At 70.5% G+C, this 55671-nt stretch carries 56 protein-coding genes and 1 pseudogene (1 of these 57 running past the window's edge); 28 read left to right on the forward strand and 29 right to left on the reverse strand.

The window, feature by feature from the left end; all coding sequences use genetic code 11:
- Positions 1 to 109: 109 nt before the first annotated feature.
- Positions 110 to 466: a helix-turn-helix domain-containing protein gene (locus tag ACFUO4_RS01340; protein ID WP_079311767.1), complete on the forward strand. Its 357-nt coding sequence runs from the start codon at positions 110 to 112 to the stop codon at positions 464 to 466.
- Between the two features lie 84 nt (positions 467 to 550).
- On the opposite strand, the gene ACFUO4_RS01345 is transcribed toward ACFUO4_RS01340, so the two are convergent.
- Complete coding sequence (locus ACFUO4_RS01345; protein ID WP_383478526.1) at positions 551 to 1495, reverse strand: hypothetical protein; 945 nt, start codon at positions 1493 to 1495, stop codon at positions 551 to 553.
- Between the two features lie 126 nt (positions 1496 to 1621).
- Positions 1622 to 2206 carry a TerD family protein gene (locus ACFUO4_RS01350; protein WP_079311768.1) on the reverse strand — a complete coding sequence of 195 codons (585 nt, stop codon included), beginning with the start codon at positions 2204 to 2206 and terminating at the stop codon, positions 1622 to 1624.
- A 388-nt stretch (positions 2207 to 2594) separates the two neighbouring features.
- Between ACFUO4_RS01350 and ACFUO4_RS01355 the strand changes: the two genes are divergently transcribed.
- The 6 genes and pseudogenes from ACFUO4_RS01355 to ACFUO4_RS01380 form a co-directional block, all read left to right on the forward strand.
- Positions 2595 to 4136 carry a glycosyltransferase family 39 protein gene (locus tag ACFUO4_RS01355; RefSeq protein ID WP_383478530.1) on the forward strand — a complete coding sequence of 514 codons (1542 nt, stop codon included), beginning with the start codon at positions 2595 to 2597 and terminating at the stop codon, positions 4134 to 4136.
- Between the two features lie 125 nt (positions 4137 to 4261).
- A complete protein-coding gene (locus tag ACFUO4_RS01360; RefSeq protein ID WP_383478533.1) occupies positions 4262 to 5086 on the forward strand; it encodes a hypothetical protein in 825 nt (274 codons plus the stop codon).
- A gap of 54 nt (positions 5087 to 5140) precedes the next feature.
- Positions 5141 to 5974, forward strand: coding sequence for a hypothetical protein (locus ACFUO4_RS01365; protein WP_383478536.1), 834 nt, complete (start codon positions 5141 to 5143; stop codon positions 5972 to 5974).
- Positions 5971 to 7833 carry a M48 family metalloprotease gene (locus tag ACFUO4_RS01370; RefSeq protein WP_383478539.1) on the forward strand — a complete coding sequence of 621 codons (1863 nt, stop codon included), beginning with the start codon at positions 5971 to 5973 and terminating at the stop codon, positions 7831 to 7833. The genes ACFUO4_RS01365 and ACFUO4_RS01370 overlap by 4 nt, the downstream gene beginning before the upstream one ends.
- A gap of 156 nt (positions 7834 to 7989) precedes the next feature.
- Positions 7990 to 9192 carry a low temperature requirement protein A gene (locus ACFUO4_RS01375; protein ID WP_383478541.1) on the forward strand — a complete coding sequence of 401 codons (1203 nt, stop codon included), beginning with the start codon at positions 7990 to 7992 and terminating at the stop codon, positions 9190 to 9192.
- A gap of 139 nt (positions 9193 to 9331) precedes the next feature.
- A pseudogene (locus ACFUO4_RS01380) lies at positions 9332 to 9457 on the forward strand (SDR family oxidoreductase); the annotation flags it as partial.
- A gap of 199 nt (positions 9458 to 9656) precedes the next feature.
- Here the strand turns inward: ACFUO4_RS01380 and ACFUO4_RS01385 are convergent.
- Positions 9657 to 10040, reverse strand: a complete 384-nt coding sequence (locus ACFUO4_RS01385) for an STAS domain-containing protein (RefSeq protein WP_383478544.1) — start codon at positions 10038 to 10040, stop codon at positions 9657 to 9659.
- Positions 10041 to 10252: 212 nt separating this feature from the next.
- On the opposite strand from ACFUO4_RS01385, the gene ACFUO4_RS01390 reads away from it, so the two are divergent.
- Complete coding sequence (locus ACFUO4_RS01390; protein ID WP_179143598.1) at positions 10253 to 10588, forward strand: STAS domain-containing protein; 336 nt, start codon at positions 10253 to 10255, stop codon at positions 10586 to 10588.
- A 436-nt stretch (positions 10589 to 11024) separates the two neighbouring features.
- Positions 11025 to 11465: an ATP-binding protein gene (locus tag ACFUO4_RS01395; RefSeq protein WP_383478548.1), complete on the forward strand. Its 441-nt coding sequence runs from the start codon at positions 11025 to 11027 to the stop codon at positions 11463 to 11465.
- Here ACFUO4_RS01395 and ACFUO4_RS01400 read toward each other — a convergent pair.
- The 4 genes from ACFUO4_RS01400 to ACFUO4_RS01415 form a co-directional block, all read right to left on the reverse strand.
- Complete coding sequence (locus ACFUO4_RS01400) at positions 11444 to 11815, reverse strand: ATP-binding protein (RefSeq protein ID WP_383482209.1); 372 nt, start codon at positions 11813 to 11815, stop codon at positions 11444 to 11446. The genes ACFUO4_RS01395 and ACFUO4_RS01400 overlap by 22 nt on opposite strands.
- Before the next feature lie 175 nt (positions 11816 to 11990).
- Positions 11991 to 14507: a SpoIIE family protein phosphatase gene (locus ACFUO4_RS01405; RefSeq protein WP_383478551.1), complete on the reverse strand. Its 2517-nt coding sequence runs from the start codon at positions 14505 to 14507 to the stop codon at positions 11991 to 11993.
- Positions 14508 to 14583: 76 nt separating this feature from the next.
- A complete protein-coding gene (locus ACFUO4_RS01410) occupies positions 14584 to 18837 on the reverse strand; it encodes a HAMP domain-containing protein (RefSeq protein WP_383478554.1) in 4254 nt (1417 codons plus the stop codon).
- Between the two features lie 261 nt (positions 18838 to 19098).
- Positions 19099 to 19422, reverse strand: a complete 324-nt coding sequence (locus ACFUO4_RS01415) for an STAS domain-containing protein (RefSeq protein ID WP_383478557.1) — start codon at positions 19420 to 19422, stop codon at positions 19099 to 19101.
- Between the two features lie 187 nt (positions 19423 to 19609).
- On the opposite strand from ACFUO4_RS01415, the gene ACFUO4_RS01420 reads away from it, so the two are divergent.
- On the forward strand, positions 19610 to 20104 hold the full coding sequence (locus tag ACFUO4_RS01420) for an ATP-binding protein (RefSeq protein ID WP_383478560.1): 495 nt from the start codon (positions 19610 to 19612) through the stop codon (positions 20102 to 20104).
- Positions 20105 to 20335: 231 nt separating this feature from the next.
- Positions 20336 to 20842 (forward strand): MarR family winged helix-turn-helix transcriptional regulator, encoded by a 507-nt coding sequence (locus tag ACFUO4_RS01425; protein ID WP_383478563.1) that lies wholly within the window; start codon positions 20336 to 20338, stop codon positions 20840 to 20842.
- 36 nt (positions 20843 to 20878) lie between these two features.
- On the opposite strand, the gene ACFUO4_RS01430 is transcribed toward ACFUO4_RS01425, so the two are convergent.
- From ACFUO4_RS01430 to ACFUO4_RS01460, 7 genes are all read right to left on the reverse strand, one after another.
- Positions 20879 to 22057 carry a PP2C family protein-serine/threonine phosphatase gene (locus tag ACFUO4_RS01430; RefSeq protein WP_079309213.1) on the reverse strand — a complete coding sequence of 393 codons (1179 nt, stop codon included), beginning with the start codon at positions 22055 to 22057 and terminating at the stop codon, positions 20879 to 20881.
- A 97-nt stretch (positions 22058 to 22154) separates the two neighbouring features.
- Entirely contained in the window at positions 22155 to 23894 is a 1740-nt protein-coding gene (locus ACFUO4_RS01435; protein ID WP_383478567.1) for a PP2C family protein-serine/threonine phosphatase, read from the reverse strand.
- A complete protein-coding gene (locus tag ACFUO4_RS01440; RefSeq protein WP_383482212.1) occupies positions 23891 to 24961 on the reverse strand; it encodes a SpoIIE family protein phosphatase in 1071 nt (356 codons plus the stop codon). Before ACFUO4_RS01440 ends, ACFUO4_RS01435 begins: the two co-directional genes overlap by 4 nt.
- Positions 24958 to 25401 carry an ATP-binding protein gene (locus ACFUO4_RS01445; RefSeq protein ID WP_383478570.1) on the reverse strand — a complete coding sequence of 148 codons (444 nt, stop codon included), beginning with the start codon at positions 25399 to 25401 and terminating at the stop codon, positions 24958 to 24960. The genes ACFUO4_RS01440 and ACFUO4_RS01445 overlap by 4 nt, the downstream gene beginning before the upstream one ends.
- Positions 25401 to 25820 (reverse strand): STAS domain-containing protein, encoded by a 420-nt coding sequence (locus ACFUO4_RS01450; RefSeq protein WP_383478573.1) that lies wholly within the window; start codon positions 25818 to 25820, stop codon positions 25401 to 25403. Before ACFUO4_RS01450 ends, ACFUO4_RS01445 begins: the two co-directional genes overlap by 1 nt.
- Positions 25817 to 26713, reverse strand: a complete 897-nt coding sequence (locus tag ACFUO4_RS01455) for an STAS domain-containing protein (protein ID WP_079309210.1) — start codon at positions 26711 to 26713, stop codon at positions 25817 to 25819. Before ACFUO4_RS01455 ends, ACFUO4_RS01450 begins: the two co-directional genes overlap by 4 nt.
- A gap of 110 nt (positions 26714 to 26823) precedes the next feature.
- On the reverse strand, positions 26824 to 28017 hold the full coding sequence (locus ACFUO4_RS01460; RefSeq protein WP_383478576.1) for a PP2C family protein-serine/threonine phosphatase: 1194 nt from the start codon (positions 28015 to 28017) through the stop codon (positions 26824 to 26826).
- Positions 28018 to 28215: 198 nt separating this feature from the next.
- On the opposite strand from ACFUO4_RS01460, the gene ACFUO4_RS01465 reads away from it, so the two are divergent.
- From ACFUO4_RS01465 to ACFUO4_RS01475, 3 genes are all read left to right on the forward strand, one after another.
- Positions 28216 to 28650: a MarR family winged helix-turn-helix transcriptional regulator gene (locus ACFUO4_RS01465; RefSeq protein ID WP_079309209.1), complete on the forward strand. Its 435-nt coding sequence runs from the start codon at positions 28216 to 28218 to the stop codon at positions 28648 to 28650.
- A 475-nt stretch (positions 28651 to 29125) separates the two neighbouring features.
- Positions 29126 to 29950, forward strand: coding sequence for an RNA polymerase sigma factor SigF (locus ACFUO4_RS01470; protein WP_383478579.1), 825 nt, complete (start codon positions 29126 to 29128; stop codon positions 29948 to 29950).
- A 128-nt stretch (positions 29951 to 30078) separates the two neighbouring features.
- Positions 30079 to 31671, forward strand: coding sequence for a sigma-70 family RNA polymerase sigma factor (locus ACFUO4_RS01475; protein WP_383478582.1), 1593 nt, complete (start codon positions 30079 to 30081; stop codon positions 31669 to 31671).
- A 42-nt stretch (positions 31672 to 31713) separates the two neighbouring features.
- On the opposite strand, the gene ACFUO4_RS01480 is transcribed toward ACFUO4_RS01475, so the two are convergent.
- On the reverse strand, positions 31714 to 32097 hold the full coding sequence (locus tag ACFUO4_RS01480; protein ID WP_383478585.1) for a VOC family protein: 384 nt from the start codon (positions 32095 to 32097) through the stop codon (positions 31714 to 31716).
- Positions 32098 to 32206: 109 nt separating this feature from the next.
- Positions 32207 to 32806, reverse strand: a complete 600-nt coding sequence (locus ACFUO4_RS01485) for a TetR/AcrR family transcriptional regulator (protein WP_383478588.1) — start codon at positions 32804 to 32806, stop codon at positions 32207 to 32209.
- A 106-nt stretch (positions 32807 to 32912) separates the two neighbouring features.
- Between ACFUO4_RS01485 and ACFUO4_RS01490 the strand changes: the two genes are divergently transcribed.
- Positions 32913 to 34076: an epoxide hydrolase family protein gene (locus ACFUO4_RS01490; RefSeq protein WP_383478591.1), complete on the forward strand. Its 1164-nt coding sequence runs from the start codon at positions 32913 to 32915 to the stop codon at positions 34074 to 34076.
- 91 nt (positions 34077 to 34167) lie between these two features.
- Here the strand turns inward: ACFUO4_RS01490 and ACFUO4_RS01495 are convergent, their stop codons facing one another.
- Both ACFUO4_RS01495 and ACFUO4_RS01500 read right to left on the reverse strand, forming a co-directional pair.
- Positions 34168 to 34347, reverse strand: coding sequence for a hypothetical protein (locus ACFUO4_RS01495; protein ID WP_383478594.1), 180 nt, complete (start codon positions 34345 to 34347; stop codon positions 34168 to 34170).
- Between the two features lie 45 nt (positions 34348 to 34392).
- A complete protein-coding gene (locus tag ACFUO4_RS01500) occupies positions 34393 to 34815 on the reverse strand; it encodes an Hsp20/alpha crystallin family protein (RefSeq protein ID WP_383478597.1) in 423 nt (140 codons plus the stop codon).
- Positions 34816 to 35167: 352 nt separating this feature from the next.
- On the opposite strand from ACFUO4_RS01500, the gene ACFUO4_RS01505 reads away from it, so the two are divergent.
- Positions 35168 to 35590: an Hsp20/alpha crystallin family protein gene (locus ACFUO4_RS01505; protein WP_383478599.1), complete on the forward strand. Its 423-nt coding sequence runs from the start codon at positions 35168 to 35170 to the stop codon at positions 35588 to 35590.
- A 132-nt stretch (positions 35591 to 35722) separates the two neighbouring features.
- On the opposite strand, the gene ACFUO4_RS01510 is transcribed toward ACFUO4_RS01505, so the two are convergent.
- Positions 35723 to 35875: a hypothetical protein gene (locus ACFUO4_RS01510; protein ID WP_383478602.1), complete on the reverse strand. Its 153-nt coding sequence runs from the start codon at positions 35873 to 35875 to the stop codon at positions 35723 to 35725.
- Positions 35876 to 36062: 187 nt separating this feature from the next.
- On the opposite strand from ACFUO4_RS01510, the gene ACFUO4_RS01515 reads away from it, so the two are divergent.
- The 4 genes from ACFUO4_RS01515 (at position 36063) to ACFUO4_RS01530 (ending at position 39354) form a co-directional block, all read left to right on the forward strand.
- A complete protein-coding gene (locus tag ACFUO4_RS01515) occupies positions 36063 to 36425 on the forward strand; it encodes a J domain-containing protein (RefSeq protein ID WP_383478606.1) in 363 nt (120 codons plus the stop codon).
- Between the two features lie 38 nt (positions 36426 to 36463).
- The gene (dnaK, locus tag ACFUO4_RS01520; RefSeq protein WP_383478609.1) at positions 36464 to 38323 is read left to right on the forward strand and encodes a molecular chaperone DnaK; all 1860 of its coding nucleotides are present in this window, start codon (positions 36464 to 36466) and stop codon (positions 38321 to 38323) included.
- Between the two features lie 2 nt (positions 38324 to 38325).
- Positions 38326 to 38805 (forward strand): nucleotide exchange factor GrpE, encoded by a 480-nt coding sequence (gene grpE / locus ACFUO4_RS01525; protein ID WP_383478613.1) that lies wholly within the window; start codon positions 38326 to 38328, stop codon positions 38803 to 38805.
- 153 nt (positions 38806 to 38958) lie between these two features.
- Positions 38959 to 39354 (forward strand): DUF2267 domain-containing protein, encoded by a 396-nt coding sequence (locus ACFUO4_RS01530; RefSeq protein WP_128112148.1) that lies wholly within the window; start codon positions 38959 to 38961, stop codon positions 39352 to 39354.
- A gap of 156 nt (positions 39355 to 39510) precedes the next feature.
- On the opposite strand, the gene ACFUO4_RS01535 is transcribed toward ACFUO4_RS01530, so the two are convergent.
- Complete coding sequence (locus ACFUO4_RS01535; RefSeq protein ID WP_383478617.1) at positions 39511 to 39861, reverse strand: helix-turn-helix domain-containing protein; 351 nt, start codon at positions 39859 to 39861, stop codon at positions 39511 to 39513.
- Positions 39862 to 40388: 527 nt separating this feature from the next.
- On the opposite strand from ACFUO4_RS01535, the gene ACFUO4_RS01540 reads away from it, so the two are divergent.
- The gene (locus ACFUO4_RS01540; RefSeq protein WP_079309199.1) at positions 40389 to 40763 is read left to right on the forward strand and encodes a hypothetical protein; all 375 of its coding nucleotides are present in this window, start codon (positions 40389 to 40391) and stop codon (positions 40761 to 40763) included.
- A gap of 187 nt (positions 40764 to 40950) precedes the next feature.
- Here the strand turns inward: ACFUO4_RS01540 and ACFUO4_RS01545 are convergent, their stop codons facing one another.
- Complete coding sequence (locus ACFUO4_RS01545) at positions 40951 to 41331, reverse strand: NUDIX hydrolase (protein ID WP_383478620.1); 381 nt, start codon at positions 41329 to 41331, stop codon at positions 40951 to 40953.
- A 450-nt stretch (positions 41332 to 41781) separates the two neighbouring features.
- Complete coding sequence (locus ACFUO4_RS01550; protein ID WP_079309197.1) at positions 41782 to 42018, reverse strand: hypothetical protein; 237 nt, start codon at positions 42016 to 42018, stop codon at positions 41782 to 41784.
- 163 nt (positions 42019 to 42181) lie between these two features.
- Between ACFUO4_RS01550 and ACFUO4_RS01555 the strand changes: the two genes are divergently transcribed.
- The gene (locus ACFUO4_RS01555) at positions 42182 to 42307 is read left to right on the forward strand and encodes a hypothetical protein (RefSeq protein ID WP_383478623.1); all 126 of its coding nucleotides are present in this window, start codon (positions 42182 to 42184) and stop codon (positions 42305 to 42307) included.
- A 15-nt stretch (positions 42308 to 42322) separates the two neighbouring features.
- Positions 42323 to 43096, forward strand: a complete 774-nt coding sequence (locus ACFUO4_RS01560; RefSeq protein ID WP_383478626.1) for a hypothetical protein — start codon at positions 42323 to 42325, stop codon at positions 43094 to 43096.
- 97 nt (positions 43097 to 43193) lie between these two features.
- Here the strand turns inward: ACFUO4_RS01560 and ACFUO4_RS01565 are convergent, their stop codons facing one another.
- From ACFUO4_RS01565 to ACFUO4_RS01590, 6 genes are all read right to left on the reverse strand, one after another.
- Positions 43194 to 44654 (reverse strand): aldehyde dehydrogenase family protein, encoded by a 1461-nt coding sequence (locus ACFUO4_RS01565; RefSeq protein ID WP_383478629.1) that lies wholly within the window; start codon positions 44652 to 44654, stop codon positions 43194 to 43196.
- Between the two features lie 49 nt (positions 44655 to 44703).
- The gene (locus tag ACFUO4_RS01570; RefSeq protein WP_383478632.1) at positions 44704 to 45645 is read right to left on the reverse strand and encodes a malate dehydrogenase; all 942 of its coding nucleotides are present in this window, start codon (positions 45643 to 45645) and stop codon (positions 44704 to 44706) included.
- A 25-nt stretch (positions 45646 to 45670) separates the two neighbouring features.
- Entirely contained in the window at positions 45671 to 47299 is a 1629-nt protein-coding gene (locus ACFUO4_RS01575; protein WP_383478635.1) for a thiamine pyrophosphate-dependent enzyme, read from the reverse strand.
- A gap of 93 nt (positions 47300 to 47392) precedes the next feature.
- Positions 47393 to 48130: an IclR family transcriptional regulator gene (locus ACFUO4_RS01580; protein ID WP_383478638.1), complete on the reverse strand. Its 738-nt coding sequence runs from the start codon at positions 48128 to 48130 to the stop codon at positions 47393 to 47395.
- Positions 48127 to 49137 (reverse strand): carbon-nitrogen hydrolase family protein, encoded by a 1011-nt coding sequence (locus tag ACFUO4_RS01585; protein WP_383478641.1) that lies wholly within the window; start codon positions 49135 to 49137, stop codon positions 48127 to 48129. The genes ACFUO4_RS01580 and ACFUO4_RS01585 overlap by 4 nt, the downstream gene beginning before the upstream one ends.
- Before the next feature lie 20 nt (positions 49138 to 49157).
- Complete coding sequence (locus tag ACFUO4_RS01590; protein WP_383478643.1) at positions 49158 to 50525, reverse strand: amidase family protein; 1368 nt, start codon at positions 50523 to 50525, stop codon at positions 49158 to 49160.
- A 250-nt stretch (positions 50526 to 50775) separates the two neighbouring features.
- Between ACFUO4_RS01590 and ACFUO4_RS01595 the strand changes: the two genes are divergently transcribed.
- Genes ACFUO4_RS01595 through ACFUO4_RS01615 form a run of 5 tightly spaced genes read left to right on the forward strand, consistent with a single transcriptional unit; the run spans position 50776 to position 55439 of the window.
- Positions 50776 to 52095 carry an ABC transporter substrate-binding protein gene (locus ACFUO4_RS01595; RefSeq protein ID WP_383478646.1) on the forward strand — a complete coding sequence of 440 codons (1320 nt, stop codon included), beginning with the start codon at positions 50776 to 50778 and terminating at the stop codon, positions 52093 to 52095.
- Positions 52092 to 52820: an ABC transporter ATP-binding protein gene (locus ACFUO4_RS01600; RefSeq protein ID WP_079309192.1), complete on the forward strand. Its 729-nt coding sequence runs from the start codon at positions 52092 to 52094 to the stop codon at positions 52818 to 52820. Before ACFUO4_RS01595 ends, ACFUO4_RS01600 begins: the two co-directional genes overlap by 4 nt.
- Entirely contained in the window at positions 52817 to 53545 is a 729-nt protein-coding gene (locus ACFUO4_RS01605; RefSeq protein ID WP_383478649.1) for an ABC transporter ATP-binding protein, read from the forward strand. Before ACFUO4_RS01600 ends, ACFUO4_RS01605 begins: the two co-directional genes overlap by 4 nt.
- Positions 53542 to 54414, forward strand: a complete 873-nt coding sequence (locus tag ACFUO4_RS01610; protein ID WP_383478652.1) for a branched-chain amino acid ABC transporter permease — start codon at positions 53542 to 53544, stop codon at positions 54412 to 54414. The genes ACFUO4_RS01605 and ACFUO4_RS01610 overlap by 4 nt, the downstream gene beginning before the upstream one ends.
- The gene (locus ACFUO4_RS01615; RefSeq protein WP_383478655.1) at positions 54411 to 55439 is read left to right on the forward strand and encodes a branched-chain amino acid ABC transporter permease; all 1029 of its coding nucleotides are present in this window, start codon (positions 54411 to 54413) and stop codon (positions 55437 to 55439) included. Before ACFUO4_RS01610 ends, ACFUO4_RS01615 begins: the two co-directional genes overlap by 4 nt.
- Before the next feature lie 38 nt (positions 55440 to 55477).
- Here the strand turns inward: ACFUO4_RS01615 and ACFUO4_RS01620 are convergent, their stop codons facing one another.
- Positions 55478 to 55671, reverse strand: partial view of a right-handed parallel beta-helix repeat-containing protein gene (locus tag ACFUO4_RS01620; RefSeq protein WP_383478658.1) — the end only. 1804 nt of this gene lie beyond the right edge of the window; 194 of the gene's 1998 nt are visible here — the last part of the coding sequence; its start codon lies beyond the right edge, outside the window; the stop codon is at positions 55478 to 55480.

Genomic DNA, 55671 nt, shown 5'->3' on the forward strand with positions numbered 1-55671 from the left:
CGGTGAGCGCGGTGAGCGCGGTGAGCGCGGTGAGCGCGGTGAGCGCGGTGAGCGCGGTGAGCGCGGTGAGCGCGGTGAGCGCGGTGAGCGCGGTGAGCGCGGTGACCTGATGGATCCGCGCTGCCCGACGCGCCAGTTGCTGGACCGCATAGGCACCAAGTGGACGTCGATGGCGGTCAAGGTGCTGGCCGAAGAGGCTCCGGGCGAGCTGCGTTTCGCGGAACTGCGGCGCCGGGTCCCGGGCATCTCGCAGAAGATGCTCTCCGTCACCTTGCAGAGCCTGGTTCGCGACGGTCTGGTTGGCCGCCGCGTGGAGCCCACCGTGCCGCCCGCCGTCCACTACCGGCTCACGGCGCTCGGCCTGTCCCTCGAAGACCCGCTCTCCGCGCTGCGGGCCTGGGCCGAAGCGCACATGCCGGAGATCGACCGCAACCATCAGCTCGCCGACGAGTCGCCCCTCGACTGAACCTTGGTCGGCGACGACCACCCAGACCTGGCGCTCAGGGTGCTTCCTGCCACCCCACTGATCCGCCTCAGCGCTGATGGTCGGCTAATCGCCTCCGCCGTCACCCCCGCCATCGCCGCCGCCGTCGCCACCGTCACCGCCGTCCGAACCCCAACCGTCACCGCCGCCGGAGTCGTTGTCGTCGCTCCCCGTGCCGAGGTTGCTGAACCAGGCGCGGTCCCAGCCGCCGTCGGCGGCGATCGGCTCACCAGCCGTCCCCGGGCGCCACTCCGCCCGGAACCGGGCGAGACCCGTCCCGTCACCGAGGCCGAAGGACACAGCGAAGACCTGCGCCATGACGGCATCCAGCGGGTCAGCACTCTCGTAGCGCACCGGAGACAGCGGCAGCAGTACCGAGTCCGGCTCGGGCACGGGCCGCCGCGGGGGCCGCATCAGCAGGGCGACCCGCCGCTCATCACGCAGCAGCCACGAACTGACCGCGTTCTCCCGCCGCAACACCCAGTGCTGCCCGGACAACCACACCTCCACCAGGCACTTGGACTTGCGCATCTTCTTCGTCAGCCCGAGCCGGGCCGTGGTGTCGCCGACCGTCAGGCGCAGTCCCTTGGACGGATCGGAGGTGTCGCGGGCGAAACCCTGGGGCGCCCGGAGCCGTACGACGGGAGCGTGCGGCCCCCACACATCCACGCGCACCAGGCGCCGGTCCACCGCGACGGTGATCGGCCCGGCGGGGCCGGTCGCGTAGCGCCGCGCGATCCACAACGGCACTCCCTCGGCCCGGGCCCGGGCCCCGAGGGCAGCCACCTGATCGGGCCCACCGCACTGCCGAACCGCCAACTCCCCCAGGGTGCCGGCGAACTCGGCCGCCTGACGTGCCCTGACCGGCGTAGTGGTGCCCGTGACACGGGTCACCGGAACCACCCCTGTCTCCTGCGGCAGTCGCTCCAGCGGGCGTTCCGCCCCTCCGCCGCCGAGCCAGCACCCGCGTTGGAACGCCTCCGCCATGGCGGCGAGGTTCAGCTCGCTCAACGGTGTGGTTTTGCCCCCTCTCCGCAGCTGGTCCGGGGTCAACTCCACTGTCCGGGCCAGCGGATTCCACGACCGCTCCCCATAGAGCACCGCACTCACAACCATCCCCCGTGTCTCGGTGACGTCCTACTTGCTGACCGCGAAGCGCATGAGGGCGTGCTCGTCCCCCTGCTTGATCTTGCCCGTCGTGTTGATCACTTCGAGCTTCCAACTCCCACCGACACGCACCGCCTTGGCCACGGCGCAGCCGTTGTCCTGGCTGAGCAGGCTCGGCCAGATGTCGGCGACCTGCTGAGAGGTGCCGCCGGTCGCGTCGTAGACCTTGAAGCTGATGTTGCGCGCCTTCTGGAAGGAGCTGCCCTTCTTGTACGCGGCGGCGACGAACACGATCGACGTGATGTTGGGCGGGATCCGGGCGAACTCCACGGTCACCGTCTCGTCGTCACCGTCCCCGCGCCCGGTCTGGTTGTCGCCGCTGTGCACCAGCGAGCCGTTGCCCATGGGGTCGAGGGAGTCGAGTCCCGCGAGGCGCACCGGGTCCCCGCCCTGGAGCGCGATGGCGATCAGGTCGAGGTCGGTGCCGCTGTTGCGGCGCAGCTTGCCCAGCACTCCGCCGCTGCTGCCGGCGGTGGGGTCCCAGGAGACGCCGATGGACAGGTGGGTCACTCCGTCCAGGTCCGCCGGGCCGTCTTCCTTGGTGAGCGTGATCATGTGTGGCGCTTCCTCGTCTCGAAATGGGACTACAACACGCAGAGTGTGCCCGGACCCTTCTCGGTTCCATGTGGCGGGTCCGTTGAGCACCGGTGAATCCCACGCATCCGGTCCGCGCATCAGCGACGAGGGGGCCCGGAGCGGCGGCAGAGCCCCGGCTCAGCGACAGGCTCAGTGATCTGCGGCGTCTCGACGTCGACGGGATGAGCCGTACGGAGACGCCGGTACTTCAGACGTACGCCTCCGTGGTGACGCGGGGACATCCCAGTACTCGTGAGGGACATCGAGGTTCGTCCCGGCAGGGGACGATCAAGATCATTCGCGACTCTAGCGTGGTTTGCGGCCGCGATCGGAGCGGCGCCTTGGTGCCCGTTCCCTGGAGTCCCCCATGCCTTCGAGTCCCGTCGTGTCACAAACGCGCCTGCACATGCTGTCCGTGTCAGGCCTGACGCTGGTCCTCGGTCTTTGGGGAATCGCCCGCGAGAACAGCATGTGGCGTGACGAGGCGGCGACGTGGACGGCAGTACACCGGACCGTGCCGCAACTCGGGCACCTGCTGGGGCAGATCGACGTCGTTCACGGTCTCTACTACCTGTTCATGCACGGCGTGTTCCAGCTCTTCGGCGACAGCCTGTACACGCTGCGCCTGCCGTCCGTCGTCGCCACCGCGTGCACCGCTGCGGTGATCGTCCGCCTGGGGTCTCGCCTGGCCGGCCGGTACGCGGGGCTGGTGGCCGGTCTGTCCTTCGCGCTCCTCCCCGCCGTTCAGCAGTACGCCCAGGAGGGTCGCCCGTATGCGCTGGTCATGCTGTGTGCGGCCCTGGCCACCTGGCTGCTCGTCGCGTCGATCGACGATCCGGCCCCAGGCCGCTGGGCGGCGTACGGCGCCGTCGCGCTGACCGCGGCGCTGCTCAACTGGTTCTCGCTCCTGATGCTGACCGCACACGCGCTCACCATCGTGGTGACGAGACCGGCAGGCACCGTTGTCCGACGCTGGGCGGTCACCGCGTGCACCGTGATGTTGTGCACGTCGCCCCTCATCGTCGCGAGCCAGGCGCAGTCACAGCAGATCGCCTGGATACCTCCGGTCGGGCCGAGCACCTTCCTCAGCCTCCTCCTGACCCTGGTCATCGGGGCAGCCTGCGCATGGGGCGCACGGTCCGAGACAGCTGACCGCGCTGCGCACGGCACGCAACCCACGCTCACCGCCGTCGCCCTGCCGCTCCTCGGCCTACCGCCACTCCTGCTGGTGGCGGTGTCATTCGCCCAGCCCGTCTACCAGACTCGCTACGTCCTCTTCAGTCACCTGGGCCTTGCGTTGCTCATCGGGGGAGCCTCCCAGGGGCTGGCGAGGCACTTTCGAGCGTCATCCCAGCGCATCGGCGCGGCAGTTCTGGCCATCGCCTTCGTCGGCCTGCTTCCCGTCCAGATATCGATCCGCGGCTCGGGCAGCCGCGTTGATGACGTCCTGTTCACGGCCCACGACGTCGCGGCCGCCCGTGAGCCGGGAGACGCGGTGCTGTACATACCCGCGGCGCGTCGTGACACCGCCCTCGTCTCGCCGAACGCGTTCACCGACACCAACGACGTCGCCCTGGCCCAAGATCCATACGTTTCAGGCACCTTGTACGGACGGGAGAGGTCACCGCGGGAGATTGCGGATGCCATGCTGACCGCGGACCGCATCATCCTCGTCAGCGACGTTCACGCGTCCGCGCCCACGACAGACCGTGACCGGACCAAACGGCACGTCCTCGCCGACCAGTTCGTCCGCTGCACAGAATCAACAGGTCACGGCCGCAAAGTCACGGTGTACCAACATCGCTCGTGCGACTCCGCCACACCATCGCGACCCGCTTCGACAAACCCGGCAGCGACAGGCCCCGGAGGGACTCGACTGGCTGAGCACGGAACGGTAACAAAGCAATGATCATGTGTAGTTGAATGATTGCGCACCGTAGCATCGCTGCCCCGGGTCATCGCGGTTGAAGTCCCGGTGGGCAGGGGGGCGTTGTGACAATCCATTCCGGGACACGTTTACGGTGTGCCCGCGTCGTGGCGGCCACCGGTGTGTGCGCGGGGCTGCTCGGCGTGCTGCTGACCGGCTGCTCGGCCGGCGGATCGTCCGACTCGGCGGAGCCGGACGGAACATCCGCGTCCGCGACGGACAGCACCACACCCTCGCCCTCCACCACCGAACTCGCCACCCCGCTCACGGATTCCCCTGCCGTCGAGACCACGGCCCCGCCCCCGTCGCCGTCCACGGCCGACACACCGCCGAGTGAGCCGACCGGTGCTTCCGCACTGTGGGGAACGCGGTACAGCGGAACAGCACAGGTCACGGTCGACGTGTACGACTACTGCAGCGCCGACGGTTCACGGCAGCTCGCGGACACCAAGACGTACTCCATGAGCACCACACTGGACCTCGGCCGCCCGCGCACCGGCGGAGGCGAGACCGAGACCAACCCCTTCTCCCTGCTGCTCGCGGTGGGGCAGCCCTCCGAGGCGGGCGCGGTGTCGTTCTGGTCGTCGGCCGTCAGCACCGGTTCCAGCCAGGACCTGGCGGGGAACCCACGCGACCCGAACCTGCTGCTCACCTACTGGGAACTGGAGTGGGACGACGGCGACTTGAGCGGACGGCTCACCGACCCCCACACCGAACAGGCCGTCGCCCTCAACCTGCTCAACTGGCCCGGTCTCATCGTCCCCTGCCGCTCCGACCTCGGCGAACTACCGGGCGGATACCCGCACGCCGTGGCCGCGGACACGACGCTAGGCGGAGAAGTGGACACCGCCAACGCAACCCTGACAGCGCAAGGCAGCACCGGCGACGGCCAGTTGGAGTTCCGGTTCGACTTCTCCGGGACCTCGACGTGATCGGCGCGAGACGACACACCGCGCTACCGGCAGGAACGGAAGACGGAGGGTTCTGTGGCCGGTGACGACCTCGACAACTGGGGGGTGCAGATAGCGCGTTGGGCGGCACCTGACGAAACCGTGCTCGCCGCGCAGACCACCCGCGCTTACGCCACCGGAGGCCGAGCGCGCCGGGACCTGTTCCGGACCGGAGGGCTCGCGCCAGGCGGCTTCGGCGGCGGAATCGTCACCCTGCTGCCCGAGCTGCTGGACGCACTGGCGTACGCCGCCGAAGCGGTCAAGGCAGCCCTGGCCAGCCAGGAGTTCGCCAACACCGTCTCCGCGGCGGCCCTGCTGGTCAGCCTGCGGGGCCAGCGCACCGGGCCGGAGCCGCCCCCGCCGTCGCGCCCCGCACCAGGCGCGGATGCGCCCAGCGGGCAGTCACCAAGGAGCGGCACAGAACCAGCGCATGCCGGCACCGACGAAGAGAACGCGGACGGCCAGGCCGCGGGCACATCACCGCAGCCGTCCGCCGATGCCGTGCTGGCCGCCCTGCGCATCTGCGGGCGGCTGCGGGCCCGGGGAGTCGACACCGCCACCGCCGAGGAACTCGTGGCCCAGCTGACCGCCCAACTGCTGGCCTCCGAGGACCGCGGCGGCGTCGCGGCCTTCCTCGACGCCCTGGTGGCGAACGAGCCGCCCCAACCGGCCGTGGGCGGATCCCGGCGCACACTCACCCCCGTACGCCATCTGACCGGTTCGCTCTTCGGGCTCCTGCGCCGCCGCACAGCACCCGCAGCCGACCCGGCACAGGCACAGGCACAGGCACAGGCACAGGCACAGGCACAGGCACAGGCACAGGCACAGGCACAACCTCCCACGACGGCGGAGGAGACGGACGGCGCATGAGCCCGGCGGATCCCGGTCGCCCAGCCCGACCGGCACCCGGGCGCGCCGATCGGCCCACAGGGTTGTGGGGGCCGCCGCCCTGGCTCTGGCTGACCCTCGGACTGTTCGCAGCGCAGGTCTCGTTCCTGGTCGACTGGGTGGCGTGGACGGCGTCCTGGAGCGGACCGGAGCACGGCCGCGGCCCTGCCCTGCTGACGGCACTGGCGCTGACCTTCGTGCAGTTGCTCCCCGTGGTCTTCCTGCTGGCCGGCGCGCTCTCCGTGGTCCCGCCCCAGCCACGCACCTGGTGGGTCGAGCGGCGCTACCAGTTGCGGCCGCCGGACCACGCACCGGACGGCACACCGCACGTCTACGACCAGATGCGGCGCTTCCTCACCCTCCAGGCGCCGGGCGTCGAACTGCGGGTCACCATGCGCCGGGACCTGCTCGCCCGTGTCTATCCCGGTGGTTGGCGCACCACACGCGTCGGCGTCTTCAACCCGCTGGTCATCCTGTGGCAGCGGGACCGGGAGGCGGCGGAAGCGGTCCTGCTGCACGAGATCGGCCACCTCCGCTACGGCGAACAGCATGTCGCCGGGCTCGGCAGCCCGTTCACCGGGCTGGTCAGGGCCTGGCCCTACGTCTTCGCGGTGTTCGGCCTGCTGCCCGTGGCGCTGCTGCTCGCCTCCGGGAACGCCGCCGCTCCCCTGCTGTCCGCGCAGATCGTCCTGGTGGTCCTGACCGTGCCCAAGATCCTCCTGATCGTGGTCAGCGCCCTGTGGACGGCGGAACTGACCGCGGACCGGTATGCGGCCGGGACAGCCGCACCCACGGCACAGCGGCGGGCACTGAACGCCTTGGCACAGTCTCCCCACGACGCCCTGGCCCGGCTCTACCACCCGCCCGTCCGACTGCGCCTGTGGTTCACCTCCCGCACCGAACAGCCCGTACCCCAGCTCCTGCTGGTCCTCCTGTGGCCCGCAGCGGTGCTCACCGAAAACCTGCTGGACCTGGGCGGCGCCGACGTGGCCTACCGCCTGCTCGACGACACGACGGCCGCAGACGCCACCCGCAAGGCTGTCTCGCTCACCCACGAACAGTTCGTCTCAGGTCCCACGTGGTGGGCGACGCTGGGCACGCTCGCCGCCTGGCCCCTCCTCACCGGCCTGTGGGCACGGCTGTGGGGGTGGCGTGGGCGAGCGACCGGCACCTTCCCACGCGCCTCGTACGCGACCTCCGCCCTGCTCCCCGCGCTGATTCTGGTCCTCGGACTCCTCACCGCCGGCCCGGAACCGGAACCTGGCGCCCGCTCCCAGGCCGACTCCCGTGCGGCAGGCGGCAGCACAACCAGCGGAAGCATGCCGCCGACGCCCTGCCCCAGTGCCTCGAAGCCGGCGGCACCCGCCCGACCTGAAGGGCTCCCGTCCTTCGACACCCCACGGGCAGCGGACACCACAGGCCCCCTCTCCCCCGCCGACAACCGGACGCGCTCCTTCCGCACCCTCCGCGTCACCTCGACAGCACCGCTGTCCGGATCCCTCAGCCAGGCCCAGGACATGGCGGACCGTCTGACCCACGCCCGCTGGAGGCTCAGCCCCGACGGAACGCTCACCGCCGCCGGCCCCGACTTCCCCGCACTGCGCACCACCGTCGTCCACGACGGCACACGCCTTCTGCGCGGCGAGCGCACTCGGACCACGGACGTCAGCGCCACCACCACCTGGGTGGAGGCGCGGCTGCACATACAGGCGGGCCGTACCGCACGACTCGACCTGATCCACGCGGCGACCGGCGTCACACACGCCGTGGTCGCCTGCCGGGCATTCGACTCCACCGTCACCACCGCCGCCCGACTGACCCTGCAACTGGAAGAGCGGTGAGGGGACTTCGCCTCCGGGTCGACGATCAGCCATCACTTCCCTGTTCCGGTGTGTACGCGGGAAGCGAACTCCTGTGCCCGGCAACAACAGTCTTCGGCCACAGCCAGTGGGTTATCGTTCCGCCGGTGGGCGGTGGGGCGCCCCGGAGGGGGAGTTGTGGGAGCGAATGGCGAGGGGTCGCGGCTGGTCGCGACCGAGGGCGGCCACCGGGTGACACCGGCCGAGCTCTTCTTCGACCTGGTGTTCGTGTATGCGATCACTCAGGTCACCGCCCTGATGGCGGCCGACCCGAGCGCCTTGCGGTTGCTCGGCGGGATGGTCGCGCTGGCGCTGCTGTGGTGGTGCTGGTGCTGTTTTGCCTGGCTGGGGAACGTCGTACGGGCCGACTCCGGCGCGATGTTCACCGTGCTGGTGTCCGTGATGGCGGTCGTCCTGATCGTGTCGCTGGCCGTGCCCGAGATCTACGACGACGAGCCCGGCGGGCTGCCCGCTCCTCTGGTCTTCGTCCTGTGCTACGGCGCCGTACGCGTGCTTCACCTGGTCACGTACTGGCTGTCCGATCCCGCCGATCAGGCTCTGCGCCGTGTGTTGCGTCGCACGGCCCTGCTCTCGGTGGCCCCGCCGTTCGCCCTGCTCCTCATCGGTGCGGCGTTCACCGGCACCACTCAGATCCTGATCTGGCTCGCCGCCGTGGCCATCGACTACCTGGGCATCTTTCTCACCGGTAAATCAGGTTGGCGGGTCGCCTCACCCGGGCATTTCGCCGAACGCCACGGCTTGATCGTCATCATCGCCCTCGGCGAGTCGATCGTCGCCATCGGCGTCGGCGTCTCCGGTTTCGCGCTGAGCACCCCGGTCCTGGCCGGGGCCGCCCTCGGGCTGCTCGTCTCCGTAGGGCTGTGGCGCCTGTACTTCCGTCAGCTCGCGGAGACGGTCGAGCACCGGCTGACCACGGTGACCGGCGACGACCGCACCCGGCTGGCCCGTGACGCGTACACCTTCCTCCACCTTCCCCTCGTGGCCGGCATCGTCATCACCGCCCTCGGCATGAAGAAGGCCCTCACACAGATCGCCGACACCGGCCACTACGACCTGACCGACCCCCTCCACGGAGTCGTCGCCTGGGCCCTGCCCGGCGGCGTGGGTCTGTTCATCCTCGCTGCGGCCGCTCTGCTCATCCGCACCACGAGCCACCGCTCGCCGCTTCTCCTCGCCGGCGGAGCCGTCTGCCTGGTCGCGGGACCCGCCGTCGCCGTCGTCCCCTCACTCGTCGCCCTGGCTCTCCTGGCCGCACTCGTGACTGCCCTGGTCGTGATCCAGGACACCACCGTCCGGCCTCATGTGACCACCGCCGACTGAGCCTCGGGCCGGCCGGTCCCTGCGCAGGTCAGCGAGGAGAAACGGGGGGGGGGCCGGCTGGTCATCGGCTCCGTCGCTGCGCGCCGCCTTCGAAGCGCTGTAGACCTTGAGCTGTTCATCGGGCCGCACGCTGGTGCTGGACCGGTTCGCCGAGGCGGTCGTGCCTCGGGGGCGGCTGGCCGGCCCCGAGGAAATCTTCGAGGCCGCCCTCTTCCTGGCATCGGACGCCTCGTCGCCCGTCACCGGCGCTGAACTCTTCGCCGACTCGAACGGCTGGGCGTCCGGCAACGCCCCACGCCGGCCGGGACCGCCTCGACGCCCGACGCCGGCGGGCAGGCAGCACAGCCGGGCCGCGCAGCGAGCTGCCGGGTGGACTCGACGACGAGGAGGGGTGGTGGGTGATGGTGGAGGCGTGCACGCAGGTCGGGCGGTCCACGCGGCCTGCTCCCCCACCACCCCGGCCGTCAAGGCTGAACCTGCTGCTGCGGGTGATCGACCAGCTCCAGTGCCTGCTCGACGCTCTCCGACACCGGGACCGTGATGCTCACGCCGGTGAGATCCAGGATCCGGCACACGGCGGGCTGCGGCGAGATGATGTGCACGCTGCCTGGCAGGTCCCGGGCTTCCTGGTAGACGCGGAGAATGATGTTCATGCCGGACGAGTCCATGAACGGCACGTCCGTGAGGTCGAGCAGGAAGTGGCGTCGACCGTGGTGCAGTTGGTTGGCCAGGTGATGCTGGAACTCGGTCGCGGTGTCGACGTCCAAATAGCCCTGCACCGTGATCAGGGCCACGTCGTCACGCAACAGGGCGACCTCGACGGACAGGGGGTTCTGGGCAACGGACACGAGTGCCTCCAACGACGTGTACTACGGCCGGACCTGATGAAGCGCTGGCCTACGGGTCGCGGCGGGTGCCGCGCATGCGCGCATACCCCTCGACACACACCTCATGCCCCCCGCGTACCAGGCCGTTCGACGTTTCCCGGCAATACGTGACACGGTGGGAGGAGCCCAGCGGCCGTTCCCGGCCGCCAACCCCCAGGGAAGGGGGACCAACCATGGGCACTCACCTCACCGTGAGCCCCGGCGGCTATGCCGCCACGCTGACCGTGGACGACGACATCGACGACCGGGTGCGGCCTGCCATCGAAAGCGCGGCGAGCGAGCTGCCGCCGTCGGTGCGGCGGCTCACCCTCGACCTCGCCGGCGTCGGCTTCACGGACTCGGCACTCCTCCACCTCCTCCTCACCGTCGACGGCTGCGTGGCGCGCCGCGGCGGCCTGCTGAGGGTCGTCGGTCTGCGCCCCCAGCCGCGCCGCCTGCTCGCTCTCGCCGCCGATGTGCGCCCAGAGCCCCATTGGGAGGTGTACCTGCGCTCCCCGGGCCCGAACTGAGGTTCGCACCCTGGCGCAGCGGGCGCCACGCCCGGCACGCGGAGCGGAGGCGGCCCGCATGTACGCGAACGAGCCGGGTATCCGCTGCTGTGGGCACACGGCAGCGGCTCGCCACGATGATTCGCTGCACACCGTACGACAGAGCCCCCGAGCCATCGTCCTCAGGCGACGCGCCCTGGTCCGCCCGGGTACCGGACGCGACGCCGGAAGGCGCAACCTCGGGGCGCACTCGTCGGTCTCTCTACCGGGACACCGGCCGCCTCCGCCATGCTGCGCAGGCCGCGCGCAGCGCGCGTCGGCAGCGCCCCGTGACGGTGGCGGGCCCGTTCAACGAAGGCATCGAAAGGCCGTCCGACATGACAGAAAACGCAATGCACTTCGCCCTCGGCCAGCGCCGTCGGCCGACTGTGGAGGAGCCCCGGGCACTGGTCCAACGGTGAGCCGGCCCGACCGCACGGCCGTGGTGACGACCGCGGCATCGGCACGGGACTACGCGCGGGCGGTCGTACGGGAACAGTGGGACACGCAATCCCGCACGGCGCGGGAAGAGGATGTCGTCGATCTGCTGCTCGTCGTCTCCGAACTCGTCAGCAACGCCCTGCGGCACGGTGACGGACTCGCCGCCTTCGAGGCCACCGCCACCGACGACGGAGTCCGGCTGACCGTCCACGACCACAGCGATGTCCTTCCTGACGTCGTCCATGGTTCCGGTGCTCTCCCCCTGCCCGGGCAAGGGCAGGGGTACGGCTGGCCGATCATCATGCGCCTGGCCCGTGACATCCGCATGGAACGGCGCCCCGGCGGTGGAAAGGCGATCAGCGTGCTGGTCCCGCTGCGCGGCCGGCCCCAGCCTCCTCACCAGGGCAGAAACACGTGAATTTCCTTGCCGTCCGGCTGAGTGACGACACTGACCTGGCTGCACAGCGACTGGATCAGATACCAGCCGACGCCGCCGCCTCCGTCGCGATTGAACGGGCGCGGGGCCGGCGGGGTGCCGCTCGTGTCGTGGACGACGACGTGGACACCGTCGAAGGTCCTGCGCAGCCGGACCTCGAACGGGCCCGGTGCGTACTGGACCGCGTTCGCGGTCAGCTCGGCGACGACCAGGAGGACGTCGTCGGGGTGTTCCGGCGCGCTCGGCGGCGCCACGCGCGCGAGATCCTCCAGGAAGCGCTCGGTGTCCAGTCGCGCCTGCGTCACATCATGCAACTCGCCCCGGTAGCGCATGGCCTGCTCCGGGTCCTTCCCGGACGCCGCATTTTCCTGCCAACGGTGATCAGTCGTCATCTCGCCTTCCCACCAGGAGCCGCGCCGCTGCCGGCCCGACTCGCTCGTCCCTGCGATTGCCTGTCTTCCCGAAGGCGACGAGGCTACTCATGGGAAAGGCAACCGAACCGCCCGTCTACGTCACCCGGATGCCCACGACACAGGTGTCGTCGTCCGTGTCCGACCTGCTGTGGGTGAGCAGACGGTCCAACTGCTGTTCGAGCACAGGCTGAAGCGGGCGCGCCGTGGTCAGCAGATGGGTCAGCGACTCCTCCACGGAACGGTCACGCCGTTCGATCAGACCGTCCGTGTACATCAGCAGGGTGTCGTCGACGGCCAGTTGCATCTCCTGCTCCTCGTACACCGCCTCCGGTACGGCACCCAGCAGCATCCCTTTGACCAGCGGCAGCGGGGTCGCCTCGGTGCCGCGCACCAGGACCGGCGGAAGATGGCCCGCCCGGGCCCAGCGCAGGCTGCGGCGCTCGGGATCGTACAGACCGCAGACCGCTGTGGCGGTGACGGCCCCGGTCAGATGGTGGGCCACCATGTTGAGCCAGGACAGCAGCTGGCCCGGCCCGGCACCGGTGACGGCGAGGCCACGCAGCGCGTTGCGCAGCACGACCATGCTGGTGGCGGCCTCGATTCCGTGTCCGGCCACGTCTCCCACGCACAGCAGGACCACCCCGGCGGGCAGGACGACGGCGTCGTACCAGTCACCGCCGACCAGTTGCTCGGTCTCGGCGGGTCGGTAGCGCACCGCCACCCGCAGTCCGGGCGCCTCCAGAGGGGCCTGCGCCGGCGGCATGATGGCGTGCTGCAACTGGAGCGTCAGCCGGTGGCGTTCACTGGCCTGCTGCTCGGTGTGGGCGAGTTGGTCGCGGGTGGCGGCGAGCGCCACCTCCGTCCAGTGATGGGCCGAGATGTCCTGATATGCGCCTCGTACGAGGTGCAGCCGGCCGTCGGAGTCGAGCACCGGCTCGGCGGCCACACGCAGATGCCGGGTGACCCCGTCGGGCCGTTGCAGCCGGAAGGCCGCGGCGGCCGGCCGGTGGTGGTGCAGCAGGGTGCGCAGGAAGCGGCCGATGGCGACCGCGTCGTCCGGGTGGGCGTGGGCCGGCAGGTCCTCCAGCGGGACCGGGCCCAGGGAGACCGGCTGGCCGTAGAGATGGTAGAGCTGACCGTTCCAGGTGATCTCGCCGGTCAGGAGGTTCTCCTCGAAACCGCCGATGCGGCCCAGCCGCTGGGCGTGCTGGAGCAGGTGCGCCAGGCGCGCCGTCTCGTCCTCTATGCGCCAGATGAGCAGCACGCTGCCGCCGTGGCGGCTGACGCTGATGTCGGCGACGGCGGCCAGCGGCACATCGCCGACCAGCGCGGTGAGCCGCATGCGCTGGGCGCGGAACGGCTCTCCCGTGGCATGCACGCGTTCGACCTGCTCGAAGAGTCCGCCGTCGCCTGCGGCCATCGGGTACGCCTCCAGCAGCAGCGCCCCGTTGACGACGCCCCGCGGCCGGCCCGCGGGATCCTGGAAGCGGGCGTTGACGTGGTGGATCCGGAAGTCGACGAGTTCGCCTCCCGCGTCGACGTGCGGGACGAGGACCAGGGCGGGGTCGTGGAGTCCGTCGGCCAGGTCCGTCAGCTCGGCGGCGTCGGGCAGGATGCGGGGGCTGCCGTCGGGCCGGTGGAGGGCGTACGTCTCCAGGGTGTGCGCGCACAGCTCCGCCAGCGCCTCGATCTGACGGGCGATCTGCGGGGGCTGGGGTTCCAGCGGGGCCGGCCAGACGATCTCCAGGACGCCGTGGATGCGGCCCGCGGCCGCGGCGGGCATGGCGACCCGGCCGCCGTGCGGGAACTGGTGCTGGCCGACGGAGGGCAGAGCGGTGTCGGACAGGGAGTCGATCCACTGGCCGGTGCGGGCGGTCAGGCCGCGGCGCGCCACGGTGGTCACGCCCGGCGGTACGTGCCGCCAGCGACCCGCTTCGGCGCCGGAGAACCCGGCGCTGCCCGCGAGGGTGAGCGATCCGTCGGCGCCCAGCGCCCAGATGGCCACGGCGACCGCGCCGAGCGGGGTCAGCGCGTGCGCCAGCAGCGAGTCGGCGACGGTCTGCGCGTCCTGGGCGGCCAGGGCGGCGCTCTCCGCGGACCGCAGCCCGACGGCGGAGGGACCCTGCCCCGCCGGGCCGCGCTCCTGGGGCTCTCCCGTCGTGGCCGCGAAGAAGGCGGCCGTCACCTCGGAGAGCCGGTCGCGTGAAGCCTGGTTGATCACCTCGACGGCGAATTCCAGCGGTGTCACACCGGCTTGTTCGGTGAGTTCGGCCAGTTGGCGGGCGGCCTGTGCCGGACCGCACTGCAGGCGTTCGACGAGGATGCCCTTGGCCAGCTCGATCAGGGCCCGCCCGTCCGCTTCCGCCTGGGCGGCGCGTACCTCGCGCCGCAGGCGCTCCACCGTCGACGCGAGCCGTCCGACGGGAGAGATCCGGTCGGCCGCGTCCCCGTCGTCGCCCGGGGCTGCCACCGTGTCCTGTCCGCTGCGGGCGGCGGGCAGCGCGGCGGCCACCCGCCCGAAGGACGGGTCCCCGGCGGTCGCGGGAACGTCGGCGGACTGCTCGCCCGTACCGGCGCTCGCGGGGTCGGGGGGCTGCTGGGGTCGGCTCACGATGAGGCTGTTCCTCGCTTCGAACGTCCGGGGAGGGCGGAGGGCCCGCGGGGGCTTGCTACGGTGCGGTCCTTTCTCATGCGGGCAGCCAGCGCCGGACGCGGCCGATGAGGTCGTCGGCGTCGACGGGCTTGGTGACGTAGTCGTTGGCGCCCGAGGCGAGGCTCTTCTCCTGATCGCCCGGCATGGCCTTCGCGGTGACGGCGATGATGGGCAGATCGGCGTACTGGGGCATCTGCCGGATCTCCGCGGTGGCGGCGTAGCCGTCCAGCTCCGGCATCATCACGTCCATCAGTACCAGGGAGATGTCGGGGTGGGCGAGCAGCATCTCGATGCCCTTGCGGCCGTTGTCGGCGTGCAGGACCTGGAAGCCGTGCAGTTCCAGCACCCCGCTGAGGGCGAAGAGGTTGCGCGCGTCGTCGTCGACGACGAGGACGGTGCGGCCGATGAAGGAGTCGTCCATCACCGGGGGAAGGGCCTGCTGGGGCTCCTCGGCACGGACCAGCGGCAGCACGTCACCGGGATCCTCCGCGGACAGGTGCAGGGTGATCTGTTCGCGCAGTTCGTCCAGGCTGGACAGGAAGACCAGGGGCCGGCCGCCCGCGCGGGCGCGCAGGGACTTCTCCCATGCCAGGTCCACCCGCTGGCTGGTGTGGACGAGCACGGGCACGCTCGTCAGCGCAGAGTCGCCCTGCATGGCTTCCAGCAGTTGTGCGCCCTCCTCGTCGGGCATGCCGAGTTCCAGCACCACGCAGTGGCAGGGCTCGGCGGCGAGCGCCGCGGCCGCCTCCTGAGCACCTACGGCGGTGATGATGTCGACCGCCCCGCGCTCGTCGTCGGGGTTGTGCGCGATGTCGGAGGCGGCGCGCTCGGCGACCAGGGTGAGCAGTCCGCGCAGCCGCTCCTCCACCACGAGCAGACGGCGCCTGCGGTGCTCGGCCGCGACCAGGGCACCGGCCGGTGCCTCGGAGCCGGCGGTGTCGTCCAGCTGTTCCGGCGACCGGCCGCTGCCGAGCACGTCCTCGAAGTCGGCCCGGGCCACGGGCAGGAACAGCGTGAAGGTGCTGCCCTGTCCGGGGGTGCTGTCGACGGTGACGGCCCCGCCGAGCAGGTGCGCGATCTCCCGGGTGATCGACAGTCCCAGGCCGGTGCCGCCGTACTTGCGGCTGGTGGTCCCGTCCGCCTGCTGGAACGCGCCGAAGATCGTCTCCAGTTGCTGCGGGGGGATGCCGATGCCGGTGTCCTTGACGCGGAAGGCGACGATCGGTCCGCCGCGCAGGACACCGATGGGCACCTCCCGGTCGGCGGCGGGCTCGATCCGCAGTTCGACGCCGCCCTGCTCGGTGAACTTCACCGCGTTCGACAGCAGGTTGCGCAGGATCTGGCGCAGCCGGGAGTCGTCGGTGAGCAGATCGGCGGGGGTGCCGGGCGCGGTGGCCACCGTGAAGTCGAGGCTCTTCTGGGTCGTCATCGGGCGGAACGTCGCTTCGACGTACTCCAGGAGTTTGCGCAGCGGGACGCGCTCGGGGGCGACGTCCATCTTGCCGGCCTCGACCTTCGACAGATCGAGGATGTCGTTGATCAGCTGCAGCAGGTCGGAGCCCGCCGAGTGGATGATGCCCGCGTACTCGACCTGCTTCTGGGTGAGGTTGCGTGAGGGGTTCTGAGCGAGCAACTGGGCCAGGATCAGCAGGCTGTTGAGCGGGGTGCGCAGTTCGTGGCTCATGTTGGCCAGGAACTCCGACTTGTACTTGGACGCCAGGGCCAGCTCCTGCGCGCGGGTCTCCAGTTCCTGGCGTGCCTGCTCGATCTCCAGGTTCTTGGCCTCGATGTCACGGTTCTGCGAGGCCAGCAGGGACGCTTTCTCCTCCAGTTCGGCGTTGGAGCGCTGCAGTTCGTCCTGCTGGGTCTGCAACTCCTCGGACCGCGACTGCAGTTCGGCGGTCAGCCGCTGGGACTCGTCCAGCAGCTCGTCGGTGCGGGCGTTGGCCACGATGGTGTTGAGGTTGACGCCGATGGTGGGCATCAGCTGGGTCAGGAAGTCCTGGTGGATCTGGGTGAAGGGGATGACGGACGCCAGCTCGATGACGCCGAGGACCTGCTCCTCCACCACGATCGGCAGCACCACCAGGGCGCTGGGCACGGCCTGCCCGAGGCCGGAGGAGATGGTCACGTAGCCCGGCGGCAGATCGTCGACGGCGATGGCCCGCCGGCTGCGGGCGGCCTGCCCCACCAGCGAGCGCCCCACGGGGATGCGTACGGGCCGGTCGACGTCGTCGGGCCAGCCGTACGACCCCACCAGCCGCAGCTCGGGCCCGTCCTCGGTGTCCTCCGCCAGGTAGAAGGCGCCGTACTGGGCGGTGACGAGCGGCGTGAGCTCGTCCATGATCAGTTCGGCGACGACGGGCAGGTCCCGGTGGCCCTGCATCAGGCTGGAGATACGGGCCAGGTTGGTCTTGAGCCAGTCCTGCTCCTGGTTGGCCCGGGTGGTCTCGCGCAGGGACTCCACCATGGAGTTGATGTTGTCCTTGAGGTCGGCGACCTCGCCGGAGGCCTCCACGGTGATCGAGCGGGTCAGGTCGCCCTCGGCGACGGCGCTGGTGACCTCGGCGATCGCCCGCACCTGCCGGGTGAGGTTCCCCGCCAGCTCGTTGACGTTCTCCGTCAGGCGCTTCCAGGTGCCCTCGACGCCTTCCACCTCGGCCTGACCGCCCAGCCGACCCTCGCTGCCCACCTCACGGGCGACGCGGGTGACCTCTGCGGCGAACGACGACAGCTGGTCGACCATCGTGTTGATGGTGGTCTTCAGCTCCAGGATCTCGCCGCGGGCGTCGACATCGATCTTCTTCGACAGGTCACCGTTGGCCACGGCCGTCGTCACCAGGGCGATGTTGCGGACCTGGCCGGTGAGGTTGTTGGCCATGGAGTTGACGTTGTCCGTCAGGTCCTTCCAGGTGCCGGCCACGTTCGGCACATGTGCCTGTCCCCCGAGCCGGCCCTCGGTGCCGACCTCGCGGGCGACGCGGGTGACCTCGTCGGCGAACGCCGACAGGGTGTCGACCATGGTGTTGATGACATCGGCCAGGGCGGCGACCTCGCCCTTGGCCTCGACAGTGATCTTCTGTGACAGGTCGCCGCGTGCGACGGCGGTGGCCACCTGGGCGATGGAACGGACCTGGCCGGTCAGGTTCGAGGCCATCACATTGACGTTGTCCGTCAGGTCCTTCCAGGTCCCCGACACACCACGGACGATCGCCTGGCCGCCCAGATTGCCCTCGGTGCCGACCTCGCGGGCCACCCGGGTGACCTCGTCGGCGAACGCCGACAACTGATCCACCATCGTGTTGATGGTGTTCTTCAACTCCAGGATCTCGCCCCGCGCGTCCACCGTGATCTTCTGCGACAGGTCGCCCTGCGCCACCGCGGTGGCCACCTGGGCGACATTGCGGACCTGCGCGGTGAGGTTGCCGCCCATGAAGTTCACGGAGTCCGTGAGATCGCGCCAGGTGCCCTTGACGCCCTTGACGTCGGCCTGGCCGCCCAGCCGGCCCTCGGTGCCGACCTCGCGGGCCACCCGGGTGACCTCGTCGGCGAACGCCGACAACTGGTCCACCATCGTGTTGATGGTGTTCTTCAACTCCAGGATCTCGCCCCGCGCGTCCACCGTGATCTTCTGCGACAGGTCGCCCTGCGCCACCGCGGTCGTCACCTGGGCGACATTGCGGACCTGCGCGGTGAGGTTGCCCGCCATGAAGTTCACGGAGTCGGTCAGGTCCCGCCAGACGCCGCCGACCCCGGGGACCTGGGCCTGACCGCCCAGTCGGCCCTCGCTGCCGACCTCGCGGGCCACCCGGGTGACCTCGTCGGCGAACGCCGACAGCTGGTCGACCATCGTGTTGACGGTCTCCTTCAGCTGGAGGATCTCGCCCCGCGCGGGCACGTCGATCTTCTGTGACAGATCTCCCTTGGCCACCGCGGTCGCCACCTGGGCGATGTCACGCACCTGAGTGGTGAGGTTGCCCGCCATGGCGTTGACCGAGTCGGTCAGGTCGGCCCAGGTGCCCGACACACCCGGCACCTCGGCCTGGCCGCCCAAGGTGCCCTCGGTGCCCACTTCGCGGGCCACGCGGGTGACCTCGGAGGTGAACAGCGACAGCTGGTCCACCATGCCGTTGAAGACCGTCGCGATGTCGCCGAGCAGGCCCTCGCCGTCGCGCGGCAGTCGGGTGCCGAAGTCACCGTCCCGGACGGCGGTCAGTCCCGCCAGGAGTTGCCGCAGTTCCGGCTCCCCCGGGGACCGGTCCACGGCCTCGATCGTCTTGCCGGTCATGCGCACCCTCGTTCCGCTCCCCAAGAGCCCTCACTGCGAGGACTCGGAACCGCGCCGGGCCGAGACCGGCCCCGCCACCGCCCGCATTTCCGCACTTCACCAACGCGCACGATGAAGAAATCCGGTGAAGGTTAACTCAGTTGTCGCGTGACAACCAAAGCCGCCCCGGAGACTTCCGAGTGCCCGCATCCCATGCCGCGGAAACGGCATGACCGAGCCTTATCTGGGTACCCGATGGAGTTTGCCTACACGGACAACGCCTCACTTTGCGAGCGCCTCATCGAGGTTCGGGTGGCAGGTGACGATGAGATCGAGTCCGACCAGCTGCACCGTGCGCAGCACCGCGCCCTGGACGCCCACGAGCCGGAGCCAGCCTCGCGCCGCCACGGTGGCCTGATGGGCGGCGATCAGGGCGTTGACGCCGCTGGAGTCCATGAACGCCACCCGGGTCAGATCGACGACGACCCGTGGTGCGGCGCTGACGTCCGCCGGCGGCAGGGCCCCGCTCAGGGCGCCCACGCTGTGGTGGTCCACCTCGCCGTCCAGGCTGAGCACCGTGACGCCGTCAGTGTCGGTCCTGGTCACGGACAGACGGCCGTGACCCGCTGCTTTCTGGTTGTCTGCCACTCGCGTCCTCTGCATGCTCGGTCGGGCCGGGCCACGCCTTCGTTGCCAACGCTGCCCCGTCACCGGGCGCACGATGCCTGTCGGCGGACTCGTTAGTGAAGACGCGGCAGGACTGAGACGTGAATTCAGGGGTAGGCGCGCGCTCATGAACGGGGTACTGCAGACGACCGTCCTGGAGCCCGTCCCGCGCAAGGAGTGTTCCTGGATGCCGGAAGAAGCGCCGGTCGAGACAGCCCTGGCCCTGGACGGGGCGGCCGGCTGCATCGCCGACGCGAGGGCCAGGACGGCTGAGTTCCTGGCCCGGGCGCACTCCGACCACGATTTGCCGGTGTCGGCACGCGCCCTGGAGCTGGCGCAGCTGGTGGTCAGCGAGCTGGTCACCAACGCCCTCAAGTACGCGCCCGGGCCGGTCATGCTGGAACTGCGCGCCGCCGCGGACTGGCTGGACATCACGGTGTGGGACACCGAACCGGCGCTTCCGACGGCGCGCAGGGCCGATGCCGGGAGAGTGGGGCAGCACGGGCTGGAGATCGTCATGGCCGTGGTCGACGGCTTCGAGGCGCACAGAGAGCCCGTCGGCAAACGGATCACCGCACGGCTCCCCCTGCTCGACCCTCCCCTGCCGGGCCTCGGCGGCTGACACGGCTCCCCAGCCCGCCGACCGGGTGTGTTCGCGCACGTCGGCGCGGTACCCGGCGCCGAGCGGCGGAGGTTCCCCGCTACGCACGCTGCCGGGCGGGACCATTCGCCCTTGCGACGGGCGTCCCTACGATGGCTCCGGGTGCGGTGCTTGCCGAGCGGCGCTTCGGGTACCGCGTTGGGATGAGGGTGGTATTCGTATGCGCACGCGCTTGCTGAAAGCGATGGGGTCGTGAGCCGGCTCGGCGGCTTCGGGCACGACCGGCCGGGCGGCGCGGGCGGCCCGGACGAGAAGGCTCTTTCCCTGGCACGGGAGATGTCCGATGCCGTGGACGGGCTGGTGCACCTGTGGTCGACGGCCGGGCAGGAGGCGAGCATGCGGCTGTCGGCGCACCAGCTGCGGGCCCTGCGCATTCTGGAGTCGGGGCCGGGTCTCAACCTCACCGCCCTGGCGGAGAGCATGGAGATAGGGCTGCCGACCGCGAGCCGACTGTGCGACCGGTTGGAGGCGGCCGGTCTGCTGGAACGTGTGCTGCACCCGCACAAGAGACGCGAGGTGCAGCTCCACCTCACCGGTCAGGGCCGGCAGGTACTGGGCCAGGTCGCCGTGCACAGGTCGCATGCGCTCGCCGTGGTCCTCGCGGCGATGGAACCGGCCGACCGCGAGGCGTTGCTCCGGGGCATGCGCGCCTTCCTGTCGGCACAAGAAGGCCGACCGGGCGGCGCCGGTGACTCCTGAAACTCCGGCACCGGCCTGCGGCCCGATCAGCCAGGGTCAGCCGGGTCGGCCGTGCCAGTCCAGGCAGACGACGGCCGCGTCGGCCGTCAGCTCGCTGCTGCCGTGGTGCTCGATCAACCCGGCGACGACCGCGCGGGCGGCCTCGTGCGCCTCGGCGGAACGGGTCGCGCTCAGGACCTGGCGCAGCACCCGCTCACCGAACACATCGCCCGCGGCGGAGCGGGTGGCGTGCACACCGGTGCTGACCACGATGAGACGGTCACCGGGCTCGACCGGGAACGTCTGCTCCTGGTAGACGCTCTCCTCGAACATCCCCAGCGGGAGCTGTGCCTCCAGTTCGACCCGCTCGGTGTGCCCGCCACGCTGGCGGAACAGCTGGGGCGATCCCGCGTCCACCGCATGGACCGTGCCGGTGGCCAGGTCGAACTCCAGCAGCAGGGTGGAGGCGTACTTCTTCCCGCCGTACTGGGCGTACACGGCTTGGTCGGCCAGGCTCGCCTGGTCGGCGAGCGGCACGCCGGCGCGGCGGGCGTTGCGCAGCGCGGCGACCGTGAGACTGGTCAGCAGCGACGCCTCGATGCCGTGCCCCGTGCCGTCCGTCACCGTGAGGACCAGGTGGTCGGCGCCCGCGGACCAGTCGAAGTTGTCGCCGCCGATGGCGTACGCGGGTTCCAGATGGCCGCTCAGGGTGAACTCCTCGCGGGCACAGCCGCGCCCCGGCAGCAGCTGCCACTGCATCTCGGCCGCCAGGGTGAGGCGCCGGGTGCGGCGGGCCAGGAGGAAGAGGTCGGTGTCACGCCCGGCGGTGGCGACCTCGTGGCCGAGCCCCGTCGCGAAGTCGGCGAGCTGGAGCACGATGTCGGGGGTGGCGGCTTCCGCCGGCAGCAGGACGGTCAGGACGCCGACGCGGTCTCCTCGCACGGTGACCGGCAGATGCACCAGATGACCGGCGGGCACGTCGACGACTTCGATCACCGGGCTCTGTTCGCGGAAGGCCCTGCCCTGCGGGCCGTCGTGAGCGGACACCGGCGCCCCGGTGTCCGGCGGGTGGGTCACCGGCTGAAGCACCGAGAGGCCGTAGTCGGCGAGGAACAAAGTCACCTCGCGGGCCCCTACCCGCTCGGCGAGGATCCGGCGAGCGGTGGCGACGAGCCGGTGCGGAGCAGCCGCACGCAGCAGGGCCTCCACGGAGGGAAGGGGTTCAGAGGCATTCACGGCATCCGCCCTCTCGCCTGGTGGCCTTCACGCTACCCGAGGGCTCGCTCCGCGGCAGGCCCATGGGCGAAGGGCCGGTGGCGCACATGTCCGCGCATCACCCCCCGGCCGGTGGGACGGTGTGGCACAGCAGCAGGCAGATGTCGTCGTCACGTTCGGAGTCGTACAGGAGAGGCTTGAGCAGGGCGTCCGCCGCGGCCTGCGGGTCCTGCTGCACTTCTGGACCGCTCAGGGCGCCCAGGGCCTGGCCGAGGCGGGCTATGCCCGCGTCGATGCCGAGCGCCCGCCGCTCGACCAGGCCGTCGGTGTACAGCACGAGCGAGGACCCGACGGGCAGGTCGGCACGGTGGTCGGTGTACACGAAGGGCATGGGGATGCCCAGCATCACGCCGGGCCGGGTCTCCAGAACCCGCACCGACCCGTCCGCGCCGCGCACCACCGCCGGGGGGTGGCCGGCCGAGGCCCAGACGACTTCCGGATCGCCCGGCCGGAACCGGGCGATCATCGCGGTGGCGTACAGCTCCGGTTGCAGGTGACCCAGCATGCGGTGCAGGCGCGTGAGGATCTCCGCGGGGCTGTCGGTCTCCACCGCGTAGGCGCGCAGCGCGGTGCGCAGCTGGCCCATGACGACGGCGGCGTGCAGTCCGTGCCCGGTGACGTCGCCTATGACGGCCAGCAGGCTGCCGTCGGGCTGCAGGAAGGCGTCGTACCAGTCCCCGCCGATGTTCAGGCCCCGGGTGGCGGGCAGGTAGCGCGCGGCCAGCAGCAGACCGGGCACCGTGGGCAGTTGGGTGAGCTGGGCGCGCTGGAGAGCCTCCGCCGTGTCGCGGTACTGCTCGTAGCGGCGGGCGTTGTCCAGGGCGACGCCCACGCGGCGGGCGAGCTCGACCAGCATCACGCTGGTGTCCGCGTCGAACCGGGCGGCGGGGGCGGTGAGGGTGAGGACGCCCAGCAGGCGCCGGCCCATGAGCGGGATGGCCAGCAGCGGCCGGTCCGGGGACAGCGCCGACGGCGGGAGGTCGTCCACGCCGGGCAGCGCGCCGGGATGGGCGGCGGCGTGCTGCGGCCGGCCGGTGCGGGCCGCGGTCACCGCGGCCGCCGCGTGGTGCGGTACCGGCTGTGGACGCTCGTCGTCGGTGTGCTCCTGCTCGTCGTCGAAGAGCCAGACGTCGACGTGTTGCGCGTAGTCCGGGACGAGCAGGTCGGCGAGGCTGCGCAGGATGGCGTCCGGATTGAGGGACGCCGTGATGGCGGCGCTGGCGTCCGTGAGGAAGGTCAGCAGGCGCCGGGCCCGCTCGGCTTCGGCGCGGGCGGTCCGCTCGGCTTCGAGGAGCTCGCGCTGGACCCGGGAAGCGGCTTCCAGGTCGGCGTGCAGGGCCAGGACGCCCTGGTTGGTCTGGTGCAGCTCCTCGCGGTGCAGGTGCAGCAGGCGCTCCTGTTCGTCGAGGAGGTGCAGGACGGCCGTGGTGTGCTCGTCGGAGTGCAGCAGGGCCGCCGTGAGCGGTGCGCCCGCGTCGAGGGCGGGCTCGGCCGGCCGGGGCAGCGGGCAGGACAGTGCGGGCTCGTCCGCGGAGTGCGGTGCCATCGAGCCGACCGGCCGCACGGTGACCTCGAGCCGAACGGCCGCTTCCTCGGCGACCTGCCGGACACGGGGCAGGAGCTCCCAGTCGCCGTGCCGTTCGAGGCAGCGGCGCAGCAGCGCCGTGAGCGAGGTGAGGAAGCGGGCCCGGTCCAGCGGCGGCACTTCGGCGGCGGTGACGACGCGGTCGAGGGCCGCCCGGACCTCGGCCGCGTCGGCGACCGAGGTGATCTTCCAGACGTCTGGGTTGGCAGTCATGGACGTCCGTCCGGGTCGGGCGCGAGTACGGCCACCGTGGTGTCGTCGCGCAGCGGTCGCGCGGCACTGCTGCCGTCACGCAGGACGACGGCGGCCGTCACGGCGGGGTCGTGGCTGAGCAGGCTCATATCCTGCGGCGGGGTCCACCGGCTGGGAAGCCCGTCGCTGTGCAGGATGAGCAGGCTGTCGGGGCGCCAGGCGGATGCGTGGCGCGGGATCGTCGCGGGGAAATGGGCGCCGACGATGCCGGGGTGCGAGACGAGGGGCCGCCACTCGCCGTCGGCGCGGAGCCGGGCGCCGATGTTGCCCACACCGGCGAACGACAGCTGCTGTGCCTCCTCGTCGAGCTGAGCGATGCCGACGGCCGCGCCACGGGTGTGGCGCAGCGCGGAGTGCAGGTGCCGCAGGATGTCGGCGGACGGCAGGCCGGCTCGCCGGTGCAGTTCCGTCACGGCGGCGGTGGACGCCTCGGCGGCCTTGGCTCCGTGGCCAAGCCCGTCCGCGAGCATCAACGTGATCCGGGAACCGGAGCGCGCCCAGGCGAAGGCGTCTCCCGAGTACTCGTCATGGGCGAGCGGGGCGTTGATGCCGCCCGCCCGGATACCGGTGCCCGTGGGGGCCGGTCGCCGGCGGGACGGCACCCGCGCCGCGGCGGGGCCGATCCGCGCCACGGCGATGGTGCCCTGCCCCTGGCGGCTGTGCAGGTCGAAGTCGTCGGCCAGGCGGCGGCAGGTGCCCAGGCCCGCGCCCAGGGAGGAGGCGAGGGTGGTGTAGCCGTCGCGCAGGGCCGCCGGGACGTCGGCGATGCCCGGCCCGTGGTCGAGCGAGGTGATCTGCACATGGTCCGCGGGATCGGCGAGAGTGGCGGCCGGCCCGGTCAGGTTGATCACGATGCGGCCGCCGCTGGCGTGCTTGACGAGGTTGGTCGCGAGTTCCGTGGCCACCAGCGCCGCGGCGGCCGTGGAGCGGGCGTCCAGTCCGGCCGCGGCGCAGGCGCTCTCGGCCGCGACGCGGACGTCGCGGACCCGGGTGGTTTCGGGGACGGGGACGTCCCAGACCCTGCTCACCGCGCCCCCGGGCGGGGCGCCGGGAAGCCGGAGACCCATTCGGTGATGGTGACGGTGGTACCCAGGCCCGGACGGGTGTCCAGGGCGAACTCCTGGACGAGCCGCTTGGCACCGCTGAGACCCATGCCCAGCCCTCCGCCGGTGGTGTAGCCGTCGGTCAGGGCCAGATCGACGTCACGGATGCCGGGGCCGTTGTCGACGAAGGACAGCCGCAGTCCGCGGCGCGCCCCTTCCGCCAGTGTCGTGATCTCCACATGCCCTCCGCCGCCGTGGACGAGGGTGTTGCGGGCCAGCTCGCTGGCCGCCGTCACCAGCTTCGTCTGCTGGACGAGGCCGAAGCCGAGGTCCGCGGCACACTGCCGCACATGCTGGCGCAGCCACGCGAGGTCGGCGTCCGAGCCGATGGGCAGTCGCGTCGACGGGGTGAGGGGAGCATGCATCACGCACCCCCTTCCGCGGTAGCGGGCCGGACCACGGAGGGAGCGCGGCCCAACAGGGCCAGGGCCCTGTCGACGTCCAGTGCGGTGGCCAGGCCGGGCAGGGTGAGGCCCAGTTCCACCAGCGTGATGGCCACGGCCGGGCGCATGCCGGCCAGGACCGTCCGGGTGGCCAACAGGCGGGCGCTCGCGGCGATCTCGGCCAGGATACGGCCGAGGAAGGAGTCGACGATCTCCACACCCGAGAGGTCGATCACGACGCCGCCGACGGGCATCGGACTGTTCGCGATGCGCTGGGTGATGTCGTACTGGAGTTGTTCGGCCGCTCCGTCGTGCAGGTCTCCCCGCAGGGTGACCAGGAGGATGTCTCCCAACGCCAGGACCGGCACGGGCTCCGGGTGGATGGCGGGGAAATCGGTCACCGCGAATCCGCTCCGGCGGCCGGGCGGGCGGAGACGGCGATGCCCTGCTGGGTGAGCGCGTAGGCGAGGGCGTCGGCGAGGCCGGCCCGGGTGAGGATCGAACCGAGATCGATGCCCAGGTGGACGATGGTCTGCGCGATCGCGGGACGGATACCGGAGACGATGCACTCCGCGCCCATCAGCCGGGCCGCGGCGACCGTCTTCATCAGGTGCTGGGCGACGAGCGAGTCGACGGTCGGCACACCGGTGATGTCGAGGATGGCGTACCGGGCCCGCCGCTCCACGATCGCCTCGAGCAGGCTCTCCATGACGACCTGGCTGCGGGAGCTGTCCAGGGTCCCGATCAGGGGTACGGCGACGATGCCTTCCCACAGTTCGATGACCGGGGTGGCCACCTCCAGCAGCTGCTGGCGCTGCCTGGCGATCAGTTCCTCGCCGGCGTTGATCGTCGTCTCCATGACCACCAGACGGAGCGTGCCCATCAGGACCGTCAGTTCCAGCAGGCAGTCATGCATGCGCTCGTCGGCGGGGTCGTCGAACTCGGCCCGCAGCAGAGCAGCGACGGGGGCGCGCAGTCCGGCCACTTCGCGGGCGATCTGTGAGGGGGTGTACCCGGCCTGGGTACGGGCACTGGTCATGCGGCCCAGCTGGTCCCTGACGGTGTCGAAGCCGGGGGCCTCGATGTCCTCCAGCCGGCCCGAGCGGGCCACGTCGGCCAGAGCCTCCGCCACCGCCCGGCCCGCCTCGACCGCCTCGTCCCGGGAGACGGTGAAGACGTTGCTGAACAAGGCAGCGTCCGCCCAGCGATGGGCAATCTGCTCACGGCGTCGCTTGAGGAACTCACTGAGCTGCTCTGCCACTTCGGGGGCCGTGTCGTGCTGCACCACGTAGATCTTCTTCCTGTCGAGCGCCCCTGCGGCCGACCGGACGGCAAGCCACCAGAGAATTATTGCCGTATGGCAAACGTTAGCGCGGGGGCGCGGGGGTCAACAACACACGATCGTCACAAGGGCACTCCGGCGTCTCCTCCCCCGGTCGGCCGTCCGCGCCAGTCCAGGCAGACGACGAGCGCGTCGTCGTCCGCCGCGGCCTCGCCGCGGTGGCCGGTCAGCTCCCGCAGGATCGCGCGCGGCACCTCGGCGGCGGGCAGCAGCCGGGTGGAGTGGATGGCGCGGGCCAGGGCCGCCTCGCCGTACGCCTCCCCCTTGGGCGAGGCCACGGCGTGGACACCGTCGCTGACGAAGACCAGCCGGTCACCGGGTTCGACGTGGAAGTCCTGTGCCACGTAGTCGGTCTCCTCGAACATGCCCAGGGGCAGCTGGGCATCGAAGGCGATGCGCTCCACGGTACCGCCGCGCAGCCGCAGCAGTTGCGGGGAGCCCGCGTCCACGACGACGGCCCGTCCGGTGGCCAGGTCGAAGTCGAACATGAGCACGGACAGATAGCAGCGCCCCCGGTAATGGGCGTACACCGCCTGGTCCGCCAGGGCGGCCTGGTCGGCGATGGGGATGCCGGCCCGCCGGGCGTTGCGCAGCGCGTTGATGGCCAGGTTGGTCAGCAGAGCCGCCTCTATGCCCTCGCCCATGCCGTTGGTGACGTACAGCGTCAGCCGGTCGGCCGTGGCGGCCCAGTCGAAGTTGTCACCGAAGATGTCGTAGGCAGGCTCCAGCTGGGCGCCCAGGGCGAATTCCGGGCGGGTGCAGGCACAGCCCGGCAGCAGCTGCCACTGCATCTCGGCGGCCAGCGTGAGCCGGTCCTTGCGCCGGGCCTGCAAGTACAGGTCGGTGTCCCGTTCGGCCACGACCACCTCGCGCCCCAGCACGTCGGCGATCTCCAGCAGTTCGGGCTCGCACTGCCGCGAGGCCTCGCCCCCGTCGAGGGTCACCGACAGCACACCGACCCGGTCGCCCCGCACGCTGACCGGCAGATGCAGCCGCGTCCGCCCCTCCCGCAGCTCCTCGCGGTACGGCCGCTGCGAACCGAAGGCCCGGCCGGCCGGGCTGTTGTACATCGACACCGGTTCCAGGACGTGCGGCAGGACCGACACCGGCTGGAGCACGGTCAGTCCGTAGTCGGCCATGAACAGCTCGACATCCTCCGCGCCGTACTGTTCGAGCAGTGCGGCGCGGAGAGCGTCGAGCAACGCATGAGGTTCCGCCGTGCGCAGTGCGCGCTCAGCGGCCACAAATCTGTTCACGATGGAAAACACACCTATCTGTTGCCGGAGGCCGCGGGCCCCACAGGACAGCGCACTCGCTCGTCCCGGCCTCGACCGTCGCCCAATGCCTCAATGGCCCGTCCGCGCACCTAGTACGCTGACGGACATCCCAGTGCCTGCGAAAGTGTGACTGTGACTGCCTTCCGCCCCCGCCAGGAACCCGACGAGGTCGCTCGTATGACCTCCACGGCCGGCGAACTGCTGGAAGTGCTGTGGGGCCGCGCATCGACCGCCCCCGCTTCCGCGTCCCAACTGCGCGTGCTGTTCGTCCTGGAACACAACGACGGCATCAACCTGCGCACCCTCACCGACCACCTTGCCTCCACACCGCCCTCGACCAGTCGCCTGTGCGACCGGCTGCAGGCCGCGGGCTTCGTGGAGCGCGTGGTGAGCCCGGCCAACCGGCGGGAGGTGCGGCTGCACCTCAGCAGCCGGGGGCGCGCCTTCCTCGTCGACCTGCGCGCACGCCGGGAGCAGGCACTGCGGGCGGTCCTCGACCAGATGCCCGCCGCCAAACGGACCGCACTGATGGAAGGGCTGGACGCGTTCTGCGAAGCCGCGGCCCTGCAGATGCACGACGACGCCGAGTCGTCCGACAGCCGGACCGCCTGAGCGATCCGCCGTGGCACCGGACCTCGCGTCGCACACGGGTCCCGAGGATCAGTGCACGGAGCTTCCCCCGCCCACCGGAACATTCAAGATCCTTCCCCATGCGCGTCCGACACCGCTACTTTGTTGCCTGCCGACTATAGTTGTCAAATGGCAAGTGTCGGTGGGCGGTCTGCCTTGATCGGAGTTCTGTCCTGCCATACGGAACCGAGTACCCCGGCAGTCGCTGGATAGGGCTGTGGCGAAGGTCTCGTGAAGACCGTGCACACCCGCTGCACATCGCCCGGACCGCCCCTCACCCGCCACAATGTGCGCCCCTCGCGGCGGTGGGCACCCAGCCCGGTCCGTCCGACGGACGACGACGAGGGGCATGAAGAGCCAGAAGCCGGGTAAGCGGGCCCCGACAAGACGTCCTGCCCCACCAGGGGCAGGTTGTGGGACCAGGGGAAGGCTGACAACTGTGACGACACGCGTACACGTGACGACGGAAGCTGCCACAGAGCTGCCGCACATCACCGAACCGCGAAAGGTCGCCCCCCAGGACGCCCGGGAGCTGACCAAGCTCTTCCTGGACCAACTGGCCACGCTGGAAGAGGGAACCCCCGAGCACCAGTACGCCCGCAACACCCTCATCGAGATGAACATGTCGCTGGTGCGCTTCGCGGCCAAGCGCTTCCGCAGCAGCGGCCAGGACATGGAAGACGTCATACAGGTCGGCACCATCGGACTGATCAAGGCCATCGACCGGTTCGAAGTCTCGCGCGACGTGCAGTTCACCAGTTTCTCGGTCCCCTACATCGTCGGGGAGATCAAGCGGTTCTTCCGGGACACCTCCTGGTCGGTGCACGTGCCCCGCCGCCTCCAGGAGGCCCGCACCGAACTCGCCAAGGCCGTCGACGAACTCGGATCGCGTCTCGGCCGCGCCCCCAAGGTCTCCGAGCTCGCCGAGCTGATGTGCCTGACGGAGGACGAGGTCATCGAGGCCCAGATCGCAGCCAACGGCTACACGTCCGCGTCCCTCGACGCAGCCGTGGGCAACGACGCCGACGAAGAGAACGCGACGCTCGCCCACTTCATCGGCCAGGAGGAGCCCGACTTCGCCCTCGTCGAGGACTTCCACGCCCTCGCGCCCCTCATCAGCGACCTCAGCGAACGGGACCGCCGCATCCTCCATCTGCGCTTCGTCGAGGAACTCACCCAGGCGCAGATCGGTGAGCGCCTGAACATCTCCCAGATGCACGTCTCCCGCCTGATCTCACGCATCCTGACCCGCCTGCGCGCCCAGCTGCTCCACACCGACTGACACCCCGGCGGGACAACCCGGCCCGCGGGGCGGCATCCGGGCGGCGACCCGACGGACGTCCTCCGGATTCGTTCCTGGCACACTGTCGCCTCGACACATCGGCAGGACCACGGAACGGGTGGGCAGGGGTGCGCTCGCGCAACAGGCACGAACGACCGGACGTCGCCGTCGTCGAGGCGGCGCGGACCGGTGACGCGCAGGCCGCGGAACAGCTGGTACGGGACTGCCTGCCGTTGGTCTACAACATCGTCGGGCGGGCACTGGACGGGCACGGCGATGTCGACGACGTGGTCCAGGAGACGATGGTGCGGGTCCTGGACGGGCTGCCCGGACTGGAGCGACCGGACCGGTTCCGGTCCTGGCTCGTCGCCATCACCGTGCGACAGATCCGTGACCGGTGGCGCAGGGGGCGCACCTCGCTCCCCGCGGACCCCCTGGAGGAGAACACCCAGGAAGCCGACCCGCGGGCCGACTTCGCCGACCTGACGATCCTTCGGCTCGCACTGTCGGGCCAGCGGCGTGAGGCGGTGGAGGCGGCCCGCTGGCTGGAGGACGAGGAACGCGAGGTACTCGCCCTGTGGTGGATGGAGAGCGCCGGTGAACTGACCCGCGGCGAGCTCTCGACGGCCTGCGGCCTCACCCCGCAGCACGCGGCGGTCCGGGTCCAACGGGTCAAAGAGCGGCTGGAGACGGCGCGCACCGTCGTACGGGCCGTGACGGCCTCGCCGCGCTGTCCGGACCTGGCCACCGTGCTCGCCTCGTGGGACGGACGCCCGTCCGGACTGTGGCGCAAGCGACTGGCACGCCATGTCCGCGACTGTCCGCAGTGCCTGTCGAACTCGTCCGACCTGATACCGGCCGAGAGACTGCTGGCCGACCTCGCGCTGGTACCGGTGCCGATCGGCCTGACCGGCCTGGTACTTGCCAGGGCACTGGGAGAGGGCTCGGCCGGAGCGAGCGCGAGCACTCAAACCGTGAGCACGCATACGACGAGTGGTGCGAGCCGCGCGGCGCGGACGCTCGGCAAGCTGGCCGCCAAGCCCACGGCGGCGGCAGCCGCCGGTGCCGTCACCCTGGCGGCCGCCGGTGTGGCCTGGTACGCCGCCACGGGATCGCACGAGCAGGCTCCGCGGCCCGCCGTCGCGGCCCCGCGAGCACACACCGCCTCATCCGCGTCGCCACCCCCGAGACCGTCCGCCTCACCGACGGCGACGGCGACGCCGACGTCGAAAACGACACCCACATCGACGCCGTCGGCATCCCCGGCGACAACGGCCCCGGCACGGATCTCGGGGCCGCACGCCCTGCGCTCGGTCGACAGCCCCGGCACCTACATGAGCCAGTCCGGCTCGCTCGGCGTCCTCGGCCCGGTCAGCGCCAACAGCTCCGCGTCCACCCGGCAGGCGGCCACCTTCACCTTCGTCCCCGGCCTGGCCGACCCCCGCTGCTACTCCCTCAGGGACGCCACCGGCAGATACGTGCGGCATTACGCCTTCCGCATCCGGCTGGACAACGACGACAGATCCGCCCTCTTCCAGAAGGACGCCACCTTCTGCCCCCGTCCCGGCTCCATGGCCGGTTCGGTCGCCCTGGAGTCGTACAACTACCCCGGCCGTTACCTCCGCCACCGGGACAACCTCCAGCTGTGGCTCGACCCTGCGGGGAACACGGCCTCCAACCGAGCCAGCCGCTCCTTCGTCCTCGCGGCGCCCTGGGCCTGACGCGGCCGGCGTCGAGCGGTGCGTGACGGGTGGGTGAGCCGGTCATCCCTCGTCGCGGCAGAGGCAGAAGGGGTGGCCGGCGGGGTCGAGAAGCACTCGGACGTTCTCCTGCGGCTGCACCTCGGCCATCGTGGCGCCCAGGGCGACGGCCTCTGCGACCGCTGAGTCCAGATCGCCGACCTGGAAGTCGAAGTGCATCATGGGACGCTGTTCGCCGTCGATCGGTGGCCAGACCGGAGGCCGGTAGCCTTCGGCCTGCTGGAAGACGAAGAACGGCCCTTGCGGTGAGGCGGCTACGACGGCGGTTCCGGGGGCCTCGTGTCCGATGTGCCAGCCGAGGAGTTGGGCGTAGAACCTCGCCAAGCCGCTGGGGTCCGGCGCCTCGATCGCCGTTCCCCACCACATGCCGTCAGTTCGGGATTTCATCCTGGCAGCCTGCCTCATGGCCCGGCACTTGTCGCGGACGAGGTGCGGAGCCTTGGGCAATCGACTTGGTCGCCGAGTTCGGCTACAACCACGTGTGCCTGTCCGCGGGTCAGGGCTGGTCGTCCGCGAGCGCGATGGCGCGCGTCTCGGGAACTCCCAGCATCAGCAGGCTCGTGATCGTCGCTGCTCGGGGGCCGAGAGTCCCCGTCGACCGATCACTGTCCGCGACGGCGAACACGACCCCGTAGGCGATCTGGCTGAGGATGTCCGCCGGCAAGTGCTGTGCGAACACGGCGGTGTCCTGGCCCCGTCTCACGAGGTCGGCGAGGAGTTCGTCGACTGGTCCGAGCAGGGCGTGGATCGCTTCGCCGTACTCGCCGCGACGCAGCGCCAACAGCACTCGGTACCGGTGCGCGACCGGCCAGACGCGGGCGATGAACGCGACCCATGCCGCGTCCGCTTTCACGCCGGAGGCGTTGACCTCGTCGAGCACGGCTGTCACCTCGGTGACGGCCCGTTCCGTGAGCGTCCGCACCAGGTCGAGGCGCGAGGGGAAATGGTCATAGACCGTGCGGCGGACGACGCCGGCAGCGGAGGCGATCTCGCCCATTCCGGCATCGGGGTTCTCTCCGAGCAGGTCGACGGCGACGTCGAGGATGCGATCGCGCGTCTCCATCATCGAGCGGACGCGGGAGGACTCGGTGGACACGGCAGCAGTATTGCACACGGGTGTACAGTGAAATTCACTGTACACCCGTGTGCAGCGGCGTGCTGCGCTGCGCTTCGAAGCTCAGAAGAAGAGAAGAGAGAAGGCAATGACCTCGCCGACGCCGCTGACCTCGCCCCTCGTCCGCCCGTTCACCGTCTCGATCCCGCAGTCGGAGATCGACGACGCCAAGCAGCGACTGGCCAGGACTCGGTGGCCGGACCCGGAAACGGTGGGCGACTGGTCGCAAGGGGTGCGCCAGGAGAACGCGCGAGCTCTGATCGAGCACTGGGAGCACGGCTACGACTGGCGGCGTCTGCAGTCCGAACTCAACCGCTTCCCCCAGTTCCTGACCGAGATCGACGGACTGGACATCCACTTCATCCACGTCAGGTCCAAGAACCCCCACGCGATGCCGCTGATACTCACGCACGGATGGCCGGGCTCGATCCTCGATTTCCTCAAGCTGATCGGCCCGCTGACCGATCCGGTTTCGTTCGGAGGAGACGCCGCCGACGCATTCGACGTCGTCGTCCCGTCGCTCCCCGGGTTCGGCTTCTCCCAGAAGCCCACGCAGACCGGGTGGACCGTCTCGCGCATCGCGAGCGCATGGGCGGAGCTGATGAGGCGTCTCGGCTACACGAAATGGGCCGCGCAAGGCGGAGATTGGGGCGCCGTCGTCACCACCGCCCTCGCGGCCATGCAACCCGAGGGGCTCGTCGGAGTTCACCTGAACACCCAGTACGCCTTTCCCGCGCAGATGCCCGACACCTTGACCCCCGAACAGCGCGACGCCGTGGACACCCTCGCCCTCTACACCGGCGAGCTCGGCGGGTCGAACCACCTTCAGGGCACGAAGCCGGAGACAGTCGGGTTCGCCCTGGCCGACTCCCCCGTCGGCCAAGCGGCCTGGATCTACGAGAAGTTCCAGTCCAAGACCGACAACCACGGGCTGGCCGAGGACGCCCTCGCCATCGACGACATCCTCGACGCGATATCCCTCTACTGGTTCACCAACAGCGCGGCGTCGTCGGGCCGCATCTACTGGGAGAACAGAACACTCACCTTCGCGGGCCCGAAGGTGGCACTTCCGGTCGCGGTGACCGTCTTCCCCAAGGACATCCCCCGCGTGCCACGCAGTTGGATCGAAGACACCTACACCAATCTGATCCACTACGCCGAGGCCGACAAGGGCGGCCACTTCGCGGCCCTGGAACAGCCCGAGATCCTGGTCAGCGAAATCCGCACCGGCCTGCGCCCCCTTCGTTCCTGACCCCGACGCGGGGGGGGCACAACCGGCAGGAACGCCGTTCGGTCTCCTCACCTGGTGGTGCGGATGCGCCGCGGCCTCGCGCTCACCGACGTCACGCCACGGTGGCGTGTTCGTCGGCGCTCAGGACGCTGCGCAGTCGCTGGTAGCGGTCGAGGTCTTCCCAGGTGTCGTGGTCGGGTCGGCTGGGGTTGCGACGTCCGGCGAACCAGGCCCAGCCGCCCGCGGCGAGACCGGTGACGAGGGGAATGAGCAGCCACAGCAGGGCGCCCATGGCGTGAACCTCCTTCGATGCGTTAGGCCGACGGGCGGGTTCGGCTCAGGCGGTCAGCTGCTTGGGTACGCCGCCGGAGATGGCGATCTTCCGGGGCTTGGCATGCGCGGCCAGTGGGATGCGGAGGGTGAGGACGCCGTTGTCGTAGGCGGCCTCGGCGGCCGCGGTGTCCAGGGCGTTGGACAGGGCCATGCGGCGGGTGAAGCGGCCGACGGGCCGCTCGGTGAGCACGGGACGGGCATCGGCCGGGATCGGGGAGGGCCGCTGGGCGGTCAGAGTCAGCGTCTGATGCTCCGTGGTCAGCTCGATGCTGGAGCGGTCCATACCGGGAAGATCGAACTGCAGGTAGAGCGCTTCGTCGTCGCGCCAGGCATCCGCTGGAATGACGGTGTCCGCCAGGTCAGAGCCGTTCTCCAGCTGCTGCATGAGCCGATCGAGATCGACCAGAGCACCCGTACGCGCAAGCATGTCCAACCTCTCTTCTTGAAACGGGCCGCGGGCACTGCGGCTTGATGATCGAGTACCCGCCTATTCGTATAACCCGGCGAGAGATTCTCTGACAAGTCCCCACTGTATGAAGTTGACAGTAAAGGACTCAACCTCACGCCTGCGGCATGGCTTCCCTGTCGATGGCGGCTCGGCTGGCGCGTCGGTTACAGCGGGTGCACTGCTGCGGCTACGCCCCGCAGCCCGGCTACGGCAAACCACCTCCCCGGCCGCCAATAAGTTGAGCCGACAGTTGTCAACTTTCCGATGCGGTGCTATATCAGAACCAGAGCGGATTGGAACGCAGGAACGACGAGATGGAGGGATGACAACGATGCTGGTGCGTACGGATCCCTTCCGCGAGCTTGACCGGCTCGTCGAGCGGGTCTGGGGCACGTCCGCGCATCCGGCGAGCATGCCGCTGGACGCCTGGCGTGAAGGTGACACGTTCTTCGTGGAGCTGGACCTGCCAGGCGTGGACGCGGAGTCGATCGATCTCGATGTCGAGCGCAACGTCCTGACCGTGAAGGCCGAACGCAAGTCGGCGTACGGCGAGAAGACCGAGACGGTGGTCACCGAGCGGCCCGCGGGGACGTTCAGCCGGCAGCTGTTCCTCGGCGAGACCCTCGACGCCGAGAAGATCGAGGCCACCTACGAGGCCGGTGTACTGAGGCTGCGGATCCCGGTCGCCGACCAGGCCAAGCCCCGCAAGATCGCCATCAGCGGCGCCGGCGATCGCAAGGAGCTGGGCAGCTGATGTGACGGCAACTCCTCTCCACAAGGGCCTCGGGCACCAGCCCGGGGCCCTGACGCCGTTTCGACGCCTTCCCATGGAGGCGAGCGGGGCAGCAAGGAGTTCCGCCGTCTCGCCTCTGGCGCCGGGGGTACATCAGGAGGGGGACTGGCCCTCCGGTGTCCCGCTGTCCACATCAAACACCTTGGTGAAGGTGGCCCCGCACCGGCAGCGGGAGTGCTCGATCAGCTCTCCCTCGGCCGACACGCTCAACCCTTGCCTGAGCCGCACATGCACATGATCACCCATGAGGAGCCAGCCTCCTTGGCCTCGTCCGGTCCGGTCATCGTGCAGCCCGGCCGCGTGGACCGGCAATGCCCCAGCTCACACCTCACACCCGGGCTAGTCTTGACAAGACGTGACTCAAGTTTTATCTCAGAAAGGTAGGCAAGAGGCAGGAAGCCGCAGCTCAGCGCTGGGCGGGGAGGTGGCCGACGTGTGGGCTCCGGAGCCGGGATCTGACCTGTACGCGGTGCTGGGAGTGAAGCCTTCGGCGACGGCCGAGGCGATCACCTCGGCCTTCCGCGCTCGGGTGCGGCAACTGCGCCCCGACACCCGCGTGGATGCGGACACCGCGACTCGGTTCGGTGAAGTGCGGGCGGCATACGAGACGCTGCGCGATCCCGTCCTGCGGGCAGCTTACGACCAGCGCTTCGAGCGCAGGCTGTCGGCGTCCGATCGAGGTGACGCCCGCACAGCACCGACGAGGTCCGCGCGGCCGTACGCCGTGGTGCTCGGGGACGTCCGGCGTGACCCGCCGCTGCGTGCCGGGCCTGTCCGGTGGATTCCGGACCGCTGAGACGAAGAACGAGGTGACGACGAGAAGGGAGCGCACAGATGGCACGGGCGGTCGGTATCGACCTTGGTACGACGAACTCGGTGGTCTCGGTCCTGGAAGGCGGCGAGCCCACCGTCATCACCAACTCCGAAGGAGCGCGGACGACCCCGTCGGTGGTGGCGTTCTCCAAGAGCGGTGAGGTGCTGGTCGGCGAGGTGGCCAAGCGGCAGGCCGTGACGAACGTCGAGCGCACCGCACGCTCCGTCAAACGGCACATGGGCGACCACGGCTGGCGTTTCCCCCAGGACGGAGATGTCGACGGCAAGCAGTACACCGCCCAGGAGATCTCCGCGCGCGTACTGCAGAAGCTGAAGCGGGACGCGGAGTCCTATCTGGGTGAGGACGTCACCGACGCCGTCATCACCGTGCCCGCGTACTTCGACGACACCCAGAGGCAGGCGACCAAGGAGGCCGGGGAGATCGCGGGCCTCAACGTGCTGCGGATCATCAACGAACCGACGGCGGCAGCGCTGGCCTACGGGCTGGACAAGGAGAACGACCAGACCGTCCTCGTCTTCGACCTGGGCGGCGGCACCTTCGACGTGTCTCTCCTGGAAATGGGCGAGGGTGTCATCGAGGTCAAGGCCACCAACGGCGACACGCACCTGGGCGGTGACGACTGGGACCAGCGGGTCGTCGACCACCTGATCACACAGTTCAAGAACCACTACGGCGTGGATCTGTCCCAGGACAAGATTGCCGTGCAGCGTCTCAGGGAGGCGGCGGAGAAGGCGAAGGTCGAGCTGTCGTCGTCCACCGAGACGACCATCAACCTGCCCTACGTCACCGCCTCGGCCGAGGGCCCGCTGCACCTGGACGAGAAGCTGACCCGCGCCCAGTTCCAGCAACTGACGGCCGATCTGCTGGAGCGGTGCGAGGCCCCGTTCCACAACGCGATCAAGGATGCCGGGATCGCAGTCTCCGACATCGACCACGTCGTCCTGGTGGGCGGCTCCACGCGCATGCCTGCCGTGACCGAGCTGGTGAAGAAGCTGACGGGCAAGGACCCGCACAAGGGTGTCAACCCCGACGAGGTCGTCGCCGTCGGCGCCAGCCTGCAGGCCGGTGTCCTCAAGGGCGAGGTCAAGGACGTCCTGCTGCTGGACGTCACCCCGCTGTCGTTGGGCATCGAGACCAAGGGCGGCATCATGACCAAGCTCATCGAGCGCAACACCACCATCCCGACGAAGCGTGCGGAGATCTTCACCACCGCCGAGGACAACCAGCCGTCGGTGACCGTGCAGGTCTACCAGGGCGAACGGGAGATCGCCGCGTACAACAAGAAGCTCGGCATGTTCGACCTGACCGGTCTGCCCCCGGCGCCCCGCGGGGTGCCCCAGATCGAGGTCACCTTCGACATCGACGCCAACGGAATCATGCACGTCTCCGCCAAGGACCTGGGCACCGGCAAGGAGCAGAAGATGACCGTCACCGGCGGCTCGGCCCTGCCCAAGGACGACATCGACCGCATGGTCCGGGAAGCGGAGCAGCACGCCGAGGAGGACCGCAAGCGGCGTGAGGCAGCCGAGACCCGCAACCAGGGTGAACAGCTCGTCTACTCCACCGAGAAGCTCCTGGGGGACAACCCGGACAAGATTCCGGCGGACGCGAGGAGCGAGACCGAGTCGGCACTGGCTGAGCTGAAGGAGAAGCTGAAGGGCGAGGACACCGCCGCGATCCGGCAGGCCGTCGACCGCACAGCCCAGGCGGCGCAGAAGATCGGCACCGCCCTGTATCAGCAGTCCCAGGCCGAGCAGCCGGCTGGTGCCTCAGCGGGCGGTGGTACGAGCGGTGCTTCGCCCGAGGAGGACGTGGTGGATGCCGAGATCGTCGATGACGACAAGCGGGAGGCAGGCTGACGATGACCACAAGCGGTCCGCAGAGCGCCGAGCTGGACCAGCTGCGGCGCCTGGAGCGGGAGCGGACCGCCGACCTGCAGCGGTTCAAGGCCGAGTACGACAACTACCGCAAGCGGGTCCGGCGGGACCGCCTGGCCGTGCGCGAGATCGCCGCGGCCAACGTGGTCCGGGCGCTGCTGCCCGTGCTGGACGCCGTCGACCGGGCGTGCGCCGACGAACCGCTCACGCCCGGCCTCGAAGACATCGCCGACACACTCGAAGAACAGCTCGGCTCGCTGGGCGTGACCTCGTTCGGTGCGGTGGGCGACCGCTTCGACCCTGCCTGCCACGAAGCGGTGACGCACCATGTCGCCCGGACGGGCGGCTTGATGTGCTCGGCGGTCGTGCGTCCCGGCTACCGGCTGGGCAAGAGCCTGCTGCGCCCCGCGACGGTAGAGGTCACCGGGCCGGCTCCGCCCACGGGCAGCGCACCGGAACCCTGAGCGAAGGCCACCCACGCGGTGCTGACCATGCCCGCCCAGCGCTCTGAGCGAAGGTCGCCGGGCCGGCCGTGGAGTCGCGCTCGGGCACCTGCCTCCCCCGCGCCCCGCCTTCGTCCCCGCCCGAGCCACGAGACCAAGAAAGGTGGTTGCAAGGTGACCCTGCGACGTGAAGCCTTCCTCAAGCAGGTGAAGGAACGCGGCGAGTACGAAACCGAGCACGAAGCCGAACGGGCCGCGCGCGTGGTTCTCGCCCTGCTGGGTGCCCACCTGGTCGGCGAGGTGCGCGCCCATCTGGCGGCGCGCCTGCCGGACGAGTTCGCCCTGATCCTGCTCAACCCCCTGCAGAGCGCCGAGCCACTGACGCCGGAGAGGTTCGTGCGGGCAACGGCGGCCTGGATCGAGGGAGCCACCGAGCAGACCGCGGCCTGGGACGTCAGCGCCGTCCTCAGCACTGTCGCCGACGCCGCCGAGCACGAGCTCCTGGACCAGGTCCTGCTCCAGCTTCCCACCGGCTACGACCTGCTCTTCGGCCGTCCTCAGCCCACCTGACCCGTTCCAGTGCCCTGCGCGCTGACCGCAAACGGCGTTGCGAGTACGGCCTGGCCTCGTGGCGACCCGTCCTGCTGTCGGGACTTCCGGTCGAAGGTCGTGGCCTGGACCGCTGCCAGGTCCTGACCGCCGCTGCCCCTGTGCGAGGCAGCACGTTCAGGCGGACTCGGACTCGACGCGGCCCGCTGAATCGCCGGCGGCACGGCGGTAGGCGGCGTTGATGCGCTGGGCTTCCTCGAGCTGGTCCTCGAGGATGATGATGCGGCACGCGGCCTCGATCGGGGTCCCCTTGTCGACGAGCTCCCGGGCGCGCGCGGCGATGCGCAGTTGATAGCGGGAGTAGCGGCGGTGCCCTCCCTCCGAGCGCAGCGGAGTGATCAGACGCGCCTCGCCGATGGCCCGCAGGAAGGCCGGGGTGGTGCCGAGCATCTCGGCTGCCCGGCCCATCGTGTAGGCGGGGTAGTCGTCGTCGTCCAGATGATCATTCAGGGGGTTGTCCGATGTCATGCCACCTCGCTACTGAAACGTGTCGAGGGGCCCTGGTGCCGTACGGCACCAGGGCCCCGAAGGAAATTCAACACCATCTGTCGGCTCTACTGCTGTGCCGACCTTCTGTTGTCCGCTACCCGGCTCGAGAGAGGGGGGTGCGGGGGGATCTCATCTGCTCGACCGGGGACCACCATCCATTCCGGGGTCTTGCGGTGCCCGGGCCACGTATGTGCTCCGGACCGGGCGATCCTGATGGCGTCTGTTCCTCCGTTCCTTCCTTGAACCACTGATTGAACAGGTACTGCTTCGTATTCAGTCACCCGCCAGTTCGTGTCTGGCGGATCTCGTCGACCTTGTGTACTGCAAGAAGCATACCCCGGTCAGAAGCAAAATTCTACTTCTGCGAGTGCAGATTTCACTCCTGCGGTGAAGGAGGTTCCTGCCGCGGCCGGCCCTCACCGCTCGGCTGCCCCTGCCCGTCGTCCGCGCAGCCACATCAGCCCCAGCTACGCCGGATACGGGTGAGCCGCATAAGCTCTGCTGTCATGTCGAACCCTGATGAACTGCTCGTCGCCGTCTCCACCGCGGTGGAGACGGGGGGAAGCAACCAGATGTCGCTGACCGTGGTCGTCGGTGGCGCCGTCATCACCGGCCGGCTGGCTCCCGAGGCGGTCTGGAGGGAGCGGGTGGCTGAGGTACTCAAGGACTCGGACCGTCTCGGCCCCTTCGCGGACGTCTTCGCGCGCAAGGCCCCGGGAAACCAGTCCGGCCGCAACGAGGCGCCCACGCACCTGCACTTCCATCTCGCCCGGATCCTGCAGGGCACCCTCGGGATTCCGGAGACGGGCGGCATGTACCGCGTCGCGATCAAAGACGTCAGCGCATGGTCCATCGGAGATCTCATCCACTCCAACCCGTGAGATGCCCCCTCCCGCACGCCGCCCGGCCGGCTCTCGCGAGCGGGCGGCGGCACACACGGGCGTCGTCGTAACCCTCAGCCGCCCCCCTCTCCAGAGGGGGGCTCTGCCAACGGTCATTGCGCAGTGCAGCAGGGACGTTCGTCGATCCGTCACCCCCGGACGACCGCCGGCCCCGGTGCTCGGGCGCTTACACCGGCGTGTGGCCTTCCAGATAGACCCGCACCGTCTCGGAAAGCCCCGCATCGACCGCCTCCGCGAGCGAGGACCAGCGGACCTGGTCCGCTTCGAGCCGCGCGTCGCCCGATGGGGTCTCGCTCAGCAGTTGGCACACCACGGCCCTTCGCGCGCCTGCCGCCTCCGCTCCCTGCTGCGACAGGGGCGTCGAGCCGTCGACGAGGTAGCCGGTGAGCTCGTACACCACGCGCGCCGCGGTGGCCGACGCCGATTCGGCGGGCTCGGGATCACCTGAGGGCAAGGTCCAGTGGTCCCCCGCGTTCACCATCAGCAACCGGCCGTCGTAGAGCACGACCGCGTCCACCACGCCCTCGGTGGTCTGCTCCATCGTCATGACCCGCCCACCTCTTCCCAGTTCGCCTGTCGGCCGGCGCCCTCCGTGTCACAGGGCGTCATCGTGGATCCTCACCAAACCGCGCAGGGTCATGCACGGCTCCTGATCGGCGGGGAGCCCCTGCATGATGGCGCGTTCGCTTTCCCATGCGGCCGCGCGGCTCCCGTACGCCCGGTCATAGGAGCCGAAGTGCGCGGCGTAGTGGGCGAACTCCGTGGAGCCGGCGCGTCAGTCCGCGTCCACAGCCGTCGACAGGAGTTGCCGGGGCTGACCGTCGTTCACTCGAACAAGACGCTGCCGACCCGACAAGCCCAGCCCCGAACTACGCGACGCCCGCACCGACTTGGGGATGCGCCGGGAATGAAGCAGACGAGACGGCAGCTGCGTCCGAGGCAACACCGTAGAGGTTGCCCCGGACGCCTCTCGGCCTGGCCGTGGGTGGGGGTGGCGTCAGGGGGTGTGGTTGAGCACGTTGCCGTTGACGCAGTGGTTGACCGTGTTGCCGTCCCAGGCACCTCCGACCGGCACTACGGCGAGCTCCTGGAAACACACGGATGCCGCGCTGAAGTTCCAGTTGTTGGCGGCGTTGACACCGGAGCCGAAGTTGCTGTCGTTGTCGGCATGGGCGGGGGCGGCGAGGGCGAGGCCGACGACGGTGAGCGCGGTCAGCGTGATGATCTTCTTCATGCCCTGGCAACGACGGCCGCGGCATCGGGGCACGGGGGCCGTGTCTGCTTCAGCCGCTCACCCCGCATCGCGGAAATCCGACGGGAGGGCCGCTGCGACCTCCCCAGGCGTTCACGGCCCTCCCCTGTTGAGCACCGTCCGGATACCCCGCACAGCCCCGGTCATGTCCCGTCGGTCCGCAGGCGTCGGCGTACGCCTCGACGTGCTCAACCCGGCGGGCCTGGCGGGGCGCCTGGCGCCACAGCTCGCGCATGCCGACGCATCGTTGCCGCTGGAGCCGCCCGTTTAGCGCCCCCTGAGATACGTGCTGATCGTTCTCTGCTTAGATCTCCGCATGACGGACTGGTCTCGGCTTCACCACGCATACGGGACCGCGGAAGACATCCCCGGCCTGCTCGACGCAGTCGGCCCGGACCCGCGGGACCCTGGCTGGGACGCCCTGGCTTCCCGCCTCTACCACCAGGGTGGCGTCTACTCGGCCAGCTACGCTGCCCTGCCGAAACTGGCGGAGAAGGCCAGGCAGTGGTCACTCGCTGAACGGCGCATGCCGCTGTATCTGGCCAGCCAGATCGTGGCCAGCCGCGACATCCGGGACGAGGTCGTGGATCCCTTCGTCATCCACTCTGCCGTGATCGCCGAACTGCTGGCCCTGACAGACGAAGCACTGGGTGACCCCGCCCTGGCCGGTGACTCCCTGAACTACGTTCAGCTCCTGTCGACGTTGCTCAGCTTCGAGGGAGTCGAAGGCTGGGGCGAGCACCTCGACCAGGTGAACGGAGAGGAGTACGAAGTCCCCTGCCCGGCATGCTTCTCGGAGAACTTCATCGTCTTCGGAGAGGGCGGCCACTTCTCCACCGCCGACGAGATGTACTTCAAGCGGCCACCGGCTGACACGATCCCACTCCAGCCTCGAGACCTGGCCACCGCCGAGGGGCTGCTACCAAGACTCCACGCGCGCGCCCTCTCGGATGGGCATCCCGAGGTCGCAGCCAAACTTCCCTACGTGTTCGGCCACGCCCACTGCGCCCACTGCGGTGTCCTCTTCAGCGTCCCAGAGGCAATTCTCGCCCGCTGGTAGGTCAAGCATTTCCCTGCTCACGGGACACCATTGACCTGCAACTCCACCGAGGCAACCTACTGAGCGTCCCGCACGCGAGCAGACGGGCGCCCGTGGTTCAGAACGGGAAGTGCGCCTGCTGGGTGGCGATGGTCACCCAGCGGGTGTTGGAGAACGCCTCGATCCCCCAGCGGCCGCCGAAGCGACCGTACCCGGATGCCTTCGCCCCGCCGAACGGCGCCTGGGGCTCGTCGGCCACCGACTGGTCGTTGATGTGCACGATGCCGGTGCGGATGCGGCGGGCGACGGTGAGCCCATGAGTGGCGTTCTCGGTGATGATGCCGCAGGTCAGACCGTGCTCGGTGTCATTGGCGAGGGCCGCTGCGGCATCGTCGTCGGTGAACGTCTCGACGACGCAGACGGGGCCGAAGGATTCCGCCGCGTACAGTTCCGCCTCCGCCGGCACGTTGGTGAGAACGGTCGCCGGGTGGACCGCCCCGTCCGGTTCGCCGCCACCGACGAGAACCTTCGCGCCCTTGGCCGCGGCGTCCGCCACCAGCCCGGCGACCCGCTGTGCGGCCTGGGCGCTCACCAGCGGCCCCACCACCGTGTGCGGATGCCCGGGATCGCCGGCCTGGAGCGAGGCCGCCTTGGCGGTGAACTTCTGGGTGAACTCCTCGGCCACCGACTCGTGTACGAGGATCCGGTCGCCGGACATGCAGATCTGCCCGGCGTTCATGAACACGCTGAAGGTCACGGCGTCGACGGCGTAGTCCACGTCCGCGTCGGCCAGTACGATCACCGCGTTCTTGCCGCCCAACTCCAGCACGGCGGGCTTGAGATGGCGGGCCGCCAGTTCGCCGATGATGCGGCCCACCCGCGTGGAGCCGGTGAAGTTCACCGCCCGTACCCGTTCGTCGGCGATCAGCGTCTCGGCGATCTCGGCGGCGTCCTCGCGGGCGTTGGTGAGGACGTTCAGTACACCGTCCGGCAGTCCGGCTTCCCGCAGCACGTCGGCGACCAGCAGTCCGCAGGCGATCGGCGCGTCCTCGCTGGCCTTGACGACGACCGTGTTGCCGGCGGCCAAGGGCGCCGCGACCGCCCGTACGCCGAGGATGACCGGCGCGTTCCACGGGGCGAACGCGGCGACCACGCCGAGCGGTTCCCGCACGGCGAGACCCAGCGCGCCTGGTTCCTGGGCACTCAGGACCTCGCCGCGCGGTGCGGTGACGGCCGCCGCCGCCTCGCGCAGGATGTTCGCCGCCAGAGCCACGTTGAAGTACGCCCACGGCCGGGTGCCGCCCGCCTCCTGCGCCATGAGGTCAGCGACCTCGTCACCTCGCCCGTCCAGCAGGTCGGCCGCCTTGAGGAAGACGGCCCGCCGTGCGAAGGGGGTCGTCGAAGCCCACTGCTCGAACGCCGCGTGGGCCGCGTCCACGGCGCACACGACGTCGTCGTGGCCTGCGGCGGCCACGGTGGCGTACACCTCCCCGGTGAAGGGGTTGATGTCGTCGGTGGTCCGGCCGGAGGCCGCGGGTACGTCTCTGCCGGCGATGAACAAGTGTCGGGCGATGGCCATGGGGATGATCTCCTTGCTACGTAACGTCGTCGGTACGCGGTGAACCAGGTCAGGAAAGCTGGGTCGCGTGGTGGGCGGTGAGTTCGGAGGCCGCTGCCTCGACGTTGGCCGCGGCCCGGCTCATTCCGGCCAGTTCCTCCGCCGGAAGGTCCCAAGTCACGATGCGGCGCGCACCGTCAGGCCGCAGTTCGACGGGCACGGTGAGACTGGCGCCGTACACGCCGTACTCGCCGTCCAGGACGACCGAGGCGGGGACGACGGTCCCGGACCCGGTGTGCAGCGCCTCGATGATGCGGGCGGTTCCGAGCCCCGTGGTCCAGGTGGAGGTGCGGCCGGAGTCGAGGGCGACGTGCTTGGCGTACCAGGTGTCCACGTACTCCTCGGCCACCGTGCGCTGCGCCTCGGTGAGGGCGACCCGCTCGCCGCCGACGGTGACGCGGCTGTACAGCGGGACCTGGCCCTCACCGTGCTCGCCCAGCATCCAGGCGCCGACGTCCTTCACCGGGACGCCGAGCGCGAAGGCGATGCCGGTGCGCAGCCGGAGGCTGTCGTTGAGGGTGTAGCCGATCAGCCGCTCGCGGGGCAGCCAGCCCTGCCGGTGCACCCACGTCAGGAGCGGGTCGACCGGGTTGGTGAGCATGAGGACCACGCCGCGGAAGTCCGCTCCGGCTTCCCGCACCGGGCGCAGGCACTCCTCCACGATCCGCGCGTTGTCGGCGAGGAAGACCGAACGGGAGGAGTTCAGCCGCAGCGGGACGGCGGCGCTGAGGACGACCACGTCGGCGTCGAGGGCGTCCTCGGGGGTGCCGCCGCGCACGGTGTCGGCGGTGGTGCCGAGGCCGAGGGCGTTCTCCAGGTCCATGGTGTGACTGGTGATCATGTGCGGTCGGGTGTCGACGAGCACGATCTCGTACGTCCCCTGCGCGGAGAGCAGGTTGAACGCGGCGGAGGAGCCGATGCCGCCGGCGCCTCCGATGATGACGACCTTCACGGGTCTGTGCCTTCCGATCAGCGAGTCAGGAGGAGTAGTGGGCGTCGGCCTCGACGGCGACTTCGAGCACGAGCGGCTCACATCGGTCCGCGAGTGACGGCAGGACCTTGTCCAGGGCGGACAGCAACGCGGCGTGGTCCTCGACCCGTTCGGCCGGGCAGCCCAGGCCCCTGGCGAGGGTCGACACGCTCAGTTCGGTGAACGCGGGCCAGGCCGGGGCGGTGGAGCCCTCGCGTTCGGAGAGACGGTCCATGATCGCGTAGCGGCCGTTGGCGAGGACGACGAACAGGACGCCGATGCCGTAGTGGGCGGCGCTCCACAGGGCCTGGATCGAGTAGAGCGAGGAGCCGTCGCCGAGCACGGCCACGACCGGCCGGTCCGGAGCGCCGTGGCGGACGCCGATCGCGGCCGGCATGGCGAAGCCCAAGCCGCCCATGGCCGCGCTCAGGAAGCCGAGCGGCGCTCGGGCGGGCAGCAACCGGTGAAGGTCCGGGCGGCTGGAGGGGGTCTCCTCGACCACCACGGCCTTCGGGTCCAGCCGCTCGGCGAGGGCGGCCAGCACATGAGCGGCCCGCAGAGGCTCACCGGCCGCGGGGGGCCGGGGAGTCGTCGGCCGGCTCAGTGTCGAGGTACGCGGGACGGCGGGCACCAGCGGGACCAACCGGCTTACGGTGTCGGCCGGTTCGGCGAGCAGCACCAGCTCCGCGGGGCTGCGGTGGGCCTCCTCCGGATCGTCCGTGATGACGGCGACCCGGGTGCCCGGATCGGTGAAGTCGCCCGGAGCATAGGTGTATTGGCGGAAGGCTGCGGCTCCGACCGTGAGGACCGTGTCGTACGGCGTGAGCACCTCACGCAGTGCGGGGCGGACCGCGGGCAGGTGCCCGGCGAAGAGACGGTGGTCCTGGGGGAAGCCCGCGCGGGCGCCGAACGGCTCCTGATAGACCGGGCAGTCCAGGCGCTCTGCCAGCGCGACCAAACCCTCCCAGCCGTCCGCCGTGTCGTTGCCGGCCCCCGCCACCAGACACGGCGCACCGGCCGCCGCCAGGAGCGCGGCGAGGGCGGCCAGCGCGTCGTCGGAGGCCGTACGACCCCCTCGTACCGCGACCGGCCCCCGCGGCGCGGCCTGCGCGACCTCCTCGTCGGCCGCGGCGAACCAGTCGTCCATCGGGACGACCACCACCGCCGGACCACGGCCTTCCTGGGCCTCGTGCCAGGCGCGGGCCACGGCACCGGGCACGTCCTGGGCACGGGCCGGCGTGTGCTGCCACACCGGGTACTCCCCCGCCAGGCCGTCCAACTTCCCCGCCAGGAACGGCTCGTGGGCCAGATGCCGGCGGTCCTGCTGGCCGACGATCACCACCAGGGGCGCGCGGTTCGCGCGGGCGGTGGCGAGGGCGCTGACCGCGTTGCCGTATCCGGCGGTGGTGTGCAGCAGGACGAGCGCCGGACGACCGGTGGCCAGGGCGCTGCCGGAGGCCATTCCGACGACCGAGCCCTCGTGCAGGCCGAGCACGAACGAGATGTCGGCCGGCAGGTCGGCGAGGAAGCCGACCTCGGTGGAGCCCGGATTGCTGAAGAGGGTGGTGAGTTCGTACGCGCGCAGGACGTCGAAGGTCTGTTCCTTGACGGTCCTGGCATGGGCAGCCGTGGTCATCGCGGGTCCCCTTTCTGACAGGACTGGACGCTAAGCCGCCCAACCCCGCAGGGCCACGGGCACGTTCACTATGCGAAACGTGCCGTACGTGAATCAGCCAACCCCGGGCAGGACCGCGCCGGTGGACAGTTCCGCGCGCAGCCGGCCGGTGATGAGGCGGGCGGTGTCGAGGACGGCCTCGATCTGCGGCGGGCCCGGGAGCTCGACGGTGAAGGCGATGGACACGGCGGCGACGGCGTGGCCCGGCGCCGACACGACCGGCGCCGAGACCGTCCCGAGGCCGCGCACGACCTCGTTGCGTGTGGTGGCGTAGCCGCTGGCCCGGGCCCGGCTGATCTCCGGTCGCTCACCGAGCAGTTGCGGCTCGGCGGACAGCATCGCGATGCCCGGGGAGCCGAGGGTCAGCGGATGCCGGTCGCCGGGGATGTAGACGGTGCGCGAGCGGGTGCTCTCGACCTCGACGGAGACCAGCGTGACCGCTTCTTCGCCGTCCCGGACGACGAAGAAGGAGGTCAGGCCCACGCGCGCGGCCAGCTTGGCGATCTCTGGTTTGGCGATGCGCTGGAGCATGGGCAGGGTGCGCCGGCCCAGTGACTGGGCGCGGGTGCCGATGACGTACCCGTGGGTGGTGTGCGCGACCAGGTGATGGTCCTGGAGGGTGCGCAGCAGCCGGTAGACGATCGAGCGGTGCAGCCCCATCTGCTGGCTCAGTTCGGCCAGCGTCAGGGGTACGTCCGACAGCGCGATCACCTCCAGCAGCCGCAGCCCCCGGTCCAGGGTCTGGACGGGGGGCCGGCCCGGCGACGGGGGGTCTTCGGCGGGTCCGGTCATGGCTCGGGGATCTCCTCGTCCAGTGCCGGGAACACGCTCTCGGCGGGGGTGTCCTCCCCGGCCACGGGCCGGCGGCCTTCGCGCCGGTGAACGAGATAGGTGGCATCGGCGCGCGCATAGTGCCCGGCCGGGTCGTAGGAGTTCTTCGCGAGGTCGATCTCGTCGAGGTCGATGTCGGCGTACACCAGAGCCTCCTCGCCCTCGTCGACGTCCTTGGTGAGGGTACGTCCGTCGGGGCCGAAGATCCGTGAGCAGCCGCCGCCGGGGGTGAGCAGGCGGCGCTGCTCGGGGGTGGAGGCGAAGACGTCGATGCCGGCCGGGGAGATGACCTGGGTGGCCATCAGGACGAAGGCGCTGCCCTCGATGGCGTACACCTGGGTCGCGGCGATGTTGGCCTCGGCGCTGAGCTGGAAGGCGAGGTCGCGGTAGAGGCCGAAGCACGGCCAACTGGCAACGTGTACCTGCTCGTTCTGCGCGTACAGGGCGTACTTGCTGAGCGGTTGGACGTGCTCGGCGCAGTTCAGGGCGCCGAGGCGGCCGAGCACGCTGTCGACGACCTTGAGGTCGCTGCCGTCGCCCTCGCCGAACAGGCTGCGCTCGACGTGGGTCGGCTTGAGCTTGCGGCGGTGCAGCAGCACGCTGCCGTCGGCGGCGATCACGGTCTGGCTGATGTAGAGGGTGCCGTGGTCCTTCTCGCTGTATCCGAGCGCGACGGTGATGCCGTGCCGCCGGGCCGCCCGGCGGATCGTGGTCAGCCCGTCGCTGTCGGGGGCGAGGGAGGCGGCGTGGTAGCGGCCGACGAAGGGGACCTGGTCGGCGACGGCGCCCAGCCACAGGAAGTGCGGGTAGCCGGGGATCCACACTTCGGGGAAGGCGATGAGCGAGGCACCTCCCCGGGCCGCTTCCGCGATCAGGTCGACGGTCTTGGCGACCCCGGCGTCCGCGTCGAGCCAGGCGGGCTCGGCCTGGACGGCCGCGGCCTTGAAGCGGCGGATGGTGTCTGTCATGTCCGATCGTCTCCTTCTCTTCATGCTCCCGCTTCCAGGAGCTTTTCGACCAGCAGGCCGAGGCCCAGGAGCCGTCGGTCGGTGTTCCAGGGCGCGTCGAGCGCCACACCGACCGGCAGTCCCGGGTCCGCCGACCGGACGGGCACGGTGAGGCCGGGAAGAGCAGCGACGCTGCCGGGTCCCGTGTTGCGGATGTAGGTGGGGAAGGCCGGACGCATCACGCCGTCGAGCGGGACCCGCTCGGTGTCGGTGTCGATCCGTCCGGCGGGAAGGGGAGTGGTGGGGAAGAGCACGGCGTGGGCCCCGGTGGCGCGGAAGATCCGCCGGTAGCCGTCCACGAGCACACGGTCGCGGATGTCGAGGGCGGCCTTGTACGCCGACTCGGTGATCGCCTGCGGGAACACGACCCGCTCCATCGTCGTGCGGACGTCGGCATCGGTGATCCGGGCCAGGATTTCCGCCGGATCCGCGCCGTTCGTCGCCGCGCGCAGATACCCGGGCAGTTGCCTGGCCGCCTCGTGGAGGGTGATCGGGAATCCGGCCCGTTCTTCGGCCGCCTCGACCTCGGGCAGCCGGGCCGGCACGAGCCGGACCCCGGCACTGCCCAGTACGTGCAGGGTGTGCTCCCAGACCTGGGCGGTGCGCGGATGCAACGGCTCGGTGAAGTGGTGCTCGGGGACGGCGAGCACGACCTCGTGGGGGTTGGGTGCCTCGGCCGGGTCTCGGTCAGCGGCGAGGACGGTGTCCAGCAGGACCAGGTCCGCGACGGTCGGGGCCATGGGACCGATCGTGTCGCGGGTCCACGACAGCGGGGTCACCCCGTCGGCCGGGTAGCGGCCGGTCGTCGGGCGAAGACCGGCGATGCCGGTCAGGGCGGCCGGGACGCGGACCGAGCCCCCGGTGTCGGTGCCGAGCCCGGCCGGCGCCAGACCGGCGGCGACGGCGGTCGCGGTTCCGCCGCTGCTTCCGCCCGCGAATCGGGTGGGGTCGGCGGGGTTGCGGGCCGGCCCGTAGGGGCCGCCCGCGCTGGTGGCTCCCAAGGCCAGTTCGTGCATGTTCGTCTTGCCCAGCACGATCGCACCTGCCGCGCGCAGCCGGGTGACCGCCTGCGCGTCCTGCTCCGGGACGAATCCGGCGAGGGCCGCGCAGCCCGCGGTGTTGGGGAGCCCGGCGACGTGGATGTTGTCCTTGACCGCGATCGGCAGCCCGTGCAGCGGACCCCGCACTGGGCGGCGGTCCGCGGCCGCGGCTTCGGCGAGCGCGCGGTCGGCGTCGAGGGTGACGAAGGCTCCCAGGTCCTCCGCCCGCTCCGCGCGCGCGATGAGTTCCTCGGTGAGCGAGACGCTGGTGAGCGTCCCGGCGGCGAGCCGGGCGAGGGCGGTGTGCATGGGCGGACCATAGGGGCCTTGGCACGGGCGGTGAACAGGGCTGTTTCGCAATGCGAGACCGCGGCCCGCACCTCCCGCTGCGGGCTCTCTGCCTACGGCTGAGGTCTCTTTCAGGTCACCGACGGCCGCGCCGTCTCTCATATCGAATCCGTGCCCTGTCCAGGCGCGGACGGCGGCCCTACGTTCGCGGCCACTTCCACCACTCCGCCGCAGCCCGTGACCTGCGGCTCAAGGCCCTCCGGAGCCCGCCATGGAACACCCCGCGATCCAGCCGTCCCGCCGCAACGTCCTCAGGGGCCTCGGAGCCACCGCCGTGGCCGCCCCGATCCTGTCCGCCTGTTCCTCCGGCCTCAAGGGCTCGGGCAGTTCGACCGGCGACACCATCAAGATCGGTTACATCAGCCCGCGCACCGGCGCCTACGCGGCTTTCGCCGAGTCCGACGCGTACATCCTCCAGCAGGTGCGGGCCTTCTTCGCCAAGGGGATCACGTACGACGGCAAGAAGTACGACGTGAAGATCCTCGACCGCGACACGGGCTCGGACCCCCAGCAGGCGGCCACCATCGCGGACAAGCTGATCTCCCAGGAGCAGGTCGACCTGGTCCTCGTCACCGCGACGCCGGACACGATCCACCCGGTGGCGGCCAAGTGCGAGAGCGAGGGCGTGCCCTGCGTCTCGACCATCGAGCCCTGGCAGGCCTGGTTCTTCGGGTGCGGCGGCACACCGAAGAAGACCTTCAAGTACACCTTCCACTTCTTCGACGGCATCGAGCACCTGGCCAGGGTCGAGAGCGACATGTGGCGGCAGCACGCCACCAACAGGAAGGTCGGCGTGCTGTGGCCGAACGACTCCGACGGCAACGCCTTCCGGGACAAGACCACCGGATACCGCGCGCAGCCCCCGACCAAGGGCTTCACGTTCGTCGACCCGGGTTCCTACGAGCCCGGCACCAAGGACTTCTCGTCGATCATCGCGAAGTTCAGGAAGGAGGGCGTCGAGATCCTCGCCGGCGTGCCCTCGCCGCCCGACTTCGCGACGTTCTGGACGCAGGCCGCGCAACAGAACTTCAAGCCCAAGGTCGCCACCATCTCCAAGGCGATCCTCTTCGAGTCGTCGGTGTCCTCCCTGCCGAACGACCTCGGCAACGGGCTGTGCACGGCGAGCTGGTGGGTACCGCAGTTCCCGTTCACCTCCACCCTCACCGGCCAGACGGCCACCGCCCTGGCCGACGACTACGAGAAGTCCCCGCTGGCGAAGGGCCGAACGTGGAACCAGGGGCTCGGCCCCAACCACGCGCTGTTCGAGGTCGCCAACCACGTCCTGCGCAACGCCAACCCCAAGGACCGGGAGGCCGTCGCCGCCCAGATCGCGAAGACCAGCCTCGACACCGTCCTCGGCCACTTCTCCTGGACCGGCGGCGGTGCGGCCAATCCGGTCAGGAACGTCGCCACCATCCCGATGGTCGGTACCCAGTGGGTGAAGGGCAGCGGTGGGGCGTACGACCTGAAGGTGGTCAGCAACGACCTGCTGCCTCAGGTCAAGACCGACGCCAAGGCGGCGGGACTGTGACCACCCCACTGCTCGAAGTGGACCATCTCGCCGTCAGCTTCGGCGAGTTGCGGGTCCTGGAGGACGTCGAGCTGACCGTCCCCCGGGGGCAGGCCGTCGGTATCGTCGGCCCCAACGGCGCGGGCAAGTCCACCCTGCTGAGCGCGATCTCGGGCGTCGAGCGCGCGACCGCGGGGGCCGTACGGCTCGCGGGCCGCGACGTCACCCGCACCTCCGCGGCCGAGCGATGCCGGCTCGGCGTCGGCCGCTCCTTCCAGATACCGCGCCCCTTCGCCGACCTGACCGTGTTCGAGAACGCCCTGGTCGGCGCCGAGCGCGGAGCCGGGCTGCGCGGCGCTCACGCCCGCGAGCAGGCCCTGCACGCGCTGGAGACCGCCGGGTTGCTCGGACTCGCCAACCAGCCCGCCGGTTCCCTGCCCCTCCTCGGCCGCAAACGGCTGGAGCTGGCACGGGCGCTCGCCACCGGCCCCGACCTGCTCCTCCTCGACGAGATCGCGGGCGGGCTCACCGAGGCCGAGGCGGAGGAACTCGTCGCCACCGTGCTGTCCCTGAAGGAGTCCGGCGTGACGATCCTGTGGATCGAGCACGTCGTCAAGGCCCTGGTCCAGGTCGTCGACCGGCTGGTCTGCCTCGCCTACGGCCGCATCCGCGTCGACGGCGACCCGCACGAGGTACTGGCCAGCGACGAGGTCGCCGAGGTTTATCTGGGAGGTACGGCGGCATGAGCGCACTGCTGAGCGTGGCGAACGTCGACGCCGGATACGGGGACTTCCAGGCCCTGTTCGGCATCGACCTCGAGGTGGACGAGGGCGAGCTGCTGGCTCTGGTCGGCGCCAACGGGGCAGGGAAGTCAACGCTGTTGCGGACCATCGCCGGGGCCTTGAAACCGTTCGGCGGCACCGTCCGCTTCGCCGGCGAGGACGTCACCGCGGAGCCCGACATCCGGCGCGCCCGCATGGGCATCGGCCTGGTCCCGGAGGGCCGCCGCCTCTTTGCGTCCCTCACCGTGGAGGAGAACCTCCAGGTGGGCGCCGCCACCGGGCGCAAGGGTCCCTGGAACCTGGCCAAGGTGTACGAGGCGATGCCCCTGGTCGCCGACCGCCGTACCCGCAGGGCGGCCCGGCTCTCCGGCGGTGAACAGCAGGCCGTCGCCATCGGCCGCGCCCTGATGGGCAATCCGCGTCTGCTGCTCCTCGACGAGGTGTCCCTGGGGCTGGCCCCGGTCGTGGTGGACCAGCTGTACACGGCGCTGCCGGGCATCCGCGCCGAAGGAACGACGGTGGTCCTCGTCGAACAGGACCTCAACCGCACGCTCGCCGTCGCGGACCGTGTCGCCTGCGTCCTGGAAGGGCGCATCGTGCTCACCGGGCGGGCCGACCGGCTCACCCGCGACCAGGTGACCGCCGCCTACTTCGGCACCGGCACTCTCCCGGAGGTGACCTCCTCATGACCTGGATCAACGCGATCGTGCAGGGCATGCTGCTCGGCGGCATCTTCGCCATGGCCGCCGCCGGACTGTCCCTGATCTTCGGCGTGATGCGGATCGCCAACCTGGCCCACGGCGACCTGATGATCCTCGGCGGATATGTCGCCTCCGTGGCGGCCGCCCACTACGGAGTCCCCGTCCCGCTCACCGTCCTGGTGTCGATGACCGCCGTCGGCGCGCTCGGCTACCTCGTCCAACGCTCCATGCTGGACCGCGCGATGAGCCTGGGCGAACTCACGCCGATGCTGGTCACCTTCGGCATCTCCCTCATCATCCCGAACGTCCTCGTCCAGGTGTTCAGCAACGACGCCCAGGCCCTGTCCACGGGCTCCCTGGGCACCGCGAGCTTCGACCTCGGCGGCGGCCTGGCGATCGGCTGGTTCCCGCTGATCACCGTGGTGGCGGCGGTCGCCGTCCTCACCGCCCTGCACCTCTTCCTGCACCGCACCCAGCCGGGCCGTATCGTCCGCGCCACGGCCGACGACCGCACCACGGTCCGCCTGATGGGCGTGGACAACCGCCGGATCTACGCCCTGACGTCGGTCATCGCGTTCGCCACGGTCGCCCTGGCCGGTTCGCTCTACACCATGCGCCAGGGCGGGGTGACCCCGTACGAAGGCCAGCTCACCGTCCTGTTCGCCTTCGAGACCGTCATCATCGGCGGCCTGGGGTCGCTGTGGGGCACCCTCGCCGGCGGCATGGTCCTGGGCATCGCGCAGTCCCTCGGTGCCCAGATCTCCCCCGACCTGCCCCTGCTCGCGGGGCACCTGGTCTTCCTCCTCATCCTGGTGGTCCGCCCCCAGGGCCTGTTCGGCAGGAGTGTGCTCGCATGACCGTCCAGACAGCCCCCGCCACCGAAGCGACCGCGCTACCGGCCGTCCACCGCGGTGGCCGCGCCACCACCCTCGGCCTGACCGGAACGGCCGTCGTCCTGCTGGCGATGGCCGCCCTGCCCTACCTGGTCGCCACCGGCGTCACCGCTCAACTCGTCAAGCTCTGCTACCTGGTGGCCCTCGCCTCCATGTGGAACCTGCTCACGGGCTACGCGGGCATGATGTCCATGGGCCAGCAGGCCTTCATCGGCCTGGGGGCCTACCTCCTGTTCGTCGTCAACGACCACGGGCTGAACGTCTACACGGGCACCCTCGTGGTCTCCGCGCTGGTGGCCCTGGTCGCCTGGCCGCTGTCGTACCTCGCCTTCCGGCTGCGCGGCGGCTACTTCGCCGTCGGAACCTGGGTGATCGCCGAGGTCGTCCGCCTGATCGTGGTCCGCTTCGACTCCCTGGGAGCGGCGAGCGGGCGCACCCTGTCCGATGTGACCGCCGATCCGGTGCTGCGGCGGGCGTACACCTACTGGCTCGCACTCGCCGTCATGGCGGCGGCCGTGCTCGGAACGTACGCCGTCCTGCGCAGCCGGCTCGGCCTGGGCCTGCAGGCCATCCGCGACGACGACACCGCGGCGGCCTCCCTCGGCGTGAACGTCACCCGCGGCAAGCGGATCATCTACGTCACCGCGGCGGCGGGCTGTGCGGCGGCAGGCGCGGTGATCTGCGTGAACAGCCTGGGCGTTGCCTCGCCGACGCAGATCTTCGGGGTCCAGTACTCGGCCCTGATGGTGTTCATGGTGGTCATCGGCGGCATCGGCACGGTCGAGGGTCCGGTCGTCGGCGCGGTCGCCTACTTCCTGCTCGACAAGTACTTCGCGCAGAGCGGTGTCTGGTACCTGGTCGTGGTCGGCGCGGCGGCCATCGTGGTCTCGCTGTACCTGCCGCGCGGGCTGTGGGGAACGCTGGCCCATCGCACGGGTTTCGCCGTCTTCCCGGTGCGCCACACGGTCCGTTCCCGGGCGGCCTCATAGCCGGTGATCACCGCCGGGTTCCGTGACTTGACGATCCGTCATGGCATGCCCATCCGCTGGCGGTAGGCCGGGAGAGGGCCGGCGTTCGCCAGGACGGCGGCGCAGGCGGTGTCGGCAGCGCAGGCCTGGCCGGGGTCGCGGGCAGGAAGCAGGGTGTTGCCGGTGAAGGAGAGACCGTGCGGGTCACCGCACCCCTTGTCGTCCGGGTCCCGATGGTTGGCCGGGGGCCAGG

This window comes from Streptomyces sp. NPDC057280 (assembly GCF_042668605.1).
Taxonomy (GTDB): domain Bacteria; phylum Actinomycetota; class Actinomycetes; order Streptomycetales; family Streptomycetaceae; genus Streptomyces.

What these genes read in the sequence shown, in the direction of transcription:
- ACFUO4_RS01410 (WP_383478554.1), bottom strand. Translation starts at nt 18,837, where the DNA reads ATGACCGGCAAGACGATCGAGGCCGTGGACCGGTCCCCGGGGGAGCCG.
- ACFUO4_RS01545 (WP_383478620.1), bottom strand. Translation starts at nt 41,331, where the DNA reads ATGACGATGGAGCAGACCACCGAGGGCGTGGTGGACGCGGTCGTGCTC.
- ACFUO4_RS01420 (WP_383478560.1), top strand. Translation starts at nt 19,610, where the DNA reads ATGAACGGGGTACTGCAGACGACCGTCCTGGAGCCCGTCCCGCGCAAG.
- ACFUO4_RS01500 (WP_383478597.1), bottom strand. Translation starts at nt 34,815, where the DNA reads ATGCTTGCGCGTACGGGTGCTCTGGTCGATCTCGATCGGCTCATGCAG.
- ACFUO4_RS01535 (WP_383478617.1), bottom strand. Translation starts at nt 39,861, where the DNA reads ATGACATCGGACAACCCCCTGAATGATCATCTGGACGACGACGACTAC.
- ACFUO4_RS01350 (WP_079311768.1), bottom strand. Translation starts at nt 2,206, where the DNA reads ATGATCACGCTCACCAAGGAAGACGGCCCGGCGGACCTGGACGGAGTG.
- ACFUO4_RS01435 (WP_383478567.1), bottom strand. Translation starts at nt 23,894, where the DNA reads ATGACTGCCAACCCAGACGTCTGGAAGATCACCTCGGTCGCCGACGCG.
- ACFUO4_RS01480 (WP_383478585.1), bottom strand. Translation starts at nt 32,097, where the DNA reads ATGAAATCCCGAACTGACGGCATGTGGTGGGGAACGGCGATCGAGGCG.
- ACFUO4_RS01390 (WP_179143598.1), top strand. Translation starts at nt 10,253, where the DNA reads ATGGGCACTCACCTCACCGTGAGCCCCGGCGGCTATGCCGCCACGCTG.
- ACFUO4_RS01555 (WP_383478623.1), top strand. Translation starts at nt 42,182, where the DNA reads ATGTCCCGTCGGTCCGCAGGCGTCGGCGTACGCCTCGACGTGCTCAAC.
- ACFUO4_RS01575 (WP_383478635.1), bottom strand. Translation starts at nt 47,299, where the DNA reads ATGACCACGGCTGCCCATGCCAGGACCGTCAAGGAACAGACCTTCGAC.
- ACFUO4_RS01605 (WP_383478649.1), top strand. Translation starts at nt 52,817, where the DNA reads ATGAGCGCACTGCTGAGCGTGGCGAACGTCGACGCCGGATACGGGGAC.
- ACFUO4_RS01590 (WP_383478643.1), bottom strand. Translation starts at nt 50,525, where the DNA reads ATGCACACCGCCCTCGCCCGGCTCGCCGCCGGGACGCTCACCAGCGTC.
- grpE (WP_383478613.1), top strand. Translation starts at nt 38,326, where the DNA reads ATGACCACAAGCGGTCCGCAGAGCGCCGAGCTGGACCAGCTGCGGCGC.
- ACFUO4_RS01615 (WP_383478655.1), top strand. Translation starts at nt 54,411, where the DNA reads ATGACCGTCCAGACAGCCCCCGCCACCGAAGCGACCGCGCTACCGGCC.
- ACFUO4_RS01565 (WP_383478629.1), bottom strand. Translation starts at nt 44,654, where the DNA reads ATGGCCATCGCCCGACACTTGTTCATCGCCGGCAGAGACGTACCCGCG.
- ACFUO4_RS01370 (WP_383478539.1), top strand. Translation starts at nt 5,971, where the DNA reads ATGAGCCCGGCGGATCCCGGTCGCCCAGCCCGACCGGCACCCGGGCGC.
- ACFUO4_RS01445 (WP_383478570.1), bottom strand. Translation starts at nt 25,401, where the DNA reads ATGCATGCTCCCCTCACCCCGTCGACGCGACTGCCCATCGGCTCGGAC.
- ACFUO4_RS01540 (WP_079309199.1), top strand. Translation starts at nt 40,389, where the DNA reads ATGTCGAACCCTGATGAACTGCTCGTCGCCGTCTCCACCGCGGTGGAG.
- ACFUO4_RS01400 (WP_383482209.1), bottom strand. Translation starts at nt 11,815, where the DNA reads ATGCGCTACCGGGGCGAGTTGCATGATGTGACGCAGGCGCGACTGGAC.
- ACFUO4_RS01550 (WP_079309197.1), bottom strand. Translation starts at nt 42,018, where the DNA reads ATGAAGAAGATCATCACGCTGACCGCGCTCACCGTCGTCGGCCTCGCC.
- ACFUO4_RS01355 (WP_383478530.1), top strand. Translation starts at nt 2,595, where the DNA reads ATGCCTTCGAGTCCCGTCGTGTCACAAACGCGCCTGCACATGCTGTCC.
- ACFUO4_RS01465 (WP_079309209.1), top strand. Translation starts at nt 28,216, where the DNA reads ATGACCTCCACGGCCGGCGAACTGCTGGAAGTGCTGTGGGGCCGCGCA.
- ACFUO4_RS01340 (WP_079311767.1), top strand. Translation starts at nt 110, where the DNA reads ATGGATCCGCGCTGCCCGACGCGCCAGTTGCTGGACCGCATAGGCACC.
- ACFUO4_RS01495 (WP_383478594.1), bottom strand. Translation starts at nt 34,347, where the DNA reads ATGGGCGCCCTGCTGTGGCTGCTCATTCCCCTCGTCACCGGTCTCGCC.
- ACFUO4_RS01505 (WP_383478599.1), top strand. Translation starts at nt 35,168, where the DNA reads ATGCTGGTGCGTACGGATCCCTTCCGCGAGCTTGACCGGCTCGTCGAG.
- ACFUO4_RS01580 (WP_383478638.1), bottom strand. Translation starts at nt 48,130, where the DNA reads ATGACCGGACCCGCCGAAGACCCCCCGTCGCCGGGCCGGCCCCCCGTC.
- dnaK (WP_383478609.1), top strand. Translation starts at nt 36,464, where the DNA reads ATGGCACGGGCGGTCGGTATCGACCTTGGTACGACGAACTCGGTGGTC.
- ACFUO4_RS01490 (WP_383478591.1), top strand. Translation starts at nt 32,913, where the DNA reads ATGACCTCGCCGACGCCGCTGACCTCGCCCCTCGTCCGCCCGTTCACC.
- ACFUO4_RS01585 (WP_383478641.1), bottom strand. Translation starts at nt 49,137, where the DNA reads ATGACAGACACCATCCGCCGCTTCAAGGCCGCGGCCGTCCAGGCCGAG.
- ACFUO4_RS01610 (WP_383478652.1), top strand. Translation starts at nt 53,542, where the DNA reads ATGACCTGGATCAACGCGATCGTGCAGGGCATGCTGCTCGGCGGCATC.
- ACFUO4_RS01510 (WP_383478602.1), bottom strand. Translation starts at nt 35,875, where the DNA reads ATGGGTGATCATGTGCATGTGCGGCTCAGGCAAGGGTTGAGCGTGTCG.
- ACFUO4_RS01595 (WP_383478646.1), top strand. Translation starts at nt 50,776, where the DNA reads ATGGAACACCCCGCGATCCAGCCGTCCCGCCGCAACGTCCTCAGGGGC.